The organism is Variovorax sp. KK3, from assembly GCF_001984055.1.
GTDB lineage: Bacteria > Pseudomonadota > Gammaproteobacteria > Burkholderiales > Burkholderiaceae_C > Variovorax.
The window spans coordinates 55,497-107,234 of record NZ_LYVO01000013.1 but is presented as its reverse complement, the minus strand read 5'-3'; the positions used below and the strand labels follow the sequence as shown (position 1 = coordinate 107,234).

The 51,738-nt window shown below is 63.7% G+C and carries 57 protein-coding genes and 2 tRNA genes (1 of these 59 cut by a window edge); 35 read left to right on the top strand and 24 right to left on the bottom strand.

Annotated elements, in window-relative coordinates:
- On the top strand, window positions 1-299 hold a 299-nt coding region (locus B0W80_RS35390), incomplete at its 5' end, for a hypothetical protein (RefSeq protein WP_179106863.1).
- A gap of 258 nt (window positions 300-557) precedes the next feature.
- Here B0W80_RS35390 and dnaG read toward each other — a convergent pair.
- Window positions 558-2,444: a DNA primase gene (dnaG, locus tag B0W80_RS09075; RefSeq protein WP_076998798.1), complete on the bottom strand. Its 1,887-nt coding sequence runs from the start codon at window positions 2,442-2,444 to the stop codon at window positions 558-560.
- A gap of 81 nt (window positions 2,445-2,525) precedes the next feature.
- Between dnaG and B0W80_RS09070 the strand changes: the two genes are divergently transcribed.
- Window positions 2,526-3,431 (top strand): YihY/virulence factor BrkB family protein, encoded by a 906-nt coding sequence (locus tag B0W80_RS09070; protein ID WP_076998797.1) that lies wholly within the window; start codon window positions 2,526-2,528, stop codon window positions 3,429-3,431.
- A 38-nt stretch (window positions 3,432-3,469) separates the two neighbouring features.
- Here the strand turns inward: B0W80_RS09070 and B0W80_RS09065 are convergent, their stop codons facing one another.
- On the bottom strand, window positions 3,470-4,228 hold the full coding sequence (locus B0W80_RS09065) for a 3-hydroxyacyl-CoA dehydrogenase (RefSeq protein WP_076998796.1): 759 nt from the start codon (window positions 4,226-4,228) through the stop codon (window positions 3,470-3,472).
- Between the two features lie 146 nt (window positions 4,229-4,374).
- Window positions 4,375-4,935 (bottom strand): phasin family protein, encoded by a 561-nt coding sequence (locus B0W80_RS09060; protein ID WP_076998795.1) that lies wholly within the window; start codon window positions 4,933-4,935, stop codon window positions 4,375-4,377.
- A 178-nt stretch (window positions 4,936-5,113) separates the two neighbouring features.
- On the opposite strand from B0W80_RS09060, the gene B0W80_RS09055 reads away from it, so the two are divergent.
- Both B0W80_RS09055 and B0W80_RS09050 read left to right on the top strand, forming a co-directional pair.
- Window positions 5,114-6,055, top strand: a complete 942-nt coding sequence (locus B0W80_RS09055) for a histone deacetylase (protein WP_179106862.1) — start codon at window positions 5,114-5,116, stop codon at window positions 6,053-6,055.
- Window positions 6,052-6,501, top strand: coding sequence for a thioesterase family protein (locus B0W80_RS09050; protein WP_076998793.1), 450 nt, complete (start codon window positions 6,052-6,054; stop codon window positions 6,499-6,501). The genes B0W80_RS09055 and B0W80_RS09050 overlap by 4 nt, the downstream gene beginning before the upstream one ends.
- 58 nt (window positions 6,502-6,559) lie before the next feature.
- On the opposite strand, the gene B0W80_RS09045 is transcribed toward B0W80_RS09050, so the two are convergent.
- Entirely contained in the window at window positions 6,560-6,967 is a 408-nt protein-coding gene (locus B0W80_RS09045; RefSeq protein WP_076998792.1) for a hypothetical protein, read from the bottom strand.
- Between the two features lie 33 nt (window positions 6,968-7,000).
- Window positions 7,001-7,234 carry a CsbD family protein gene (locus tag B0W80_RS09040; protein ID WP_076998791.1) on the bottom strand — a complete coding sequence of 78 codons (234 nt, stop codon included), beginning with the start codon at window positions 7,232-7,234 and terminating at the stop codon, window positions 7,001-7,003.
- Between the two features lie 195 nt (window positions 7,235-7,429).
- On the opposite strand from B0W80_RS09040, the gene pncB reads away from it, so the two are divergent.
- Genes pncB through B0W80_RS09015 form a run of 5 tightly spaced genes read left to right on the top strand, consistent with a single transcriptional unit; the run spans window position 7,430 to window position 13,598 of the window.
- Entirely contained in the window at window positions 7,430-8,641 is a 1,212-nt protein-coding gene (gene pncB, locus B0W80_RS09035; protein WP_076998790.1) for a nicotinate phosphoribosyltransferase, read from the top strand.
- Window positions 8,641-10,068 (top strand): sodium:proton antiporter, encoded by a 1,428-nt coding sequence (locus tag B0W80_RS09030; RefSeq protein ID WP_076998789.1) that lies wholly within the window; start codon window positions 8,641-8,643, stop codon window positions 10,066-10,068. Before pncB ends, B0W80_RS09030 begins: the two co-directional genes overlap by 1 nt.
- Before the next feature lie 3 nt (window positions 10,069-10,071).
- Entirely contained in the window at window positions 10,072-11,058 is a 987-nt protein-coding gene (locus tag B0W80_RS09025) for a D-glycerate dehydrogenase (RefSeq protein ID WP_076998788.1), read from the top strand.
- 6 nt (window positions 11,059-11,064) lie between these two features.
- Window positions 11,065-12,414: a DNA recombination protein RmuC gene (locus B0W80_RS09020; protein WP_076998787.1), complete on the top strand. Its 1,350-nt coding sequence runs from the start codon at window positions 11,065-11,067 to the stop codon at window positions 12,412-12,414.
- 50 nt (window positions 12,415-12,464) lie between these two features.
- Window positions 12,465-13,598, top strand: coding sequence for an MFS transporter (locus tag B0W80_RS09015; protein ID WP_373038454.1), 1,134 nt, complete (start codon window positions 12,465-12,467; stop codon window positions 13,596-13,598).
- Here the strand turns inward: B0W80_RS09015 and B0W80_RS09010 are convergent.
- The 3 genes from B0W80_RS09010 to earP form a co-directional block, all read right to left on the bottom strand.
- Complete coding sequence (locus B0W80_RS09010) at window positions 13,586-14,452, bottom strand: TIGR00730 family Rossman fold protein (protein ID WP_076998785.1); 867 nt, start codon at window positions 14,450-14,452, stop codon at window positions 13,586-13,588. The genes B0W80_RS09015 and B0W80_RS09010 overlap by 13 nt on opposite strands.
- A gap of 147 nt (window positions 14,453-14,599) precedes the next feature.
- Window positions 14,600-15,154, bottom strand: a complete 555-nt coding sequence (efp, locus tag B0W80_RS09005; RefSeq protein WP_076998784.1) for an elongation factor P — start codon at window positions 15,152-15,154, stop codon at window positions 14,600-14,602.
- A 138-nt stretch (window positions 15,155-15,292) separates the two neighbouring features.
- Complete coding sequence (gene earP / locus B0W80_RS09000; RefSeq protein WP_076998783.1) at window positions 15,293-16,363, bottom strand: elongation factor P maturation arginine rhamnosyltransferase EarP; 1,071 nt, start codon at window positions 16,361-16,363, stop codon at window positions 15,293-15,295.
- A 64-nt stretch (window positions 16,364-16,427) separates the two neighbouring features.
- Here earP and uvrC point away from each other — a divergent pair, with 64 nt between their 5' ends.
- Genes uvrC through B0W80_RS08985 form a run of 3 tightly spaced genes read left to right on the top strand, consistent with a single transcriptional unit; the run spans window position 16,428 to window position 19,878 of the window.
- Window positions 16,428-18,386 (top strand): excinuclease ABC subunit UvrC, encoded by a 1,959-nt coding sequence (uvrC, locus tag B0W80_RS08995; protein ID WP_076998782.1) that lies wholly within the window; start codon window positions 16,428-16,430, stop codon window positions 18,384-18,386.
- Between the two features lie 44 nt (window positions 18,387-18,430).
- On the top strand, window positions 18,431-18,997 hold the full coding sequence (pgsA, locus tag B0W80_RS08990; RefSeq protein ID WP_076998781.1) for a CDP-diacylglycerol--glycerol-3-phosphate 3-phosphatidyltransferase: 567 nt from the start codon (window positions 18,431-18,433) through the stop codon (window positions 18,995-18,997).
- Window positions 18,994-19,878: a DMT family transporter gene (locus tag B0W80_RS08985; RefSeq protein WP_076998780.1), complete on the top strand. Its 885-nt coding sequence runs from the start codon at window positions 18,994-18,996 to the stop codon at window positions 19,876-19,878. The genes pgsA and B0W80_RS08985 overlap by 4 nt, the downstream gene beginning before the upstream one ends.
- A 19-nt stretch (window positions 19,879-19,897) precedes the next feature.
- Here B0W80_RS08985 and B0W80_RS08980 read toward each other — a convergent pair whose 3' ends face one another.
- On the bottom strand, window positions 19,898-20,863 hold the full coding sequence (locus tag B0W80_RS08980; protein WP_076998779.1) for a LysR substrate-binding domain-containing protein: 966 nt from the start codon (window positions 20,861-20,863) through the stop codon (window positions 19,898-19,900).
- A 74-nt stretch (window positions 20,864-20,937) separates the two neighbouring features.
- Here B0W80_RS08980 and B0W80_RS08975 point away from each other — a divergent pair, with 74 nt between their 5' ends.
- The 7 genes from B0W80_RS08975 to B0W80_RS08945 all read left to right on the top strand — a co-directional run bounded on the left by B0W80_RS08975 (window position 20,938) and on the right by B0W80_RS08945 (window position 26,119).
- A complete protein-coding gene (locus B0W80_RS08975; RefSeq protein WP_076998778.1) occupies window positions 20,938-21,813 on the top strand; it encodes an alpha/beta fold hydrolase in 876 nt (291 codons plus the stop codon).
- Between the two features lie 31 nt (window positions 21,814-21,844).
- A complete protein-coding gene (locus B0W80_RS08970; protein ID WP_076998777.1) occupies window positions 21,845-22,933 on the top strand; it encodes a tartrate dehydrogenase in 1,089 nt (362 codons plus the stop codon).
- Window positions 22,934-23,172: 239 nt separating this feature from the next.
- A complete protein-coding gene (locus B0W80_RS08965; protein ID WP_007830705.1) occupies window positions 23,173-23,445 on the top strand; it encodes an HU family DNA-binding protein in 273 nt (90 codons plus the stop codon).
- A gap of 17 nt (window positions 23,446-23,462) precedes the next feature.
- Window positions 23,463-23,538 (top strand) — tRNA-Val (locus tag B0W80_RS08960).
- Between the two features lie 62 nt (window positions 23,539-23,600).
- Window positions 23,601-25,529, top strand: a complete 1,929-nt coding sequence (locus B0W80_RS08955; protein ID WP_076998776.1) for a peptidylprolyl isomerase — start codon at window positions 23,601-23,603, stop codon at window positions 25,527-25,529.
- A gap of 31 nt (window positions 25,530-25,560) precedes the next feature.
- A tRNA-His gene (locus B0W80_RS08950) sits at window positions 25,561-25,636 on the top strand.
- A 42-nt stretch (window positions 25,637-25,678) separates the two neighbouring features.
- Window positions 25,679-26,119, top strand: a complete 441-nt coding sequence (locus tag B0W80_RS08945) for an H-NS histone family protein (protein ID WP_256856521.1) — start codon at window positions 25,679-25,681, stop codon at window positions 26,117-26,119.
- A 74-nt stretch (window positions 26,120-26,193) separates the two neighbouring features.
- Here the strand turns inward: B0W80_RS08945 and B0W80_RS08940 are convergent, their stop codons facing one another.
- A complete protein-coding gene (locus B0W80_RS08940; protein ID WP_076998774.1) occupies window positions 26,194-27,180 on the bottom strand; it encodes an NADPH:quinone oxidoreductase family protein in 987 nt (328 codons plus the stop codon).
- A gap of 127 nt (window positions 27,181-27,307) precedes the next feature.
- On the opposite strand from B0W80_RS08940, the gene surE reads away from it, so the two are divergent.
- From surE to rlmD, 5 genes are read left to right on the top strand one after another with little or no spacing between them, the layout of a single operon-like run.
- Window positions 27,308-28,072 carry a 5'/3'-nucleotidase SurE gene (gene surE / locus B0W80_RS08935; RefSeq protein ID WP_076998773.1) on the top strand — a complete coding sequence of 255 codons (765 nt, stop codon included), beginning with the start codon at window positions 27,308-27,310 and terminating at the stop codon, window positions 28,070-28,072.
- Between the two features lie 2 nt (window positions 28,073-28,074).
- Window positions 28,075-28,851, top strand: a complete 777-nt coding sequence (locus B0W80_RS08930; RefSeq protein ID WP_076998772.1) for a protein-L-isoaspartate(D-aspartate) O-methyltransferase — start codon at window positions 28,075-28,077, stop codon at window positions 28,849-28,851.
- An 11-nt stretch (window positions 28,852-28,862) separates the two neighbouring features.
- Complete coding sequence (locus tag B0W80_RS08925; protein WP_076998771.1) at window positions 28,863-29,786, top strand: peptidoglycan DD-metalloendopeptidase family protein; 924 nt, start codon at window positions 28,863-28,865, stop codon at window positions 29,784-29,786.
- Between the two features lie 8 nt (window positions 29,787-29,794).
- A complete protein-coding gene (locus tag B0W80_RS08920; protein ID WP_076998770.1) occupies window positions 29,795-30,826 on the top strand; it encodes a sigma-70 family RNA polymerase sigma factor in 1,032 nt (343 codons plus the stop codon).
- A gap of 43 nt (window positions 30,827-30,869) precedes the next feature.
- On the top strand, window positions 30,870-32,312 hold the full coding sequence (gene rlmD / locus B0W80_RS08915; protein ID WP_076998769.1) for a 23S rRNA (uracil(1939)-C(5))-methyltransferase RlmD: 1,443 nt from the start codon (window positions 30,870-30,872) through the stop codon (window positions 32,310-32,312).
- A gap of 46 nt (window positions 32,313-32,358) precedes the next feature.
- On the opposite strand, the gene B0W80_RS08910 is transcribed toward rlmD, so the two are convergent.
- Window positions 32,359-33,060, bottom strand: a complete 702-nt coding sequence (locus tag B0W80_RS08910) for a Bax inhibitor-1/YccA family protein (protein WP_076998768.1) — start codon at window positions 33,058-33,060, stop codon at window positions 32,359-32,361.
- A gap of 174 nt (window positions 33,061-33,234) precedes the next feature.
- On the opposite strand from B0W80_RS08910, the gene B0W80_RS08905 reads away from it, so the two are divergent.
- Entirely contained in the window at window positions 33,235-33,642 is a 408-nt protein-coding gene (locus B0W80_RS08905; protein ID WP_076998767.1) for a heme-binding protein, read from the top strand.
- Between the two features lie 181 nt (window positions 33,643-33,823).
- Here the strand turns inward: B0W80_RS08905 and hemP are convergent, their stop codons facing one another.
- The 6 genes from hemP to bfr all read right to left on the bottom strand — a co-directional run bounded on the left by hemP (window position 33,824) and on the right by bfr (window position 36,998).
- Window positions 33,824-34,036: a hemin uptake protein HemP gene (hemP, locus tag B0W80_RS08900; RefSeq protein WP_076998766.1), complete on the bottom strand. Its 213-nt coding sequence runs from the start codon at window positions 34,034-34,036 to the stop codon at window positions 33,824-33,826.
- 96 nt (window positions 34,037-34,132) lie between these two features.
- Complete coding sequence (locus B0W80_RS08895; protein WP_076998765.1) at window positions 34,133-34,546, bottom strand: biopolymer transporter ExbD; 414 nt, start codon at window positions 34,544-34,546, stop codon at window positions 34,133-34,135.
- Between the two features lie 5 nt (window positions 34,547-34,551).
- Window positions 34,552-35,265 (bottom strand): MotA/TolQ/ExbB proton channel family protein, encoded by a 714-nt coding sequence (locus tag B0W80_RS08890; protein ID WP_076998764.1) that lies wholly within the window; start codon window positions 35,263-35,265, stop codon window positions 34,552-34,554.
- Window positions 35,266-35,284: 19 nt separating this feature from the next.
- A complete protein-coding gene (locus B0W80_RS08885) occupies window positions 35,285-35,968 on the bottom strand; it encodes an energy transducer TonB (RefSeq protein ID WP_076998803.1) in 684 nt (227 codons plus the stop codon).
- 96 nt (window positions 35,969-36,064) lie between these two features.
- Window positions 36,065-36,337 carry a bacterioferritin-associated ferredoxin gene (locus B0W80_RS08880; protein WP_076998763.1) on the bottom strand — a complete coding sequence of 91 codons (273 nt, stop codon included), beginning with the start codon at window positions 36,335-36,337 and terminating at the stop codon, window positions 36,065-36,067.
- Window positions 36,338-36,521: 184 nt separating this feature from the next.
- Window positions 36,522-36,998: a bacterioferritin gene (gene bfr / locus B0W80_RS08875; RefSeq protein ID WP_076998762.1), complete on the bottom strand. Its 477-nt coding sequence runs from the start codon at window positions 36,996-36,998 to the stop codon at window positions 36,522-36,524.
- A 245-nt stretch (window positions 36,999-37,243) separates the two neighbouring features.
- Here bfr and ahpC point away from each other — a divergent pair, with 245 nt between their 5' ends.
- Together ahpC and ahpF are read left to right on the top strand one after the other, a co-directional pair.
- A complete protein-coding gene (ahpC, locus tag B0W80_RS08870; RefSeq protein ID WP_076998761.1) occupies window positions 37,244-37,816 on the top strand; it encodes an alkyl hydroperoxide reductase subunit C in 573 nt (190 codons plus the stop codon).
- An 81-nt stretch (window positions 37,817-37,897) separates the two neighbouring features.
- A complete protein-coding gene (gene ahpF / locus B0W80_RS08865; protein ID WP_076998760.1) occupies window positions 37,898-39,475 on the top strand; it encodes an alkyl hydroperoxide reductase subunit F in 1,578 nt (525 codons plus the stop codon).
- 67 nt (window positions 39,476-39,542) lie between these two features.
- On the opposite strand, the gene B0W80_RS08860 is transcribed toward ahpF, so the two are convergent.
- Window positions 39,543-40,364, bottom strand: coding sequence for a pyruvate, water dikinase regulatory protein (locus B0W80_RS08860; RefSeq protein ID WP_076998759.1), 822 nt, complete (start codon window positions 40,362-40,364; stop codon window positions 39,543-39,545).
- A gap of 194 nt (window positions 40,365-40,558) precedes the next feature.
- On the opposite strand from B0W80_RS08860, the gene ppsA reads away from it, so the two are divergent.
- From ppsA to dnaB, 7 genes are all read left to right on the top strand, one after another.
- Window positions 40,559-42,952 carry a phosphoenolpyruvate synthase gene (gene ppsA, locus B0W80_RS08855; RefSeq protein ID WP_076998758.1) on the top strand — a complete coding sequence of 798 codons (2,394 nt, stop codon included), beginning with the start codon at window positions 40,559-40,561 and terminating at the stop codon, window positions 42,950-42,952.
- Window positions 42,953-43,157: 205 nt separating this feature from the next.
- Complete coding sequence (locus B0W80_RS08850) at window positions 43,158-43,661, top strand: hypothetical protein (RefSeq protein ID WP_076998757.1); 504 nt, start codon at window positions 43,158-43,160, stop codon at window positions 43,659-43,661.
- A 125-nt stretch (window positions 43,662-43,786) separates the two neighbouring features.
- The gene (rpsF, locus tag B0W80_RS08845; RefSeq protein ID WP_076998756.1) at window positions 43,787-44,161 is read left to right on the top strand and encodes a 30S ribosomal protein S6; all 375 of its coding nucleotides are present in this window, start codon (window positions 43,787-43,789) and stop codon (window positions 44,159-44,161) included.
- Between the two features lie 4 nt (window positions 44,162-44,165).
- Window positions 44,166-44,468, top strand: coding sequence for a primosomal replication protein N (gene priB / locus B0W80_RS08840; protein WP_076998755.1), 303 nt, complete (start codon window positions 44,166-44,168; stop codon window positions 44,466-44,468).
- An 18-nt stretch (window positions 44,469-44,486) separates the two neighbouring features.
- Entirely contained in the window at window positions 44,487-44,768 is a 282-nt protein-coding gene (gene rpsR / locus B0W80_RS08835; protein ID WP_019655919.1) for a 30S ribosomal protein S18, read from the top strand.
- A gap of 13 nt (window positions 44,769-44,781) precedes the next feature.
- Window positions 44,782-45,234 carry a 50S ribosomal protein L9 gene (gene rplI, locus B0W80_RS08830; protein WP_076998754.1) on the top strand — a complete coding sequence of 151 codons (453 nt, stop codon included), beginning with the start codon at window positions 44,782-44,784 and terminating at the stop codon, window positions 45,232-45,234.
- Window positions 45,235-45,421: 187 nt separating this feature from the next.
- Entirely contained in the window at window positions 45,422-46,825 is a 1,404-nt protein-coding gene (gene dnaB, locus B0W80_RS08825) for a replicative DNA helicase (RefSeq protein WP_076998753.1), read from the top strand.
- Between the two features lie 18 nt (window positions 46,826-46,843).
- Here the strand turns inward: dnaB and B0W80_RS08820 are convergent, their stop codons facing one another.
- The 6 genes from B0W80_RS08820 to B0W80_RS08795 form a co-directional block, all read right to left on the bottom strand.
- Window positions 46,844-47,554, bottom strand: coding sequence for a YafY family protein (locus B0W80_RS08820; RefSeq protein ID WP_076998752.1), 711 nt, complete (start codon window positions 47,552-47,554; stop codon window positions 46,844-46,846).
- A gap of 18 nt (window positions 47,555-47,572) precedes the next feature.
- Window positions 47,573-48,046: an MGMT family protein gene (locus B0W80_RS08815; RefSeq protein ID WP_076998751.1), complete on the bottom strand. Its 474-nt coding sequence runs from the start codon at window positions 48,044-48,046 to the stop codon at window positions 47,573-47,575.
- 1 nt (window position 48,047) lies between these two features.
- Complete coding sequence (locus B0W80_RS08810; RefSeq protein WP_076998750.1) at window positions 48,048-48,503, bottom strand: GyrI-like domain-containing protein; 456 nt, start codon at window positions 48,501-48,503, stop codon at window positions 48,048-48,050.
- Window positions 48,504-48,644: 141 nt separating this feature from the next.
- Entirely contained in the window at window positions 48,645-50,378 is a 1,734-nt protein-coding gene (locus B0W80_RS08805) for a PhoH family protein (protein ID WP_076998749.1), read from the bottom strand.
- Window positions 50,379-50,569: 191 nt separating this feature from the next.
- Entirely contained in the window at window positions 50,570-51,046 is a 477-nt protein-coding gene (locus B0W80_RS08800; protein WP_076998748.1) for a peroxiredoxin, read from the bottom strand.
- 166 nt (window positions 51,047-51,212) lie between these two features.
- Window positions 51,213-51,599, bottom strand: a complete 387-nt coding sequence (locus tag B0W80_RS08795; RefSeq protein WP_076998747.1) for an Mth938-like domain-containing protein — start codon at window positions 51,597-51,599, stop codon at window positions 51,213-51,215.
- Between the two features lie 66 nt (window positions 51,600-51,665).
- On the opposite strand from B0W80_RS08795, the gene B0W80_RS08790 reads away from it, so the two are divergent.
- Window positions 51,666-51,738 carry the 5' portion of a pyridoxal phosphate-dependent aminotransferase gene (locus B0W80_RS08790; RefSeq protein WP_076998746.1) on the top strand. 1,151 nt of this gene lie beyond the right edge of the window, so 73 of the gene's 1,224 nt are visible here — the first part of the coding sequence; its start codon is at window positions 51,666-51,668; its stop codon lies off the right edge, out of view.

The window sequence follows — 51,738 nt, the reverse complement described above, 5'->3', positions numbered from 1 at the left end:
CGACCTTGCGGGTGGTGGTGGCGGGCGCGTCGGCGATCGCGGCTGCAGCGGTCTTCTTGGTTTCGGCGGTGGGGGGCGTTTTGGTGGGCACGGTTTTCACTTTCGTTGCGGCTGTCGCCTTGGACGCGGCGGCACTCGTCTTAGTTGCCGGCAAGGCCGCAGCTTTCAACGGTTTGTCTGCTGCCGGCTTCTTGGTGGTGGATACGGCAGGCTTCTTTGAACTGGGCATAAGACCTCTGCAACAAATGAACCAACGGAATCACAGCGCCAATACTCCGGCGCAAGCGGGGGGCACATAACAAGCAGGCGACGAGGGGCCAGGGAGCCAGTCCTCGAACGCTTCAAGAGGCAAGATGTCGGGCGAACATTTGGTGTGCAGTCCTTGCGGATATTGACCCGTATTCCGACATGGACTCGTCGGAAACTGCATTGCGCATCGGGTCGGCCCGGAGGTGCTGCTGTCGCACTTGCCTCAGCTTCGCCAAAAAGACGAAGCCCATAATTATAGCGCGTTGCTTGTTTTTCAAGCAAGTTTCTTGGGTAATTTCATCTCGAATTCATTGCGGGCGAAGGCGCGCGCGCAATTCGAGGCGACGAATTTCCAGTGCCTTGTAGCGCTCCAGCGCGTGCGGATCGCTCCCCACGGCAGCAATCGCCTCGCTTTGCTGCGCCTTGAGCTGCTCGTCCAGCATGAAATCGAGCACGCTGCGAAGTTCGCGGGCGGTCTCGGCCACGGCTTCGCCTTCCGGGTCGGCGATGGGGCCGCCGTCCGGGCCGGTCATCGCGCGTAGCGCCAGTGCCTCGAAGTCCTGGCCCCGCAGACCCTCGCGCAGGGCCGCCCACGGGAGCACGCCGTGCTCGTGGAACTGGCTGTCGAGCCATACGAAGAGCTGGCCGTGTTCGCCTGGCAGCTCGCACAGAAGCGCGTGCAGCTCGTGCGACAGCGCCTCCCATTCGGCCATGTTCGACAGCAGCAGGCGCGCGGCCACGTCGGCCCTGCCAGGCGGAAGGCTGCGGCCGCGTGCCGCCGGTGGGCGCCGGGCACCGCCGCGTGCGGGGAAGGCGCGGCCTTCCTGTGCGCGGGCGCCTCCATCCCGACGCTCGCGCGGCCCAGGGCCGGACGGCCGGGCGCCGGCGGACGGCTGCCAGAGTTCGGCCAGCTCGGGGCCGCTCAACTGGACCATCTCGGCGAATTCGCTGAGCAGTTGCTTCTTGAGCGCGCCCTCCGGCATCGCCGTCCACAGCGGCCGGGCGTTGCTGGCCATGTGGGCGCGGCCTTCGGCCGAGCCCAGGTCGCAGCCCTCGCGCGCGGCCTCGATCATGAATCGGCTCAGCGGCGTGGCCTCGCCGACGAAACGCGCGAAGGCTTCGGCGCCGAACTCGCGGATGAAGCTGTCGGGATCGTGTTCCGCCGGTAGGAACAGGAACTTGACGCTGCGCACGTCCGTGGCATAGGGCAGGGCGCCATCCAGCGCCTTGCGCGCGGCGCGCCGTCCGGCGGCGTCGCCGTCGAAGCTGAACACCACCGATTCGGTGAACCGGAAAAGCTTCTGCACGTGCTCCGTGGTGCAGGCCGTGCCGAGGGTGGCGACGGCGTTGGGGAAACCCAACTGCGCCAGTGCGACCACGTCCATGTAACCCTCGGTGACCAGCGCGTAGCCGCGTTCGCGAAAGGCAGCGCGGGCCTCGTACAGGCCGTACAGCTCGCGGCCCTTGCTGAAGACCGGGGTCTCGGGCGAGTTCAGGTACTTGGGCTTCTCGTCGCCGAGCACCCGCCCGCCGAAGCCGATGCATTCGCCCTTGACGTTGCGGATCGGGAACATGACCCGGTCGCGGAAGCGGTCGTAGCGTTTGCCTTCGCCGTTCTCCTCGGTTTCGCCGGCAATCACAAGGCCGCTCTCGGCCAGCAACGGATCGTCATATTCGGGGAACACGCTGGCCAGCGTGCGCCAGCCCGGAGGCGCATAGCCGATGCCGAAGCGGCGGGCGATCTCGCCCGACAGTCCGCGGCCCTTGAGGTAGTCGACCGCCGTCTTGGACTGCCGCAACTGCTTGCGATAGGCCTCGCCCGCCTTCTCGAGCACCTCCGACAGCGTGGCCTGCTTCTGCCGCTGCCCGGCGGCGCGGGCCCGCTCTTCCGGCGAGGCGTCGTCCTCGGGCACCTGCAGGCCGTACTGGCCGGCCAGGTCGTGCACTGCTTCGACGAAGCCCATGCCGGCATGCTCCATCAGAAAGCCGATGGCGTTGCCGTGCGCCCCGCAGCCGAAGCAGTGATAAAACTGTTTGGTCGGGCTGACCGAGAAAGAAGGCGACTTCTCGCCATGGAAAGGGCACAAGCCCATGAAGTTGGCGCCGCCCTTCTTCAATTGGACGTAGCGCCCGACGATCTCGACCACGTCGGCGCGGGCGATCAATTCCTGGATGAAAGAAGCGGGGATGGTCATGGGGCGGGGAGCGCCAAATCATACGCAAGCAAGCCCGCCGAGCGCCGCACTTGGGCATACTCACCGGAACCACTCCGCCGCATGCTCCGCCAAGCCTTTTCCGACGCCGTTCCGCTGTTGCGCCATCCCATGCGCTTCTTCTGGGAGACGCTCAAGAGCTTCAAGGCCAACCAGGGGCTGTTGCTGGCCGGTGCCGTGGCCTACTACGCGCTGCTGTCCATCGTGCCGCTCACGATCGTGAGCGTGATCGCGCTGTCGCACGTGATCGATCAGGACTCGCTGCTGCGCGCCATCGGCCGCTACCTGGCCTGGCTGTTGCCTGGGCAGTCGGGCGCCGTCGTGACGGAGCTGTCGAACTTCCTCGACCACCGGGATGTACTGGGGCCCGTGCTGCTGGTGACGATGATCTTCTTCAGCTCGCTGGCCTTCACCGTGCTCGAGGGCGCCATGGCCGTGATCTTTCATCACCGCCGGGCCGATCATTCACGGCACTTCCTCGTCTCGGCCGTGATGCCCTATCTGTACATCCTGTGCCTGTGCGTCGGGCTGCTGCTCGTCACCGTGGTGTCGGGCGCGCTGCAGGTGATCGGGCAGGAGAGCGTGGAGGTGTTCGGCTACAGCTGGTCGCTCTCGGGCGTTTCGGGTGTACTGCTGTACCTGCTGGGCCTGGGCGGCGAGATCTTCATGCTGACCTCGCTCTACCTGGTCATGCCGGTCGGCCGCCTGCGCCTGCGCCATGCGCTGCTGGGCGGGGTAACGGCCGCGCTGCTTTGGGAGGTGACGCGCCGCGTGTTGGTCTGGTACTTCACCACCCTGTCACAGGTCAACGTGGTCTACGGCTCGCTCACCACCGCGATCGTCGTTCTGCTGAGCCTGGAGATCGCTGCGACCCTGGTGCTGTTCGGCGCCCAGGTGATCGCGCAGTTCGAGCGCCTGGAGCGCACCGGCTCCATGGCGGCGGTCGAGGACGCAGAAATCCACCGATGAGCTTGCGGCCTCGGGCCTGCGGCCCGTGAGCGATGTGACTAGCGCGGCGCGAGGCGAATCGCGCCGTCGAGCCGGATCACCTCGCCGTTCAACATGTCGTTCTCGATGATGTGTTTTGCCAGCTTTGCGTAGTCATCAGGGGTGCCGAGACGGGACGGGAAGGGCACGCTGGCGGCCAGGGCGTCCTGCACTTCCTGAGGCATGCCGAACAGCATCGGCGTGCCGAAGATGCCGGGCGCGATCGTCATGTTGCGGATGCCGCTGCGGGCCAGGTCGCGCGCGATCGGGAGCGTCATGCCGACCACGCCGCCCTTGGAAGCGCTGTAGGCGGCCTGGCCGATCTGGCCATCGTAGGCCGCGACGGAGGCGGTAGAGATCAGCACGCCGCGTTCACCGGTAGCCTCGGGGTCGTTTTTCGCCATGGCGTCGGCCGCCAGGCGAATCATGTTGAAGCTGCCGACCAGGTTGACGGTGACGGTCTTGCTGAAGACGGCGAGCGCGTGCGGCCCATTCTTGCCCACCGTCTTCTCGGCCGGCGCGACGCCGGCGCAGTTGACCAGGCCGACCAGCTTGCCCAGTTTCAAAGCCGCAGCGACGGCGGCTTGGCCGTCGGCCTCCTGGCTCACGTCGCATTTGACGAAGACGCCGCCGATGTCTTTGGCGACCGCCTCGCCCTTGTCCGCCTGCATATCGGCGATCACCACCTTGCCGCCGTTGGCGGCCAGCATGCGCGCCGTGCCTTCGCCCAGGCCCGAAGCGCCCCCGGTGACGATGAAAACATTGCCGTCTATCTGCATGTGCTTTGCTCCTCGATGAATCGAATCCATTGGTCCGGCGATCATAGAGCGCAAAAAAAAAGCCCCGTCCGAAGACAGGGCCCTGAATTGGATCCCGAAGGACCCAAGGAGACAATCGTTGCCCGCGCGAGGCGGGCTTGTGATGATTAAGCGCGCTTGCGGGCAGCGGTTTGAGCGGTGCTCTTGGCAGCGTTCACGGCCGTGGTCGAAACGGCTTGGAAGTTGGCTTCGGCAACGTCGCTAGCTTGCTTGACGGCCTTCTGGACCGATTCGAAAGCGTTGTTGGCGGCAGCCACGGCGCTCTTCATCACGGCGACAGCGGTTTCCGAGCCGGCGGGTGCGTTCTTGGCAGCGCTGTCGACCAGGCCGACGAAGGCTTGCTGGGCTTCAGCGGCCTTGACTTCGAAAGCCTTGGTGAACTCGGTGCCCGTGCCTTGGGCGATTTCGTAGAGGTGACGGCTGTAGGCAGCGGTCTTCTCGGCCAGGGGTTGGAACAGGCCGGCTTGCAGAGCCAGCAGTTCTTGCGCGTCCTTGACGCTCAGCAGGGCTTGGGCGGTGCCGGCGGCTTCGGTCAGGGCAGCCTTGGAGGCCGTCACGTTCAGCTCGACCAGCTTCTCGACGCCTTCGAAGGCCTTGGTGGTGAGGCCGAATAGCGTTTCGACGTTAGCCTTGTGGGAAGCGATGATTTGGTCAGCGGTCAGTGCCATGTGGAAGCTCCAGTTTGAAATGAGGGGGATTGATTCACGTTGAGCTGCTCCTCTTCACTTTTGTTGCGGCGCAGCATGGGTCGAAGTATAGGGAGGCTCATGGCACTCTCCAAGTCATTTTTGTTGCTCTGCAGCAATTTAGAAACGCAGGCCTAAAACGGCCCCGAGAATGTTGCTTATGCGTGCGTTTTATTCGGGCCATTTCGTTCTGCCCCTGCCGCCAGGTCACCGTTTTCCGATGGAGCGCTACGCCATGCTGCGCGAGCGACTGGAGCAGCGACTGCCCGACATCCGGGTGTACGAAGCACCCCGCGCCAGCGATGGCGAACTCGCCCTGGCGCATTCACCCGCATGGATCGCGGCCGTGAGCGACGGCAGCATCGATGCGCGCGCGATGCGGGAGATCGGCTTTCCCTGGAGCGAAGCCATGGTCGAGCGCTCGCGCCGCTCGACGGGTGCGACCATCGCCGCCTGTCGCGCTGCCATGTCGGAGGGCGTGTCTGCCAACATGGCCGGCGGCACCCACCATGCCAGCGCCGACAAGGGCGGGGGCTTTTGCGTGTTCAACGATGCTGCCGTGGCGGCGCGGCTGATGCAGGCGGAGCATGGCCGGCTCGGTCGCATCCCGCTGCAGGTGGCGGTGATCGACCTCGACGTGCACCAGGGCAACGGTACCGCCAGCATCTTTCAGCGAGATGTCAGTGTGTTCACGCTGTCGATCCACGGGCAGAAGAACTTTCCGTTCCGCAAGGAGACCAGCGATCTCGACGTCGAACTGCCCGACGGCTGCGGCGATGCCGATTACCTGGCCGCGCTCGAACATGCTCTGGACGAACTCGACAGGCGCTTCTCGCCGGGCCTGGTGATCTATCTTGCAGGCGCAGACCCATTCGAGCGCGACAGGTTGGGGCGCCTCAAGCTGAGCTTCGATGGCTTGGAAGCCCGCGACCGCCGCGTCTTCGACTTCGCCTGGCAGCGCCGTCTTCCGCTCGCGTTCGCGATGGCGGGTGGTTATGCCAGCGACATCTCCGAAACTGTGCAGGTGCAACTGGGTACTTTTCGCGTGGCATTCGAGTATTGGAAGCGGTGGCAGAATGCCGCCGCCCGGACGATCACATGAGCACCAAACCCACCCCGCACCTCCGCAGCGCCTTTCGCGTCTTCCGCAGCATCCCGACCCGTTGGGCCGACAACGACTTGTACGGCCACGTCAACAACGTCGTCTATTACAGCTGGTTCGACACCGCGGTCAACGCGCTGCTCATCGAGCGCGGCGCGCTCGACATCCACGGCGGCGACACCATCGGCTTCGTGGTCGAAACGCAGTGCAACTACTTCGCGCCTCTGGCCTTTCCTCAAACGGTGGAGGCGGGCATCCGGGTGGCGCACGCCGGCAGCTCCAGCGTGCGCTACGAGATCGGGTTGTTCGCCGAGGGGGCCGAATCCGCCGCAGCGCAGGGGCACTTCGTCCACGTCTATGTCGACCGGACAAACCAGCGGCCGGTCAAGCTGCCGGCGGCGCTGCAGGGCGTCGTAGCCGACCTGCGCCACGTGTCTCACACGTGAAAAAGGCGCCCGCGGGCGCCTTTGTCAATTCACGTCGAGGGGCGAACCCCAAGCCGCATTACTTCTTCGCGTACATGGCCTTCACATCGGCCATGCCCTTGCTCTCGTCCGCCTTGGCTTGCTTCTCGCAAGCACTCTTGGCATCACCCTTCTGGTCGTCGCAGCGTTCCTTGGCGACGTCATAAGTGGCCTTTACCTTTTGCTCTTCGACCTTGCGAGCATTGCTGTCGCTAGGCTTGTACGTCTGTTCGAGTTGGGCCTTGGCGACGTTTTCCTTGCCCTTGGCTTCCTTCTCGCAGATGTCCTTGGCGTTGTCCTTCATCGGATCGCATTTCGCCTTGTCCATCTTGTAGTCGGCCTCGATCTTGTCCTTCGCGGCCTTGTGCTCGGCGCTGGTCATAGCGCTCGCGTGAGTGGCAACGAAGCAGGTCGACGCCAGGGCGAGCATGAGCAGATGTTTTTTCATGATGAGTGTCCTTTGGTTTTGAGTTGTAGTGATTCAGTACTTTTCCATCCACAGCGCTGCCGGCGTGCGGCCATCGCGTGATTCCCAATCCGTGACCTGCTTTTCGGCTTCGTCGCGGCTGATGCCATGGCGCTCCTGGATGCGGCCGAGCAGTTGATCGCGCTTGCCGGCGATGACGTCGAAGTCGTCGTCGGTCAGCTTGCCCCATTGCTCCTTGACCTTGCCCTTGAGCTGCTTCCAGTTGCCTTCGATGGTGTCCTTGTTCATGGGACCGATCTCCTTGTCAGATGATGGATTTGTCGCCGCTTCGTCCTTATGAAACGACGTGAGGACACTCTGGCTTTGCTACATCGGAAGACCGGTAGGACGCCCAGGGAATGGACCGTAGGCACACGCCGACGCACCCCGTGATAATCGAGCGCACGCAGAACCCGGACAATCTCGCTCGCGCGCCGCTCCATCATGATCATTCACAGCCTGCTCGACACCGACCTCTACAAGTTCACGATGATGCAGGTGGTGCTGCATCACTTTCCGGGGGCGCGCGTGGAGTACCGGTTCAAGTGCCGTAACGGCGGCATCGACCTCGCGCAGTTCGCCGCGCAGATCCGCGAGGAGGTGCGCCACCTCTGCTCGCTGCAGTTCAAGGACGCCGAGCTGAGCTATCTGCGCTCGATGCGTTTCATCAAGAGCGACTTCGTCGACTTCCTCGGGCTGTTCCGGCTCAACGAGAAGTACATCGACATCACGCCGCTGCCCAATGGCGAGCTCGACATCCGCATCGAAGGCCCCTGGCTGCACACCATCCTGTTCGAGATCCCGGTGCTGGCCATCGTCAACGAGGTCTACTTCCGCAATACCCAGAAGCGGCCCGACCTCGCCGAAGGACGCAAGCGCCTCGAGGCCAAGGTGGGCCAGTTGCAGGCCGATGGTTTGCGAGAGCTGAAGATCGCCGACTACGGCACCCGCCGCCGCTTCTCCAAGGACTGGCACGAGGAAGTGCTGCGCACGCTCGCCACACGCCTGGGGCCGGTGACGTCGCCGCCGCAGCGCGCGGTCGACAAGCCGCCGCAGCTGGCCGGCACCAGCAACGTGCTCTATGCGATGAAGCTCGGCCTGATCCCGTTGGGCACCATGGCGCATGAATACCTGCAGGCCTGCCAGGCGCTGGGCCCGCGACTTCGCGACAGCCAGATCTTCGGCTTCGAATCGTGGGCGCGCGAGTACCGCGGCGACCTGGGCATCGCGCTGTCCGACGTCTATGGCATGAGCGCCTTCCTGCGCGATTTCGATCTCTATTTCTGCAAGCTCTTCGACGGCGCCCGCCACGACAGCGGCGACCCGTTTCAATGGGGCGAGCGCATGCTGGCCCATTACGCCGCCAACCGCGTCGACCCCCAGACCAAGACGCTGATCTTCAGCGACAGCCTGACGGTGCCACGAACGATCGAGCTCTACCTCCAGTTCCGCGGACGCTGCCAGCTGGCCTTCGGCATCGGCACCAACCTCACCAACGACCTGGGCTACGAGCCGCTGCAGATCGTGATCAAGATGGTGCGGTGCAACGACCAACCGGTCGCCAAGCTGTCCGACACGCCGGCCAAGAACATGTGCGACGACGAGCGCTACCTCGCCTACCTGCGCCAGGTCTTCGAAATCGCGCAGCCCGCGTGATGCGCCTGCCGACCCACCTCGCGCGTCCCTTGCGCTTGCTGGCTGCCGCCTTGTCGGCGATGGCTCCCGCCGCGGCCGTCGCCGCCGACATCGATGGCGGCGCGTTGTCGCCCTTCTGGGGCTTGCCCTTCGCCGGCATCCTGCTGTCCATTGCGCTGCTGCCCCTGCTCGCGCCGTCGTTTTGGCATCACCACTACGGCAAGGTGTCGGCAGGTTGGGCGCTCGCGTTCCTTCTTCCGTTCGCGGCGTTTTACGGCATCGGGTCGGCCGGCGTGCATCTCGTGCACGCGCTGCTGGCCGAGTACATCCCCTTCATCGTGCTGCTGACGGCGCTCTTCGTGGTGGCCGGGGGCATTCACATCCGCGGCAACCTGCGCGGCACGCCGGGGCTCAACACGGCGATCCTCGCGATCGGCGCGGTCCTGGCCAGCCTGATGGGAACGACCGGCGCGTCGATGCTGCTGATCCGACCGCTGATCCGTGCCAACGACAACCGGCGGCATCGGGTGCACGTGGTCGTCTTCTTCATTTTCATCGTGTCGAATGTGGGCGGGTCGCTCACGCCGCTGGGCGACCCGCCCTTGTTCCTGGGCTTCCTGAAGGGCGTGGAGTTCTTCTGGACGGCTCGCCACATCTTCCCAGAGACGCTGTTCATCACCGGCGCGCTCCTGGCGCTGTTCCACGGGCTCGACCGGTGGTACTACCGCAAGGAGGGTGGGCTGCCGGTCGATCCAACGCCCGACACGCGCGGCATTCGATTCGAGGGCGCCGTCAACTTCTGGCTGCTGGGCGGCGTCGTCGGCCTGGTGCTGATGAGCGGGGTGTGGAAATCCCCCGTGCGCTTCGACGCCTTCGGCACCGAGCTTGGCTTGCCGGGCATCGTGCGAGACATCGGCCTGATCGCCATCACTCTGCTGTCGTTGAAGATCACAGCGCCACAGGTGCATGCCGACAACCAGTTCGGCTGGGCGCCGATGGCGGAGGTGGCCAAGCTCTTCGCCGGCATCTTTCTCACCATCATTCCGGTGATCGCGATGCTCAAGGCCGGCGCCCAGGGTCCGTTCGGCGCGATCGTCTCTGCCGTGACCCGGCCGGACGGCCAGCCCGACCCCGCGATGTACTTCTGGGCCACCGGCGTGCTGAGTTCCTTCCTGGACAATGCACCCACCTACCTGGTCTTCTTCAACACCGCGGGCGGAAACGCGCAGGCGCTCATGGGGCCGCACGCCGCCACGCTGGCCGCCATCTCGGCGGGCGCGGTGTTCATGGGGGCTAACACCTACATCGGCAATGCGCCCAACCTGATGGTCAAGGCCATCGCTGAAAGCCGGGGCGTGCGCATGCCGAGCTTCTTCGGCTACATGATGTGGTCGGGTGCCATCCTGTTGCCGCTGTTCGTCCTTTGCACCTTCATCTTCTTCCGCTGAACCATGAGCAAACCCAGAATCCTCGTCGCCCGTTCGGTCTTTCCTGAAACCATCGCGCGCCTGCAAGCCCACTTCGACGTCGAAACCAACCAGGACGACCGCGGCTGGAGCAAGGCAGAGCTGATCGACAAGCTCAAGGACAAGCAGGGCGCTTTCACGACCGGCAGCGAGCGCATCGACGCCGAGGTGCTCGCTGCCTGCCCCGAGCTCAAGATCTGCGCGAACATGGCCGTGGGCTACAACAACTTCGACGTCGACGCGATGACCGCCAAGGGCGTGCTGGCCACCAACGCGCCCGACGTGCTGACCGAAACCACCGCCGACTTCGGCTTCGCCCTGCTGATGGCGACCGCGCGCCGCATCACCGAGAGCGAGCATTTCCTGCGTGCCGGCAAATGGCAGAAGTGGAGCTACGACATGTTCGCCGGGGCCGAGGTGCACGGCAGCACGCTCGGCATCATCGGCATGGGCCGCATCGGGCAGGGCATCGCCAAGCGTGGCGCACATGGCTTCGGCATGAAAGTGGTCTATCACAATCGCTCGCGCCTCGACGCCGCGCTCGAGGCCGAATGCAAGGCAGCCTATGTCGGCAAGGAAGAGCTGCTGAAGACCGCCGATCACGTGGTGCTGGTGGTGCCTTACTCGGCGGCTTCGCACCACACCATCGGTGCACCGGAGCTGGCGATGATGAAACCCACGGCCACGCTGGTGAACATCGCGCGCGGCGGCATCGTCGATGACGTGGCATTGGCCGCGGCGCTTCGCGACAAGCGCATCGCAGCAGCCGGGCTCGACGTGTTCGAGGGCGAGCCCAAGGTGCATCCGGACCTGCTGACCGTGCCGAACGTCGTGCTCACGCCGCACATCGCGAGCGCCACCATCCCGACCCGGCGCGCCATGGCCGACCTGGCGGCGGACAACCTGATCGGCTTCCTCGTGCACGGCAAGCCGCTCACGCCCCTCAACCCTGCGGTGCTGGGAGGCAAGTAGTCGGTCATGCCCTTGCCGGAAACCTGGATCCTGGGAGGCCTGGCGGTCCTCAACCTCTTGCTGCTGCTCTGGCTGCTGCTGCGCAAGCCGGCCGCCCCCGACCAGACGGCGCTGGTCGCCACGCTGGGCGCGGCCAACGAGCGCATCGAGCGCGAACTGCGGCGAGAGATCGGCGAATCCGCCCGCGGCGCCCGGCAGGAAACCGCGCAGGCCTTCGCCACCTTCCAACAGGCACTCGTGCAGCAGGGCGCGGAGGCCACGCGCACGCAGAACGCCCAGATCGACGCCTTCGCACAGCAGCTGACCCTGCTGCAGAAGACGTTGGCCGACACACTCAACACGCAGCTGCAGGGCCTGTCGGAATCGAATGCGCGCCGGTTGGCCGAGGTGCGTTCGACCATGGAGGCGCAGCTTGCGCAACTGCAGCAGAGCAACACGGCCAAGCTCGACGAGATGCGCCAGACGGTCGACGAAAAACTGCAGAGCACGCTCGAAGCCCGGCTGGGTGAGAGCTTCAAGCAGGTGGCCGACCGGCTGGAGCAGGTGCACAAGGGCCTGGGCGAGATGCAGACGCTGGCGGTCGGCGTCGGCAACCTTCAGCGCGTGCTGACCAACGTGAAGACGCGCGGCGTCTTCGGCGAAGTGCAGCTCGAAGCCCTGCTCGAGCAGGTGCTGACGGCAGAACAGTACGCCCGCCAGGTCGAGACCAAGCCGCGCAGCGGGCAGAGGGTGGACTTCGCGATCCGCTTTCCGGGGCGCGGCAGCGAGGGCGCGCCGGTCTGGCTGCCGATCGACGCCAAGTTTCCGCGCGACGACTACGAGCGCCTGCTCGACGCGCATGAGCGTGCCGATGCCGGTGCCGCCGAGTTGGCCGCGCGCGCGCTCGAAGCGCGCATCCGCACCGAGGCCAAGTCGATCGCCGAGAACTACCTTGCCGCGCCGCACACCACCGATTTCGCGATCCTGTTCTTGCCAGTCGAAAGCCTGTACGCCGAGGTCCTGCGCCGCCCGGGCCTGATGGACGCGATCCAGCGCCAGCACCGGGTGACACTGGCAGGGCCGACCACGCTGCTGGCCATGCTCAACAGCCTGCACATGGGCTTTCGCACGCTGGCCCTGGAGCAGCAGGCGTCCGAGGTGTGGAAGGTGCTGGGCGCGGTCAAGACGGAATTCGAGCGCTACGGCGAGTGGGTGGCGCGTATCAAGGAGCAGGTGGCCAAGGCCTCCGACACGCTCGACAAGGCCGACACCCGCGCCAAGCAGATGCGCCTGGCGTTGCGCAAGGTCGAAGCGCTGCCGGAGGCGCAGTCGCAGGCCTTGCTGCCCACCTCCGACGAGGGCGACCTCGTTCCGTGACAGCTGAACTGCTTCGCCTCATCGCGGCCCAGATCTGCCTGCATGCGGCCATGGCGGGCATGCGTCTCGGCGCGCCGTTGCTGGCGCTGCAGCAGGGGCATAGCGCGGCGTCGGTCGGCATCCTGATCGCATTGTTCGCGTTGACCCAGGTCTTCCTGGCGCTGCCGGCCGGGCGGTTCGCCGACCGGCATGGGCTGAAGCGGCCGCTCGTGCTGGCCGTGGTGGCAGCGTCGGCAGGCGCGGGCGTGGCGGCCGTGCTGCCGACCTTTCCGGTGCTGTGCCTGTCGGCTCTGCTGACTGGCGGTGCCACCGGTGCGGCCGTCATCGCGCTGCAGCGGCACGTCGGGCGGGCGGCGACCAACCCGGTACAGCTGAAGCAGGTCTTCAGCTGGCTCGCCATCGCGCCCGCCGGCGCGAACTTTCTCGGTCCATTCGTGGCCGGCTTGCTCATCGACCATGCGGGGCGCTCGCCGGCCGACATGGCAGGTTTCCGCATCGCCTTCGTCACGCTGGCGCTGCTGCCGCTGGGCGGGTGGCTCTTCGCGCGTCCCACGCGCGAGCTTCCACGCGTGCCCCCGCCGGCGGATGGCATTCGGCCGCGCGCCTGGGATCTGCTGCGCGAACCCATGTTCCGCCGCCTGCTGTTCGTCAACTGGCTGCAGTCCTCCAGCTGGGACGTGCATGCTTTCGTGCTGCCGATCCTGGGCCACGAGCGTGGCATCGGCGCGTCGGTGATCGGCGCGATCCTCGGCGCCTTCGCGATCGCCGCTGCGGCGATCCGCGTCATGCTGCCGCTGGTGGCGGCGCGCGCGTCCGAGCGCAGCGTGATCGCCACGTCGGCCGTGGTCACGGCGCTGGTGTTCGCGGTTTACCCGCTGCTCACCTCGGCGTCGACGATGGCGGTCTGTTCGGTGGTGCTGGGCTTCGCGCTCGGCGCGGTACAGCCCATGGTGATGAGCATGCTCCACCAGATCACCCCCCATGCGCGGCATGGCGAGGCGCTGGGGCTGCGCCTGATGACCATCAATGCCTCGAGCGTCGTGATGCCGATGCTGTTCGGCTCGATCGGCGCGCTGATTGGAATCGCGGGCGTCTTCTGGCTCTTCGGCGGTGTGGTGGCGGTGGGCTCGCGGGCCATCTGGGGGCTGCGGGTGCCGCCGCCCCCGGCGGATCACAGCTTGTAGAAGCGCTTGATCGCGTCCCATGCGTCCTGGGGCGCGTCGACGTACTCGACCAGCCTGACATCTTCGGGCGAGATCACGCCTTCTTCTGCCAGAAAGTCGAAATTGATCAGCTGACGCCAATAGTCGGAGCCGAACAGCACGATCGGCACCGGCTTCGCCTTGCGGGTCTGCACCAGCGTGATGACCTCGAACAACTCGTCCAGCGTGCCCATGCCGCCGGGGAAGGCGACCAGCGCTTTCGCCCGCATCATGAAATGCATCTTGCGGATGGCGAAGTAGTGGAATTTGAAGCTCAACGCCGGTGTGACGTACGGGTTGGCTTCTTCCTCCATCGGCAGCGCGATCGCCAGCCCGACCGAAATGCCGCCGCCTTCGTAGGCGCCACGGTTCGCGGCCTGCATGATGCCGGGGCCGCCGCCGGTGCAGACGAAGAGCTTGTCCTGCGGCTCCTTGTCGTCGCTGTATTGAGCGACCAGCTTGCCGAAGGCGCGGGCTTTCTCGTAGTAGTGCGAGTTGCGGGCCAGCCGGCGCCAGCGCGCGGCAGCGACCGTGTCGCCGGCGGCATCGGCCTGGGCGATCAGGGCGCCGGATTCTTCCTCGCTGCGAAATCGTGCGCTGCCGAACACGACCACCGTGTTCTCGATGCCATGCGCGCGCATTTCCAGGTCGGGCTTCATCAGCTCCAGCTGCATGCGCAGGCCGCGCGTTTCGCGCCGCAGCAGGAACTCGGGGTCGGCGAAGGCCAGGCGCGAGGGGTCTGCATGCAGCGGCAGGCCCTTGTCGGCGTGTGCTTGCAGGGTGGCCCAGGCGTCGGCCAGGCGCTTGTTGTGGAGGTCGTGTGTCTGGTTGGGCATGGTCGAACTGGGAAAACGGGTATCGGATTGTGCGCGCTGCAGGATTCGCGCCCGCTGACTGAACGCATCGATGCGTCAGGCCGCAGCGTACGCAAAAAAGGCTCCCGAAGGAGCCTCTTGGCAGATGCTGCGGAGCGGGTTCGCCGCTCAGACGCGCTTGCGGTATTCACCCGTGCGGGTGTCGATTTCGATGCGGTCGCCCTGCGACACGAAGAGTGGCACGGGAACTTCGAAGCCCGTGGCGATCTTGGCGGGCTTCAGAACCTTGCCCGAGGTGTCGCCCTTGACGGCCGGCTCGGTCCAGGTGATTTCGCGCTCGACGCTGGTGGGCAGCTCTACCGAGATCGCCTTGCCGTCGTAGAACACCACTTCGACGGGCATGTTGTCTTCGAGGTAGTTGAGCGCGTCGCCCATGTTCTCGGCCTCGACCTCGTACTGGTTGTACTCGCCGTCCATGCAGACGTACATGGGGTCGGCGAAGTAGGAGTAGGTGCACTCCTTCTTCTCGAGCACGATCTGCTCCATCTTGTCGTCGGCCTTGAAGACCACTTCGGTGTTGAAGTTGGCGATCAGGCTCTTGAGCTTCATGCGTACGGTGGCGGAGTTGCGGCCGCCGCGGCTGTATTCGGTCTTGAGGACCACCATCGGGTCTTTGCCATGCATGATCACGTTGCCGGCGCGGATTTCTTGAGCGATTTTCATAGTCAGGGTCTCTGGATGTGGGCCGCTCGGCGCATCTGCAAGGCGAAAGGCCCTCGATACGTTCACCGCGGCGGGTTCAGCGGATGGCGTGGCGCGCGTTCCAAAAAGACCCGGCCCGAATCCGCAAAGCCCGCAATTCTAGCTTTTTTGGGCCACGAACTGCCGCAAGCGAGTCACAAGGCTGTCTTCGGCGAGCAGGCGTTCGCGCGCCGCGGTCACCGCGCTTCCGCACGGCGCGAGCGCCTGGGCGTCGAGCGGGGGTAGATCACCATCGGCCATGCCGTTCCACAAGTGATGCATGCGACGCAGTTCGGATGGCGCGTCCAGCCAGTCGAGGAAAGCCTCGAGCTTCTCGTGGTGGGCATCGTCGTCCTGGGGGTAGATCTGCCACACGAAAGGCGCGCCGGCCCAGATCGCGCGCACCAGCGAATCCTCGCCCCGGACGAAATTCAGGTCGCAGGCCCACAGCAGGTGATCGAACTCGTCCTGGGGCAGATAAGGCAGCCAGGTGATGGACAGCGATCCGCGCTGTGCCGGACCCTGCGGCAGCGCGCGCGTGGCGCGGCCCGCCGTCACCAGCAGCCGCGTGGGCGTGCCTGCCTGCTCGAAGCGGGCCAGCAGGGCATCGAGTGCGGCGGGTTCGTAGCAGAAGAGGCAGACCAGGCGTTCTCCGCGCCATGGAATGCCTTGCCGGGCCAGCCAGGCGGCGCGTTCGAAGCCGGCGCGGCGCGCCATCAGGTCGGGCTCGCGCAACAGTCCCCCCGTCGCATCGGTGAAGCCGGGATAAAAGAAATACTTGGTCAGTCCGGCGCCCGGTCCCTGCAAGACGGGAGAGGGCAGTCCATGCAGGCGCTCCACATAGGGTTCGGCCGACAGGTATTCCAGGTTGAGCCAGACGCGACGGGGCGCACCGGCCGGCGCCGGCTGCACGAAGCGCTCGATCAGCTCGGGCGCGGGATGGCAGCCGAAGGCTTCGATCAGCACGTCCGGCGGTGCACCGTCGGACGCTTCCCTCCGTGCCAAAGCCGGCGTCCAGTCGACGACGCGAACGCTCGGGTGGCCGGCGGGCGCCATCCAGTCCAGCATCGAAGGGTCGTCGATCCACAGCCGCACTGCGTCGCCCGCCGTCGCCAGACCGCGCGCCAGACGCCAGCACACGCCGGCGTCGCCGTGGTTGTCGATGACCTTGCAGAAAATGTCCCAGCGCATCGCGGGGTACTCTACAGCCCGACGCGGCGGGCCACTCGCGCCGCCTCGGCACAATAGCGCCCCGATGTCAGACATGCATTCCGATCAACTGCTCAGCGAAGTGGCGGCGCTGCCGCAGCTGCCGGGCGTCTACCGCTATTTCGACGCCGCGGGCGCTGTGCTCTACGTGGGCAAAGCGCGCAACCTGAAAAGGCGGGTCGCCAACTACTTCCAGAAGAACCACGCCGGCACCCGCATCGGCCACATGATCTCGAAGATCGCGCGCATGGAGACGACGGTGGTGCGCTCCGAGGCGGAAGCGCTGCTGCTCGAGAACAACCTGATCAAGTCGCTCAAGCCGCGCTACAACATCCTGTTCCGCGACGACAAGAGCTATCCCTACCTCAAGATCGCATCGCACACCTTTCCCCGCCTCGCCTATTACCGTGGCTCAGTGGACCGCAAGCATCGGTACTTCGGCCCCTATCCGAGCGCCTGGGCGGTCAAGGAGTCGATCCAGCTGCTGCAGAAGGTTTTCAAGCTGCGCACCTGCGAGGACACCGTGTACGCCAACCGCACGCGGCCCTGCCTGCTGTTCCAGATCAAGCGATGCTCCGGGCCGTGCGTCGGCTACGTCACGCCCGAGGCCTATTCGCAGGACGTCGCCAATGCCGAGGCCTTTCTGCTCGGCGACACGCAGGCCGTGCTGTCGCAGCTCGAGGCGCGGATGATGGCGCACTCGGAAAAGCTCGAGTTCGAGCAGGCGGCCGAGTTGCGCAACCAGATGTCGGCGCTGTCTCGCGTGCTGCACCAGCAGTCGATCGAGATCGCCTCCGACAAGGACGTCGACATCCTGGCCGTCAAGGTGCAGGGCGGCAAGGCCTGCGTCAACCTGGCGATGGTGCGCGGCGGCCGGCACCTGGGCGACCGCGCCTACTTTCCGGTGCATGTGGAAGACGCGGCACAGATGCTGGCCGGCGCGGATGCCGAGGGCGAGGAAAGCCCCGAGGCCTTCGGATCGGTCGAGACGCAAGTGCTGGAGGCCTTCGTCGCGCAGCATTACATCGACGTGCCCGTGCCGCCCACACTGGTGCTGAGCGAGCAGGTCGGCCGCGAGTTGATCGAGGCCGTGGCGCAGCAGGCCGGCACGCGGGTGACGGCCGTGTTCCAGCCGCGCGAGCAGCGCCGGCATTGGCTGGAGATGGCGCAGACCAACGCAGGTCTTCAGCTGGCGCGGCTGCTGGCCGAGGAAGGCTCGCAGCAGGCCCGCACGCGTGCACTCGTCGACGCGCTGGAGCTGGCGCCCGACGACCTGGACAACTTCCGTGTCGAGTGCTTCGACATCTCGCACACGGCCGGTGAAGCGACGCAGGCCTCTTGCGTCGTGTTCGAACACCACACGATGCAGAACCGTGAGTACCGGCGCTACAACATCGATGGCATCACGCCGGGCGACGACTATGCAGCGATGCGCCAGGTACTGCAGCGGCGCTACGGCAAGCTCGCCGAGGCGATGGCCGCCGAGACCGACGCGCCGCCTGCCGGCGATGCGGCAGGTGCGGGAGCCGACGCAGCGACCGGGACGCGCGGCGCGCGCATGCCCGATCTGGTCCTGGTCGACGGTGGCAAGGGACAGGTCTCGATGGCGCGCGAAGTGTTCGGTGAATTGGGACTGCCGCTGTCGCTGATCGTCGGAGTGGAAAAGGGCGAGGGGCGCAAGGTCGGCCTGGAAGAGCTGGTGTTCGCCGACGGCCGCGAGAAGGTGTACCTCGGCCGCGATTCGGCCGCGCTGATGCTGGTGGCCCAGATTCGCGACGAAGCGCACCGCTTCGCCATCACCGGCATGCGCGCCAAGCGCGCCAAGGTGCGGGTCGGCGGCAGCCAGCTCGAGGACATCCCCGGCATCGGACCCAAGCGCCGCGCGCGCCTGTTGCAGCGCTTCGGCGGCATCCGCGGCGTGGCGGCGGCGAGCGTGGAGGACATCGCATCGGTCGACGGCATCGCCATGGATCTGGCCGAAGAGATCTATCGCGCTCTTCATTGACCTCGCGTGCCGGCGCGATCCGGCCGCATGACACAATCCGCCGCATGTTCTGGACGCTCCCCACCATCATGACCTGGACGCGCATCGTCGCGATTCCGCTGATCGTGGGTGTGTTCTACCTGCCGGTGAACGAGCCGACGCGCAACCTGGTCGCCACGGTGATGTTCATCGTGTTCGCGGCCACCGACTGGCTCGACGGCTATCTCGCACGCCGCCTCAACCAGACATCGGCCTTCGGCGCCTTCCTCGATCCGGTGGCCGACAAGTTTCTGGTGTGCGCTTCCTTGCTGGTGCTGGTGCACCTGAACCGCGCCGACGTGTTCGTGGCCCTGATCATCATCGGTCGCGAGATCGCCATCTCGGCGCTGCGCGAATGGATGGCGCAGATCGGCGCCGGCAAGAGCGTCGCGGTGCACATGATCGGCAAGGTCAAGACCGTGGTGCAGATGGTGGCGATTCCATTCCTGCTCTTCCATGGCACGCTGTTCGGCGTGATCGACACCGGGCTCTGGGGCCAGTGGCTGATCTGGATCTCGGCCGTGCTCACCGTCTGGTCGATGGTGTACTACCTGCAGAAGGCGATCCCAGAGATCCGGGCCCGGGCCAAATGACGGCTGCAGCCGCTCCCGCCTCGGGATGGGTGCGGGCCATGCCGGCCGTGTTCGTGCTGATCTGGAGCACCGGATTCATCGTGGCGCGTTACGCGATGCCGTATGCGCCGCCGCTCAAGTTCCTGGCCGTTCGCTATGCGCTGTCGGTTCTGTGCTTCCTGGTGTGGGTGCGGCTCGCGCGCGTGAGCTGGCCGCGCGAGCGTGCGCAGTGGGGGCACCTGGCGGTCACCGGCATCCTGATGCAGGCGGGCTACTTGGGCGGTGTCTGGGCCGCGGTGCGTGCAGGCATGGGGTCGGGCCTGGTCGCGCTGCTGGTCGGCATCCAGCCGGTTCTTACCGCGGTCTGGCTGTCGATGCGCGGCGGTGCGATCAATGGTCGACAGTGGGCGGGCCTGGCGCTGGGCTTCGCCGGGCTGGTGCTGGTGGTGCTGCGCAAACTGGAGCAGGGCGGCGAAGTCAGTGCGCTGAACATGAGCCTGGCGGTGATGGCGCTGTTGTCCATCACGGCCGGCACCCTGTATCAAAAGCGCTTCGTCGCGCCCTGCGATGTGCGCGCCGCGGGCGCCATCCAACTCGCGGCCGCTTTCGTGGCCAGCGTGCCCTTCGCCTTGCTCGAAGCGGACTCTGTCCAGTGGAACGCCTACTCGATCGGCGCGATGGCGTGGTCTGTACTGGCGCTCTCGCTGGGCGGGAGCTCGCTGCTCTACATGTTGATCCAGCGTGGCACCGCCACGGCCGTGACCAGCCTGCTCTACCTCGTGCCGCCCTGCACGGCCTTGATGGCCTGGCTGCTGTTCGCGGAGCCTGTCACCGTGCCGACGCTGATCGGCATCGGCATGACGGCGGTCGGCGTGAGTCTGGTCGTGCGCGGCGAGCGTTGAGTCGAGCGATTCCTGGCTCTCAGGCCTTCACAGACCCTCGGCGCCGTCTGGCTTCAGGCATGGGCTGCCACGGCTCGTGCCTGAACTGCTCGGCGAGGAAGTCGACCAGCAGACGAACACGCCGTGGCGTCTTGGGTTGCCAGGGTGCAAGCCACTGGATGTCGGCGTCCGGCATGGACAGCCGTGGCAGCACCTGGATGAGCTCACCCGATGCCAACTGCGGCGCGATGTCCCAAAGACTGCGCAGCACGATCCCTTGGCCGGCCAGGCACCAGTCACGCACCAGTTCTCCCGAGTTGCTGCACAAGGGGCCGCTGACTTGCACGCGCACGGGTTGCCGCGTCTGCGCGTCGTTCAAGGTCCAGACGTCGAAGCGCCGGGCCGCGGCGCTTTCGTTCTCCTGCACGACCAGGCAGTCATGGTTCGCCAGCGCCGCTGCATCGGCGGGGGCGCCACGCTGCTGCAGGTAGGCCGGGGAAGCCGCCAGCACACGCTGGTTGCGGGCCAGCCGCCGCGCGACCCAGTCGCCTGCATGCCGCTGCGGCGCAGACCACAGCCACACTGCGCCGTCGTAGCCTTCCGCGCCGAGATCGGGCAGGCGCTCGGTGAGCCGCAACTCGACCTGAAGTGCAGGGTAGCGTTCGCGAAACCGGGCGAGGGCGGGGCCCACCCAACGCCGACCGAAGCCGAAGGTGGCCGCGATGCGCAGCGCGCCGCGCGGCTCGTTCTGCCGTTCGCTCAGCTCAGCTTCGAGTGCTGCGAAGCCTGCCAGCAGGCGCTCGGCGTGCATGCACACGGCTTCGCCTTCGGCCGTGAGGTTCAGCCTGCGGGTGGTGCGTTCGAACAGGCGATGGCCGAGCCGCTGCTCCAGCGCGGCCAAGCGCTTGGTGATGGCCGAAGGCACCACGTCCAACGCCTGGGCCGCGCCGGCGAGGCTGCCGGTGTTGCGGACTGACAAGACCAGCTCCAGGTCGCCACGTTCCATTCGTTCCTCCTTGGAAAGAGTCGATTCTCCAATTGTTTCTTGATGGCCTCCGGCGTGCAACGCACAATCGCCAGATGCAAACCGGCTTTACTCCCTTCGATGTCACGCGAGACGGTGTTCGCCTGCACGGCCGCATCGGGGGAAGCGGCCCTCCCGTGCTGATGCTGCATGGCCATCCGCAGACGCTGACGATCTGGCACCGTGTGGCTCCGAAGCTGGCGGAGCGCTTCACGCTCGTGATGGTCGATCTGCGCGGTTATGGCGATTCAGGCCGGCCGCAAGCGGATGCCGAGCATCTGGTCTACAGCAAGCGCGAGATAGCCTTGGACGCGATGGCCGTGATGTCGCACCACGGTTTCGACCGCTTCCAGGTGCTGGCACACGATCGCGGCGCGCGCGTCGCGCATCGACTTGCTGTGGATCATCCGGACGCCGTCGAGCGGCTGATGCTGCTGGACATCGCACCCACGCTGGCGATGTACGAGCGCACCTCCGAAGCCTTTGCACGTGCCTATTGGCATTGGTTTTTTCTGATCCAGCCATCGCCGCTGCCCGAGGCCTTGATCGAGTCCGACCCGGTGCGCTACGTGCGCAGCGTCATGGGGAGCCGTCATGCGGGCCTGGCGCCTTTTGCGCCCGAAGCCATGGCCGAGTACGAGCGTTGCGCAGCGATTGCCGGCACCGCGCGCGGCATGTGCGAGGACTACCGCGCCTCGGCGACCATCGATCTCGAACACGACCGCGCCGACGTCGCTTCGGGCCGGCGCGTTACGCAGCCGCTGCGCGTGCTGTGGGGCGAGCACGGCGTCGTGGGACGCTGCTTCGACGTGCTTGCGCTATGGCGCGAAAGGGCGCGGCATGTGTCGGGTGCTGCGCTCCCGTGCGGTCACTACATTCCCGAGGAAGCGCCCGAGGCACTGGCCGAGGAAGCGCTCCGATTTTTTCAATGACCCCCATCCGCCATCAGACAAGGAAGACACCATGAGCAGCAAGAAGCGCATCGCCGTGATCGCCGGCGACGGCATCGGCAAGGAAACCATGCCCGAGGGGCTGCGCGTGCTCGACGCAGCAGGCCGTAAATTCGGCATCGACCTGCAGTTCGACACCTTCGATTTCTCGAGCTGGGACTACTACGAGAAGCACGGCAAGATGCTGCCGGACAACTGGAAAGACCAGATCGGCGGGCACGATGCGATCTACTTCGGCGCGGTGGGCTGGCCCGAGAAGATCGCCGATCACGTGTCGCTGTGGGGTTCGCTGTTGCTGTTCCGCCGCGAGTTCGACCAGTACATCAACTTGCGGCCGGCGCGCCTGATGCCCGGCATCATCGCGCCGGTGGTGCGGCGCGACGGCACGCCGCGGCAGCCTGGCGAAATCGACATGTACATCGTGCGCGAGAACACCGAGGGCGAGTACTCGAGCATCGGCGGGCGCATGTACGAAGGCACAGCGCGCGAGATCGTCATTCAGGAAACGGTGATGTCGCGCACGGGCGTGGACCGCGTGCTGAAGTTCGCCTTCGAACTCGCGCAGTCGCGGCCGAAGAAGCACTTGACCAGTGCCACCAAGTCGAACGGCATCTCGATCACCATGCCGTACTGGGACGAACGCGTGGCCGCGATGGGCGCGAACTATCCAGGCGTCAAGCTCGACAAGTTCCACATCGACATCCTCACGGCGCACTTCGTGCAGCGTCCCGATTTCTTCGACGTGGTGGTGGCGAGCAACCTGTTCGGCGACATCCTGTCCGACCTGGGCCCGGCCTGCACCGGCACGATCGGCATCGCGCCGAGCGCCAATCTCAACCCGGAGCGCACCACGCCTTCGCTGTTCGAGCCGGTCCACGGCTCGGCCCCGGACATCGCGGGCAAAGGCATCGCCAATCCGATCGGGCAGATCTGGTGCGGCGCGATGATGCTGGAGTTCCTCGGCCATCGCGACGCGCACGATGCGATCCTCGCGGCCATCGAGAAGGTGCTGGCGCCCGCGAGCGGCGCACCACGCACGCCGGACATCGGCGGCACCGCGAGCACGTCGGACCTCGGCCGCGCGATCGCAGAAGCGCTCTGAAAGCCGGCCCTCGGGAAGGGGCTCGCGAAACGCAACTAGAATCGCGGTCCTCGCTGCGCCACACGGGTCAGTGTCGTATTGACACCCTGTGGACCAGTGGTTGTAATCCTTGTCGGCAGTGCGCTGCCGGCGCGTCAGATCTGCCATCCATCACCTCCATGAACCCCGCGGCACCGTCGCGGGGTCGGCATTTTGTCTGACGCTACCCGATCAACTATCTTTTCCTACAAGGGGTCCTTGTGAACAAAACCGAACTGATTGAGCACATCGCAAAGAACGCCGACATCTCCAAGGCCGCTGCAACCCGCGCCCTCGAGTCGACCATCGGCGCCATCCGCACCACGCTCAAGAAAGGTGGCTCGGTCTCGCTCGTCGGTTTCGGTACTTTCGCTGTCGGTAAACGTGCTGCGCGCACGGGTCGCAATCCGCGCACCGGCGACGCGATTAAAATCAAGGCCGCCAAGATTCCCAAGTTTCGCCCCGGCAAGGCGCTGAAAGATGCGCTGAACTGACAGACGGTTTTACGGTTGGGTGCTTAGCTCAGTTGGTAGAGCGGCGCCCTTACAAGGCGTAGGTCGGGGGTTCGAGCCCCTCAGCACCCACCAACCGATGCAAAGGCGAACAATCAGTTCGCCTTTTTTGTTTTTCGCTAGAGAGATTTCCATCCATGTTCGATTCGTTCCGGAAGCACAACAAGATCCTGATGGCCATCTTGTTCCTGTTGATCGTGCCTTCATTCGTGGTCGTCGGCGTGCTGGACCGCTACACCGGCGGCAACGACAAGGGTGAGAAAGTTGCCAGCGTCGCAGGCGACGGCATTCGGCGCCCGGACTGGGACACGCAGCATCGCAACGATGTCGATCGCATCCGTCAGCAGCGGCCGGACGTGAATCCGTCGATGTTCGACACCGAGTCCGAACGCTACGCCACGCTCGAGCGCATGGTTCGCGATCGCGTGCTGGCAGCGGCAGCGGCGCAAGACCACTTCGTCGTGACGGAGCAGCGGCAGCTGGAATTGTTCCAGAACGACCCGGCCCTGGCGACCTTCGTGACAACGAAGAACGGCAAGCCGGAATTCGATCGCGAGCTGTTCTTTCGCGCCACGGGCATGACGCCTCAGCAGCACCAGGATGCGCTGATCGCGCAGATGACGCGCCAGCAGGTGCTCAAGGGCATCTCCGACACGGGTTTCGCGACGCCGGCGCAGGCTGCGCCCACGCTCAATGCGTTCTATGACCGGCGCGAAATTCAGGTTGCGCGTTTCGCACCGGGCGACTTCACGAGCAAGGTGACCGTGAGCGACGCCGACCTCGAGGCCTATTACAAGCAGCACGTCGCGCAGTTCCAGTTGCCGGAGCAAGCCAGCATCGAATACCTGGTGCTGGACCTCGACACTGCCAAGAAGAACATCGCGGTGAACGAGGCGGACCTTCGCACTTACTACGAGCAGAACACCGCACGCTTCGGCACGAAAGAAGAGCGGCGAGCCAGCCACATCCTGATCGGGGCGGCGTCGAGCGCGCCTGCGGCCGACCGCGAAAAGGCACGCGCGAAGGCGCAGGAATTGCTCGCCGAGGTGCGCAAGACGCCCGGCAGCTTTGCCGAGCTCGCACGCAAGAACTCGCAGGATCCGGGATCGGCTGAGAAGGGCGGCGATCTTGATTTCGTGACCCGCGGCGCGATGGTGAAGCCATTCGAGGATGCGATGTTCGCGCTCAAAAAAGGCGAGATCAGCGATGTGGTGGAGTCCGAGTTCGGCTATCACATCATTCAGCTCAACGACATCAAGCCAGCGGTCGCGCCGCCCTTCGAGCAGGTGCGCGCGAAGATCGAGGACGAGGTGCGCAGCCAGCAGGCGACGCAGGAATTCGCCAAGGCGGCCGAGAGCTTCACAGATGCCGTCTACCAGCAGCCCGAGAGCCTCAAGGCTGCGGCGGAGAAGCTCAAGCTCACGATTCGCACGGCCGACAAGGTGGCGCGCACGCCGGCGCCTGGAGCGACAGGTGCATTGGCCAGTGCCAATTTCTTGAACGCGCTGTTCGCGCCCGATTCGCTTGAACGCAAGCACAACACGGAGGCGATCGAGATCGGGCCGAACCAGCTCGCGTCGGGGCGTGTCATTCAATACACGGCGGCGCGCGCGCAGCCTTTCGAGGAGGTCAAGGACAAGGTGAAAGCGCAGTTGGTCGCCGAGCGTGCTTCCGCACTGGCGAAGACCGAAGGCGAGTACAAGCTCGTTGCTTGGCAATCCAATGCGGCAGGCGCCAATTTCGGCGCTGCCGTGACGGTGTCACGTCTCGATGCCCAATCGCAGCCGACTCCTGTGATCGAAGGCGCATTGCGCGCAGATCCTACGAAGCTGCCCACGCTGGTCGGGGTGGATTTGGGAGTGCAGGGCTACGCGGTCGTGCGTGTGGTCAAGGAAGTGCCGCGCACGGCGCCGGCGCCTGAGGTGGCGCAACAGGAAGCCCAGCAGTACGCCATGGCAGCCGCCGCTGCGGAGACTGCCGCTTACTACGACCTGCTCAAGAAGCGGCTCAAAGCCGAAGTTTTGGTGCCCCGGCCTGCAGATTCGGGCATCACTGTCGGAAGGTAGCTTTTTTCAAGCTACAATTGCCGGCTCTACGGTGGCTGTAGCTCAGTTGGTAGAGTCCCAGATTGTGATTCTGGTCGTCGTGGGTTCGAGTCCCATCAGCCACCCCAAGATTTCTCACAAAGCGCCGGTCATTCGACCGGCGTTTTTTTTTGCTGCGCGACGGCTTCTTTCAGCGCCGTATTCGACGGGTCTTGCGGCAATATGAAGTTGAATTAGAATTCGGGCTTTCCAATTTGGAGGAACTTGCACCGATGGCCTCTACACTTGCCGACATCAATTCTCAGATCAAGAAGCACGATGAGCAGATCGCCCAATTGCGCAAGCAAGCGGAGGATCTTCGCAATCAGGAGCGTGCGGGCGTGATCGAAGAGCTTCGTAAAAAGATCGCGGAATACGGCCTGTCCGCTGCAGATCTTAAACTCGCATCTCGGGGCGGCAGAAAGTCTGTCGCGGCTGTTGCGGTCAAGTCCGCTGCGAAGTACCGCAGCCCCAATGGCGAAACCTGGTCAGGTGGCCGAGGCCGCAAACCTCGTTGGATCACGGAAGCACTGGCAGCCGGCAAGCCTTTGTCGGATTTCGAGATCCGTTAGGCGCAGGCGCTTTGTGATTCCATAGAAATGCCCGCTTAGCGGGCTTTTCTTATTGATCGGCTCGCCCCTTCTCTTCAGTTGACCAGCACGAGCTTGCCCTTGACCGCCCGCGAGCCCATGTGGGCGTAGGCGGCCTTCAGATCCGACATCGGGACGGTGCTGTCGATCACAGGCTTGATCTTGCCCTGCCCGTACCACTTGGCCAATTCCGCCATCATCGAGGCGTTGGCTTTTGGCTCGCGCTTCGCGAAATCGCCCCAGAACACGCCAACCAGAGACGCGCCTTTGAGAAGCATCAAATTCAGCGGCAACGACGGAATGGGTCCCGAGGCGAATCCGACCACCAGATAGCGGCCGCGCCAACCGATGGAACGGAATGCCGGTTCCGCGAAATCGCCACCCACCGGGTCGTAAATCACGTCGGGGCCTTTGCCGCCGGTCGCTGCCTTGATGGCGTCGCGAAAGCCCCCAGAAAGCGTGTGCGTCGTGTAGTTGATCGTGTCGTCGGCGCCAATGGATTTGCACAGGTCGCATTTTTCGTCGGTGGAGGCCGCCGCGATCACTTTGGCGCCTGCGGCCTTGGCAATTTGAATCGCTGCAGTGCCGACGCCACCTGCCGCCCCAAGAATCAACACGGTTTCTCCGGCCTTCAGCTGTGCCCGGTCCATCAATGCATGCCACGACGTGGCGTAAATCATGATGAAGGCGGCAGCATCGACGTAACCAAAGCCCTCGGGCAAAGGCATGCAAAGCGCTGCCGGTGCAAGCGTATGGGTGCCGAACCCACCGGTTCCCGACAGGCATGCTACGTTCTGACCCGGTCGAAGGTGGGTGACGCCTTCTCCCACGGCCGCGACCACGCCTGCGTATTCGGAACCGGGCACGAAAGGCAGCTGTGGCTTGATCTGATACTTGTTCTGGACGATGAGCAGATCGGGAAAGTTCAGGCTTGCTGCCTTGATTTCGATCAGCACCTGGCCCGCCCCCGGCGTCGGCGTCGGCAGTTCTTTCCAGGTCAGCGCATCGACGCCGGTCGGGTTTTCGCAGAGCCATGCGTGCATGCTCGGGTCTCCTTGGGTTGGAAATGACGGGGGTCTTGGGTGGCGGCCATGATAGGCGGGACCCCAATCGGGCATTGTCCCTGCCGTGACGTACCCGCCGCCTACAATCGCGCGCACTACCAACGCCATGAAGATACTGATTTCGAACGACGATGGCTTTCAGGCCCCGGGCATCGTGGCGCTCCACGATGCGCTCAAGGACATGGCGGACGTCGAAGTCGTGGCACCGGAGCACAACAACAGCGCCAAGTCGAATGCGCTCACGCTTGCTGCGCCGCTCTATGTGCACAAGGCGCACAACGGCTTTCGATACGTGACCGGCACGCCGGCCGATTGTGTGCACATCGCTCTCAAGGGACTGCTCGACTATCGTCCCGACCTCGTGGTCTCCGGCATCAACAATGGCGCGAACATGGGCGACGACACCATCTATTCGGGCACGGTCGGCGCAGCCATGGAAGCCTATCTTTTCGGCATTCCGGCGATCGCTTTCTCGCAGATCGAGAAGGGGTGGGCGCATGTAGATGCGGCAGCTCGCGTCGCGCGTCAACTGGTCGAACAGGTCGAGCGAGAGCGCATGCTCGAGGGCCCGACTTTCCTGCTCAACGTCAACGTGCCGAACCTGCCCTTCGAGCAACTCAAGCCGGTCAAGGTCTGTCGCCTCGGGCGGCGGCACGCTGCAGAGAAGGTGATCACGCAGGACAGCCCGCGAGGCGAGACCATGTATTGGATCGCCGCCGCCGGCGGCGCCAAGGACAGCGGCGAAGGCACCGATTTTCACGCCGCGGCCGCCGGCCACATCGCGCTGACACCACTGCAGATCGACCTGACGGATCATGCTCACCTGGACCAGTGGCGCGCCACGGTTGCTCGGCTGGCGGAGCGCCCCTGACCATGGCGAGTCAACGGCCGGGGTTTCCCGTGCGGCTCACGCCTACCGCTTCGGCTGCGACACGCGGACGAACGTCGGCTGTTCCTGCCAAGCCGATCGTCGTGCAGGCGGCTCCGTCCATGGCGTCCGAAGCAATTCGGGCGCGAATGGTGCAGCGCTTGGCCGCGCAGGGCATCAGCGACCCGCGCGTGAGGCGTGCGATGAGCGCCGTCGAGCGGCATCGTTTCGTGGACAGCGCCTTGGTCAATCAGGCGTATGAGGACACCAGCCTTCCCATCGGACTTGGACAGACCATCTCGAAGCCGAGCGTCGTGGCGCGGATGATCGAGTTGCTGCTGGGCGCTCCAGCGTTGGTGAACAAGCCGGCAGACAAACTTGGACGTGTGCTCGAGATCGGCACCGGTTGCGGTTATCAGGCTGCGGTGCTGAGTCACGTCGCGTCCGAGGTGTACAGCATCGAGCGCCTGCGTGGGCTGCACGAACGTGCACGCGCCAACCTCCGACCGTTTCGTCTGGCCACGGTCCATCTGTTGCTGGGCGACGGTATGGTGGGCTTTGCCAAGGGTGCTCCCTATGCGGGCATCATCGCCGCGGCAGGCGGTGAGGCGGTACCGGATACCTGGCTCGCGCAGTTGGCCGTGGGAGGGCGCATCGTCGCGCCGACCCAATCCGCCACCGGTGGGCAGGCGCTTGTCGTCATCGACAAGACGGCACGCGGAGTCGACCGGCGCGTTCTTGAGGCGGTCCACTTTGTCCCCCTAAAATCGGGGATTGCTTGAAGGAAGAACACATGCAGGGTTTTGGCAATCGGGGCTGGCTTGCCGGCGGGATGCTGGTGGTCGCACTCTTGATTGCGGGATGTGCCGCGAAGCGCGGTCCCGTCCCAGTGGAAGACCGCGGAACGATGGTCAGCACGCCGGCAACGACGACGCCCGGCACGGCCCCAGGCGTTCCGCCCATCACGACCGACGCATCGGGCAAGCCGCTGCCGGGCATCGAGAACTACGGCAAGCCGGGCTACTACGCCGTGCGTCCCGGCGACACCATTCGGCGAATCGGCACGGAGACCGGTCAGAACTGGCGTGATATCGCGCGCTGGAACAACCTCGACAATCCCGATCTCATCGAAGTGGGCCAGGTGCTTCGTGTGATTCCGCCTGTCGGCGGAGCGACGCCGGCCGTTGTGGCGGATGCGGGCAAGACTACCGCACCTGCAACGGCCGCGACCCCCACGCCGGGTGCCAGCGCGCCTGCGCCGGCACCAGCTGCGAGTGCAGCCGCGAGGCCGACTCCCTCCATCGTCACGGCATCGCCTGCGACGCCGGCGGCAACTGCATCGGGCGACGAAGACGTGGGTTGGATCTGGCCCGCGCAGGGCTCGCTGATCGCGGGCTTCGACGAGGCCAAGAACAAGGGCTTGGACATCGGCGGCAAGGCCGGTGATTCGGTGATCGCTGCTGCCGATGGACGGGTCGTCTATGCTGGGGCGGGCCTGCGCGGCTACGGCAACCTCATCATCCTGAAGCACAACAACACTTATCTCACCGCCTATGCCCACAACCGCACGCTGCTGGTGAAGGAAGACCAGTCCGTGCAGAAGGGCCAGAAGATCGCCGAGATGGGCAGCAGCGACGCGGACCGCGTGAAGCTGCATTTCGAGATTCGTCGGCAGGGCAAGCCCGTCGATCCGGCGCGCTATCTGCCCGCCCGCTAGGACCATGCATGGCCGCTTCTCGCCTGCGCCGCACTCAAGTCGTGCGGCGCGCGGCGGGCGGCAACGGTAGTGTGTCGGCCTTCGATGCTCACGGGCAGGGCGGCGACTCGGACAACACCTCGGAGCGCGCCGAACCGGACGACGTTCGCGAGTTCGGGCGAAGTGGTGCCCCGCTCGAAGCCGGCGAGGGCGGTGACTCGCTGACGCTCTACCTGCGCGAGATCCGGCGCACCGAGCTGTTCACTCCCGACGAAGAATTCAGGACCGCTTGCGCAGCACGCAGCGGTGACTTTGCTGCGCGGCAGTCGATGATCGAGCACAACCTCCGGCTGGTGGTCAACATCGCCAAGGGCTATCTGGGGCGAGGCGTGCCGTTGGCGGACTTGATCGAGGAAGGCAACCTCGGCCTGATGCATGCGATCAACAAGTTCGAACCCGAAAGAGGGTTTCGCTTCTCGACCTATGCGACCTGGTGGATCCGGCAATCCATCGAGCGCGCTGCGATGATGCAGGCGCGTGCCATCCGCTTGCCGGTGCACGTTGTGCGCGAACTGCAGCAAGTGTTGCGAGCGCGGCGCACGCTGGAGGGGGACGCCGAATTTGTCGCTCGTCGCCCCGATGGTGTGCGGGTCGAAGATGTCGCCGCGTTGCTGGGGCGTGAGGTTCAGGCCGTGGCGGATCTGATGGCGCTGGCAGAAGCGCCACGTTCACTCGACGCGGGCAGCGAGCGCAGCGAGGACAGCTTCAGCCTGGCCGATACGGTGGCGTCCGAAGATGAACACAGCGACCCCACCGGCATCACGCAGACGCACGAGGTCGAGAAACTGCTCGATCAATGGATTCTTGCATTGAGCGAGCGCGAGCGGGAGGTTCTCCAAGGCCGCTACGGTCTGCATGACCGTGATCCTGAAACGCTAGAGGTGCTGAGTGTCCGACTGGGCCTCACGCGCGAACGCGTACGTCAGATCCAGAACGAGGCCTTGGCGAAGATGAGAAGGCAACTAGCCCGGGCCGGCGTGCATCGAGACGCTTTGCTTTGAGTGCTGGCGGAGGCAGGAGGCGCCGCACTGAGACAATCGTCGAATGACGGATTCGATACAAACTAAAAAGGCCGGGCTGCACCTCCACGACGACGAATGGTTGCAGGTCGAGTCGCTGGACCTCGACGCCCAGGGTGTGGCGCACAAGGCCAATGGCATGGTGGTGTTCATCGAGGGCGCTCTGCCTTTCGAGGAAGTGCAACTCAACGTGCATCGCCGCAAGAACAACTGGGAGCAGGGCACTGTGACGGCCATCCGCAAGGAGTCATCGCAGCGCGTGCGCCCTGGGTGCCCGCATTTCGGGTTGCACGCGGGCGCTTGTGGTGGCTGCAAGATGCAGCACCTGGATGCGGTGGCGCAGGTGGCAGTGAAGCAACGGGCGCTCGAGGACAACCTGTGGCATCTCGGCAAGGTGCGGCCCGAGAGTATGCTGCGCCCCCTTGAAGGGCCGACCTGGCATTACCGTTATCGAGCCCGGCTGTCGGTGCGTCATGTGGTCAAGAAGGGCACGGTGCTGATCGGCTTTCATGAGCGCAAGAGCCGATATCTCGCCGACATGCAGGTGTGCCCGGTCCTGCCGGCACGTGTCAGCGGCATGTTGATGCCCCTGCGCGCGCTTATCGGGTCGATGGACGCCCGAGATACTTGTCCGCAGATCGAGCTTGCGTGTGGCGAAGGGCCAGATGGCGCTGAACTTGGTGTCATTGCACTGGTCCTCAGGCATCTGGAGCCCTTGTCCGATCATGACTTGGCTCGACTGAAACGCTTCGCGGCCGCGCATGAGGGTGTGCAATGGTGGCTGCAGCCGAAGGGGCCGGAGACGGTGCACCTGCTCGAACCGAACGACGCCGCCATGCTGGCCTATCGGCTGCCCGAATTCGGCGTCACGATGCCCTTCAAGCCGACCGATTTCACTCAGGTCAACGCGCATATCAACCGCGTGCTCGTCAGTCGAGCGCTGCGGCTGCTAGATGTGCAGCCGAACGAGCGCGTCATCGACTGGTTTTGTGGGCTGGGCAACTTCACGCTTCCGCTGGCGACCCGCGCGCGCGAGGTGCTTGGGATCGAGGGCAGCGAGGCGTTGGTGTCTCGGGCCACGGAAAATTTCGAGCGCAACAAGGCCGCTGTCCCAAGCCGAGGCGCGCTGGCTCCCACGACTTTTGTCGCACGCAATTTGTTCGAGATCACGCCCGAGATGCTGGTGGCGGACGGCGTCGCGGACCGGTGGCTGGTCGACCCACCACGCGAAGGCGCGTTTGCGTTGGCCAAAGCGCTGGCCGATCTGCATCAACAGAACGATCCGTCGAAGGACGGCTGGTCGCCACCGCAGCGCATCGTCTATGTGAGCTGCAACCCGTCGACGCTGGCACGCGATGCTGGCCTGCTGGTCCATCAGGCGGCGTACCGTTGCACATTCGCCGGTGTTGTGAACATGTTTCCTCACACGGCGCACGTGGAGTCGATCGCGGTATTCGACCGGGCATGAGAAAGGGGCCCGTAGGCCCCCTTTGCGAACGTTTGGCGACTGGCGCTCAGTCGCGCTCGCCACCGAAGATGCCAAGCAGCGCCAACAAGCTCTGAAACACGTTGAACATGTCCAGGTACAACGAAAGCGTGGCGCTGATGTAGTTGGTTTCGCCGCCGTCCATGATCTGCTTGAGGTCGTAGAGCATGTAGGCAGAGAAGATGCCGATTGCCGCGACCGAGATGGCCAGCATGCCGGCGCTGGAGCCCACGAAGACGTTGATGACCGCGCCGACCATCAGCACCAGGGCGCCGACGAACAACCACTTGCCCATGCCCGAAAGATCGCGCTTGATCACCGTGGCCAGCGAGGCCATGACGAAGAACACGCCCGCCGTACCGCCGAAGGCGGTCATGATGAGCTCGGAGCCGTTCTTGAAACCGAGCACCATGGCGATCAATCGCGACAGCATCAGCCCCATGAAGAAGGTGAAGGCCAGAAGAACAGGAACGCCTGCAGCCGAGTTCTTGGTCCTTTCGATGGCGAAGATGAAGCCGAAAGCGCCACCCAGAAAGACGATGAGGCCCAGGCCACCGCTCAGCGAGCGCGTGATGCCGGTTGCGACGCCGAGCCATGCACCGAGCACGGTTGGCAGCAGGCTCAGGGCGAGCAGCCAGTAGGTGTTGCGCAGCACGCGCTGACGATCTGCTTGCTGCAGCGTCTGGCCGTAGCCGACGGAAGTGTCGAGGGTGTTGACGCGGTCGTTCATTGCTGAAGCTCCTGGTGGTAACTGCGACGGGCAGTTGAGGGCATTCTAGGGGGGTGCAAGACGAGGTTCGGACAAAGACCCGCCTGATCATGGCGCTAAATGGAAGGCGGCTTCGTAAGGCGCCTGGCAGGTCCCGAGGCTATGCTCGGCGTTTGCTAATTTATTCGGAAGACCATGAAAACCAAGTCTTTTCTAGAACTCGCTGACGCCAAGGCGGTCGCCTCTGCAGCCGAAGCCGAGGCACTCAAGAACAACTGGCCTGTGACGATCGCCATCGCGGACGATGCCGGCAATCTGCTGTGGTTGCAGCGCCTGGACGGTGCAGCAGCCATCTCGTCGCACATCGCTCCTGCCAAGGCCCACACGGCTGCCATGGGACGGCGCGAAAGCAAAGTGTACGAAGACATGGTGAACGGCGGCCGCACCTCTTTTCTAAGTGCACCCGGCATTGAAGGCTTGCTCGAAGGTGGTGTGCCGATCGTCAAGGATGGCCAAGTCATCGGCGCGGTCGGCGTCAGCGGTGTGAAGTCGAACGAAGACGCTCAGATCGCCCGCGCTGGCATCGCGGCATTGGGGCTCTGAACGCCAGGCTCCAAAACAAAAAACGCCGACCTTGGGTCGGCGTTTTTATTGGGGTGTTCAAGGTGGAAAAAAAGCTTGGCTAGTCGGTGCGAAACCGTTGGCTAGCAAAAAACGACCCTTCGGAGATGCAATCTCCTCGAGTCGCCCCACGATGAAACTTGCGCGAGGGGCGAGCTGACGACTACTTGGTGAGGATCAGCTTGCCGAGTTTGGTGGCCTGCAGACGATAAAGCGAACCGTTATGCATGATGCCGACACTCTTGCCACCCTTCAGCAGTTCTGCGCTTTCGAGCAGGGTGACTGGACGGGGCATGTCGCCGATGGCACGTCCGCCGCCCGAATGGTCGAGCGAGGGGTGGCTCAGGACACTGAAGGCATTAGGCGTGGCTTGCATGGAAGGTTCCCTTCATCGAATCGATAAGAGAATGATAATGATTCTCAATAAAAAGTCAATCGGCGTGATCGATTTTTTTGCGTCGATCTGCCGCAACTACTTGGATTCGGGTTCGGTGATGAAGCCGATCTTGCGCACACCGGCCTCTCGTGCTGCCGACATGGCTTGCGCGACGCGCTCGTAGCGCACGGCCTTGTCGCCGCGAATATGCAGTTCGGGCTGCGGGTCTTTGGCCGCCTCGGCAGCGAGCCTGCTGCGAACCTCGCCGTCGTCGATCTTTTGTTCGTTCCAGTAGTAGCTGCCATCGGCCGCCACGGTGAACAGGATATTTTGTGGCTTGGTCTGTTCCGGCTCGCTGGTTGCGCGAGGGAGGTCGATGTTGACGGCGTGCTTCATGACCGGCACGGTGATGATGAAGATGATCAAGAGCACCAACATGACGTCGACCAGCGGCGTCATGTTGATCTCGTTCATCACCTCATCGGGTTCGTCTTGAGTTCCGAAGGCCATGCTGTTCAGCCTTTCTTGAGCGGGACCACCGTTGCTTCGCCGCCGCTTTGAACCCGAGCGCCGGTCACGAAATAGGCATGAAGGTCATGAGCGAAGCTGTTCAGCTTGGTCAGCACGAACTTGTTTCCGCGCACCAGAGCGTTGTAGCCGAGCACGGCGGGGATGGCGACAGCCAGACCGAGTGCGGTCATGATCAACGCCTCGCCGATCGGGCCTGCCACCTTGTCGATGGTGGCCTGGCCGGCCGAGCCGATGCTCATCAACGCGTGGTAGATGCCCCATACCGTGCCGAACAGCCCGATGAACGGGGCCGTCGAGCCGACCGAAGCAAGGATGGCAAGGCCGGTTTGCAGACGCGCGGTGAACTCATCGATGCCGTTGCGCAGCGAGCGGGTGATCCAGTCGCTCACGTCGAGCGAGTCGTGAAGATGCGCCTTGGTGTTGCGATGGTGCGCTGCAGCCTCGCGGCCTTCGAGCGCAAGCGCGCGGAAGGGGTTGCTGTCGTCCTTGCCGAGCTTGTTGAGCGCAGTGGCAAAGTCTTCGCTGTGCCAGAAGTCCTGCGAATGCCTCGCAAGACGCTTGTACCGAATGACGTCGAGCGCCTTGACCAGGATCACGATCCATGAGGCCAGCGACATACCGATCAAAAGCACGGCCACGGCGCGGGTGACGAAATCGCCCTGGTTCCAGACGTTCATCAGGCCAAAGTGGGAATCCATACGAAGCTACTCCAAAAAACTAATTGAGAACCCAATTGATCGGGACATTGAAATCCATTTCCTCGACAGCGCCATTGCGCTTACCCGGGACGTAGCGCCAGCGCATGACGGCAGCGATCGCTGCTTCGTCGAGCCGTTCGTAGCCGCTGGATGAGCGAATCGTGGCGCGCTTTGGCTGGCCATCGACGCCGATGGTCACTCGCACAATCGTCTTGCCTTGTTCGCCGAGGCGTCGGCTCATTGCTGGGTAAGACGGCTTCGGGTTTTGCAGATAGTCTGCGTCGCTCGACGGCAATTGGATCGAAGGCGGTGCAGGCGGCGCGGGGGGAGGCGCTGGCGGTGCAGGTGGAGCCGGCGGTGCAATTGGCGCCGGGGGCGGAGGCAGCTCGACCGTACCGACCGGCGCGTTGGGCGCGGGCACTGGCTTGGGCTCGCGAATGGCCTGCGGCCGCGGCGGAGGAGGCGCCTTCGTGATCTGCGGCTTAGGCGGCGGGGGAGGCGGAGGCTCCTTGGGCTTGGGCGGTTCGATGAACTCGCTCAGGATCTCGACGGGAATGATGACTTCGGCGGCTCGCCGCAGCAGGCCACTTTGCAGTGCCCAAAGGGCCGCGACGTGGAAGAGCACGACGCCGCCCGCGATGAGTGCGTTGCGCGAAAGACCGAGGACAGTTGGGGGAGGCGAATAGAAGCGGTCAGACACAATCAAACATTCAGGTGCCGACACCGCGACGGCGCCGGATACAAATAACCGCTAGCTGTTATTTACGAAAGATCCACCAGGCCGAGCCGGTGACGACGATCAGGCTGATGCCGAGTGCCGCGAAGAGTTCCATGCCCTGCTTTCCGTGATGGCGCTGGCGAGCTGGATCGAACTCGACTCCGTCTCGCGGCTGAGCGCTGCGATCGGATGGGAGGCGCTGCACTGCGCGACAACGTCACGCGCACAACTCTCGCACTGGCCGCACTGGGTGGCGACCCCGAGTTCAAACTGCACTTCGTCGAAAGTCATCCCGGCTCGCACATGGCGTGCGATCTCGCGATCGGACACTCGACGACAAACGCAAACGATCATGGCGGTGGAACGGCAGGTTGGCTGGCTGTTTGCTGGAGGCATGATTATAAATAAGAATCCATCGCATTTGCAATAACTATCGTCAGCGCCGCACGTTCGGGTGGCTGCTCAGTCGTCGAAGCGTTGCTGAGCCCAAAAAAAAGGGACCCCAAGGGCCCCGTGCGCCGAACGACCGAAACCGCCGTTACTCGATTTCCCCCATTTGCGACTGAAGATAGTTCTGCAGGCCGACCCTGTCCACCAAGTCGATCTGCGTCTCGAGGAAGTCGATGTGCTCCTCGGTATCGTCCAGGATGCCCTGAAGAAGGTCGCGCGAAACGTAGTCGCGCACAGCTTCGCAATGGGCGATGCCGTCTTTGATTGTCAATTGCGCGCCCATCTCGGACGCCAGGTCGCATTGCAGAATCTCCGGGACGTCCTCACCAACGCGGAGCTTGGCCAGGTCCTGCAGGTTCGGCAAGCCATCGAGCATGAAGATGCGGTCCATGAGCTTGTCCGCATGTTTCATCTCGCCGATGGATTCTTCGTATTCCTTCTTAGCCAGCTTGTCCAAGCCCCAGTGCTTGAGCATGCGGTAGTGAAGGAAATACTGATTGATGGCGGTGAGCTCGTTCTTGAGCTGAGCCTGCAGATGGTCGATGACTTGAGGGTCGCCCTTCATGACTATTCCTTGTTCTTGAAACCATCGATTGTGAGAGGCGACCCTTGGCGCAGCAAGGAAACCCACGCTCGCGCGGTCTGCATGCGTGTGATGGTGATAGGCGTTCGTATTCGCCAGGTCAGCGGTGCGAACTCGTCGCGCTCATAGCGCGCTGCGATGTTTTTTATAGCGTATAGCTATCATGGGTGATAATTTGGTAGTTATACTTGGAACTCGTTTTTCACATCAACCCCAAGGAACCATACATGTCCCTGATCAATACTGAAGTCATCCCGTTCAAGGCCACCGCATATCACAACGGTAAGTTCGTGCCGGTCAGCAACGAGAGCTTCAAGGGCAAGTGGTCGGTCGTCGTGTTCTATCCTGCCGACTTCACCTTCGTTTGCCCGACCGAACTCGGCGATCTGGCAGACCACTACGCAGAGTTCCAGAAGCTCGGCATCGAGATCTACGGCGTTTCGACCGACACGCATTTCACCCACAAGGCTTGGCACGACACCTCCGACACCATCGCGAAGGTCAAGTACCCCCTGGTTGGCGATCCGAGCCAACAACTCGCGCGCGCCTTTCAGGTGCTGATCGAAGAAGGTGAGGACGCGGGTCTCGCATACCGCGGTACCTTCGTGATCGATCCCGAAGGCAAGATCAAGACCATCGAAGTGCATGACAACGGCATCGGCCGTGACGCCAATGAACTGCTCCGCCGCGTGAAGGCTGCTCAGTACGTGGCTGCCCACCCTGGCGAAGTCTGTCCCGCCAAGTGGACGGAAGGCGCCGATACGCTGAAGCCGTCTCTCGACCTCGTCGGCAAGATCTAAGCCGTCCCGCTGCGCAAGGCCCGGGCGCGCTCGCTCCCGGGCCTTTCTGCTTCTTCGCATTTCCAAGGAATCAGGTTCACCATGCTCGACGCCGGCACCAAAGCACAACTCAAAAGCTACCTCGACCGAATCAGTCAGCCGGTAGAAATCGTCGCTTCGCTCGACGACGGCAAGGCATCGATCGAACTTCAATCGTTGCTGAAAGATGTAGCGGAGTCGTCTTCGCTGGTGAAGGTCAGCGAGAGTCGCGACGACAACCACCGCAAGCCCTCGTTCTCGATCAATCGGCCCAGTCAGAGCAACGGCCCCCGCTTTGCCGGCCTGCCGATGGGCCACGAGTTCACATCCCTGGTGCTGGCGCTGCTGCAGGTTGGTGGCTATCCGCCCAAGGTGGACGATGCCCTGCTCGAGCAGATTCGCGCGCTCGACGGCGACTTCGAGTTCGAGATCTACATCTCGCTGACTTGCCACAACTGCCCAGATGTTGTTCAGGCTCTCAACCTGATGGCGATCCAGAATCCGCGCATCAAGGCGACGATGATCGATGGATCGCTGTTCCAGGCTGAGGTGAACGACCGGCAGATCATGGCCGTGCCCACTGTTTTCCTCAACGGCACCGAGTTTGGCCAGGGCCGCATGAGTCTGGAAGAGATCCTCGCCAAGATCGACACCGGTGGCGTGGAACGCGAGGCGAAGAAGATTGCGGAGAAGAAGCCCTTCGACGTCCTCATCGTCGGCGGCGGGCCAGCCGGCGCGGCGGCGGCGGTTTACGCGGCGCGCAAGGGCATTCGTACCGGTGTGGCGTCGGAGCGCTTCGGGGGGCAAGTCCTCGACACGATGGGCATCGAGAACTTCATCTCTGTCAAGGAAACGGAAGGACCCCGATTCGCACTTGCGCTCGAGGAGCACGTTCGCCACTACGACGTCGACATCATGAATCTGCAGCGTGCGGCGGCGCTGGTACCCGGCGATGACTTCATCGAGGTCAAGCTGGAGAGCGGGGCGTCGCTCAAGAGCCGCTCAGTCGTCATCTCGACCGGCGCACGGTGGCGCAACATCAACGTTCCTGGCGAACAGGAATACAAGAATAAGGGCGTGGCGTATTGCCCGCATTGCGACGGACCCCTGTTCAAGGGCAAGCGCGTAGCTGTGATCGGCGGTGGCAACTCCGGCGTCGAGGCCGCGATCGACCTGGCCGGCATCGTGGGACATGTGACGCTGATCGAGTACGACACGCAACTGCGTGCCGACGAAGTGCTGCAGCGCAAGCTGCGCAGCCTGGCCAACGTCGACGTGGTCACGCATGCGCAAACTACCGCGATCACCGGCGACAAGCAGAAGGTGGATGGCCTCACCTACAAGGACCGTGCCACCGGTGAAAGCCGCCAAGTGCCGCTGGAGGGCGTGTTCATCCAGATCGGCCTTGTGCCTAACACCGACTGGTTGAAAGGCACTGTCGATCTGTCGAAGCACGGCGAAATCGTCGTCGACGCCAAGGGGCAGACCTCAGTGCCTGGGGTGTTCGCGGCGGGCGACGCAACGACGGTGCCGTTCAAGCAGATCATCATTGCGGCCGGCGATGGCGCGAAGGCGGCACTCAGCGCCTTCGATCACCTGATTCGTAGCTCTGCACCTGCGGAAAGCGTCGGGACGGCTTGATGCGAACCTGAGATCGCCGATGTTCGGCCCACATTTCGCGGGTCACGGAAGCGATCTCTCTTCAGCCTCAATAGGTCAAGCGTTCCGGCCGCAATTCCTGCAGGATCGTGGTCGCGATTTCCTCGATCGATTTGGTTGTCGTCGATAGCCAGCGGATGCCGGCGCGGCGCATCATCGCTTCGGCCTCGCTCACCTCGTGCCGGCAATTCTCGATGCTGGCGTAGCGCGAATTGGGGCGGCGCTCGTTGCGGATTTCGCTGAGGCGCTCAGGCTGGATCGTCAGGCCGAAGATCTTCTTGCGATGTGGCATCAGTGCAGGCGGAAGCTGCCTGCGCTCGAAGTCTTCCGGAATCAGCGGGTAGTTGGCAGCCTTCAAGCCGTGCTGCATGGCGAGATAGAGCGACGTCGGTGTCTTGCCGCTGCGACTGACACCCACCAGGATCACATCGGCACTTTCAAGGTCGCGGTTGCTTTGCCCGTCGTCATGCGCCAGGCTGAAGTCGATGGCTTGGATGCGGGCGTTGTATTCCTTGCTCTTGCTAACGTCGCTGAACCGTCCGATCCGGTGGTTCGACTTCATCGCCAACTCGATCTCGAGAGGGCGCACGAAGGTGCCGAACATGTCGAGCAGCATGCCTCTGCAACCAGTTTCGATCACCTCGAGCACGTCCATGTTGGCCAACGTGGTGAAGACGATGGGCCTGATCCCCTCCACCTCGGCCGTGTGATTGATGCGCCGGACAGCCTGGTGCGCCTTGTCCACCGTGTCGGTGAATGGCAGGCGCACATGGCGAGGCTTGATCTCGAACTGGGCCAAAACGGCGTTACCGAAGGTTTCGGCCGTGATGCCGGTGCCGTCTGAAACGAAGAAAACAGTGCGTGTGTGCATTCTTGGCGGCCTTGTCCTGCGGCGTACCGACCTGCTCGGCGCCTACAATCCGGACGATTATCGGGAATGCCAGAGCGTTCCCGCCACCCCCACGCCTTTTACATGCACCCCGCGCCTGCGCCCAGAGCAACAAGAATGATCGCGCCCCGCTGCCGCCTGCATGCCGCCCCGGTTTCAACTTCTGGAGCTTTCCCATGTCTCAACTCTTCGAAGCGACCGCCCTGGTCGTACCGTTTGAAAACCTGAGGATGACCGACGTCGAGGCGGTCGGCGGCAAGAACGCCAGCCTTGGCGAGATGATCTCGCAATTGCCACAAGGCGTCCGCGTGCCGACCGGCTTCGCGACCACTGCCCATGCTTTTCGTGAGTTCCTGGCCCATGACGGTCTGGCCGACCGAATCAGCGCGAAGCTCAAGAGCTTGGATACGGAAGACGTCCGCGCCCTGGCAGCGGCCGGCGCCGAGATCCGCAGCATGGTTGAGGCGCAGCCTTTTCCTGCGGATTTGCAAAAGGCGATTCATGTGGCATTTGCCGAACTCAGCGCCGGCAACCCGGACGCGTCGTTCGCAGTGCGCTCGTCGGCGACCGCCGAAGACCTGCCGGATGCTTCATTCGCGGGCCAGCAGGAAACTTTCCTGAACGTGGTCGGCGTCGAAGACGTTCTCCACAAGATGAAGGAGGTCTTCGCCTCCCTCTACAACGATCGCGCCATCAGCTATCGGGTGCACAAGGGCTTCGCCCACGACGTTGTGGCGCTGTCTGCCGGCGTCCAGCGCATGGTGCGTAGCGACCTGGGTGCCGCCGGCGTCATGTTCACCATCGACACCGAGTCCGGCTTTCAGGACGTGGTCTTCATCACATCGAGCTACGGTTTAGGCGAGACGGTTGTGCAGGGCGCGGTCAACCCGGACGAGTTCTATGTGCACAAGCCCATGCTCAAGTCCGGAAACCGTGCGGTGATCCGGCGCAATCTGGGCTCCAAGTTGATCCAGATGGAGTTCGCCACCGCCGCCGAGAAGGCGGCCAGCGGCAAGCTGGTGAAGACTACCGATGTGCCGGCCGAGCAACGCAACCGTTACTCGCTGACCGACGCCGAGGTGGAACAACTGGCCCAGTACGCCTTGGTCATCGAGCAGCACTACGGTCGTCCCATGGACATCGAGTGGGGCAAGGACGGCACCGACGGCCATCTCTACATCCTCCAGGCCCGGCCGGAGACAGTGAAGAGCCAGCAGCAAGGCAAAGCCGAGCAGCGCTACAAGCTGCTGGGCCGCGGAGCCGTGCTCGCCGAAGGACGTGCGATTGGTCAGAAGATCGGCACGGGCCCTGTGCGGCTGGTCCACAGCATCAGCGAGATGGACAAGGTGCAGCCCGGCGACGTGCTGGTGACCGACATGACCGACCCGAATTGGGAGCCGGTGATGAAGCGCGCTGCTGCCATCGTCACCAACCGCGGCGGGCGCACCTGCCACGCAGCGATCATCGCGCGCGAGCTTGGAATTCCTGCGGTCGTCGGATGCGGCGACGCGACCGATCTGCTGAAGGACGGCACCTTGGTCACGGTGAGCTGCGCGGAGGGCGACACCGGCTTCATCTACGACGGCCTTCTTGAAACCGAGGTCACCGAGGTCCAGCGCGGCGAGATGCCCGAGATCGACATCAAGTTGATGATGAACGTCGGAAATCCTCAGCTGGCTTTCGACTTTGCTCAGTTGCCGAACCACGGGGTGGGCTTGGCGCGGCTCGAGTTCATCATCAACAACAACATCGGCGTGCATCCGAAGGCGATCCTCGACTACCCGAACGTCGATGTCGACCTCAAGAAGGCGGTCGAGTCGGTGGCGCGAGGTCATGCTTCACCGCGTGCGTTCTACGTGGACAAGGTGGCGGAAGGCATTGCCACCATTGGCGCCGCCTTCTGGCCCAAGCCCGTGATCGTGCGCTTGTCGGACTTCAAGTCCAACGAGTACCGCAAGCTCATAGGCGGCAGCCGCTATGAGCCGGAAGAAGAAAACCCCATGCTGGGCTTCCGCGGTGCGGCTCGTTACCTGAGCGAAGACTTCGGAGAAGCGTTCGCCATGGAGTGCGAGGCCTTGAAGCGCGTCCGTGGCGAAATGGGCCTGACCAATGTGCAGATCATGGTGCCTTTCGTTCGCACCTTGGGCCAGGCCAAGCGTGTCACCGAGCTGCTCGGCGACCATGGTCTCAAGCGCGGCGAAAAGGACCTCAAGCTGATCATGATGTGCGAGGTGCCCAGCAATGCAGTACTGCCCGAGGAGTTTCTGGAGTACTTCGACGGTTTCTCGATCGGGTCGAACGATCTGACGCAGCTGACGCTGGGGCTCGATCGTGATTCCGGCCTGGAACTGCTGGCGGCCGACTTCGATGAGAGGGATCCCGCCGTCAAGGCCTTGCTCTCCCGCGTCATCAAGGCCTGCAAGACACAGGGGAAGTACGTCGGCATCTGCGGGCAAGGTCCAAGCGATCATCCCGATTTCGCGGCTTGGCTGGCAGAACAGGGCATCGAATCGATCTCGCTCAATCCCGACAGCGTGATCGACACCTGGCGGCAATTGGCCCGCGATTAAGGGTCTGCTCCGGCGTGGCCTCGGCTCCGCCGGAGTGCTACTTTCCTCACGACATCAAGCTGTAATTTCTGCGTCAGCTTGATGCTTTTGCGGCCAAGCCAATCTTTGGTGTCAAACTTCTCGGCCTCCAGGGAGCCGTCCCGAATGGCTTGCACAAGGCGACAAGAAGCGAGCGTGTTCCGGGATCTCGGGTAGAGGACCGCCAATGATTCTTGTCAAGACTGAAGCCGGTCAGCAGGCCTTCAAAGACCGCTCGATAAGGTTGACGCCGCGCCAACGCTCGGCGTTCATCCTGTTCGATGGCAAGCGTTCGGTGCATGAGGTGCTTGCGGCCGGCATGGGCATTGCTGCCGAGGACATCGACCTGATGGTCGAGCTTGGGTTGCTGGGTCAAGTCGGCACAAGAGCTGATGCCGCCAACGCAGCATCCGTCGACGTTCCTGCTGTGCCGGTGTGGGAGCCGCGGCCAGAGCCTGCCTCGGGCGGTGCTCCCTCGCCTTCGTCCGCGAAGTCGAATCAAGAGCGCTACAAGGACGCCTACCCCATCGCGACCCAACTGACCGGCGGGCTCGGGTTGCGCGGATTCAGGCTCAATCTCGCCGTCGAAGGCACGACAGGTTACGAGCAATTGCTGGCGCTGGCGCCCAAGATTCGGGCTGCCGTGGGCCCGGAGAAGGCCGCTGCTTTGGATCGGGCACTGGGCATCTGAGCCCACCGCCTCAAAAGCACTCGCGGTTGGCATTGCCTGCTACAATAGCCGGCTTTGCCTTGCCACACTGCGTCTGACGCCGCGGGTGGCTTTATCCCTTCTACGGAAGACCCACAAGGAGTGCCATGCGTCACTATGAAATCATTCTGCTGATCCATCCGGATCAAAGCGAACAAGTCCCGGCCATGCTGGAGCGCTACAAGGGCATGATCACCGCGGGCGGTGGCAAGGTCCACCGCGTCGAGGACTGGGGCCGTCGTCAACTGGCTTACCAGATCAACAAGCTCAACAAGGCGCACTACCTGTGCGTGAACATCGAGGCCGAGCAGGTCGTGATGGCGGAGCTGGAGCATGCTTTCAAGTTCAATGACGCGGTTCTGCGTCACCTGACCGTCGTCAAGAAGAAGGCCGATACCGGTCCTTCGTCGATGATGAAGACGGTGGAGCGCGAAGAGGCCCGCAAGGCTCAGCAAGCCGAATACGCTGCCAACAGCAACTGATGGTGTGAGCGCCGTCGCGGTCAATCAGCTGGTGCTGACTGCCTGCGTCGCCGAGCTCGGTGCTTTGCGATTCACGCCTGCCGGCCTACCCGCCATCGATCTTCTTCTCGAACACGAGTCGACGATAACGGAGGCGAGTCAACCCCGGCAGGTGAAGGCGGCCCTCAAGGCTGTCGCGTTCGGCGCAGTGGCCGAGCGGCTCGCGAGGCAGGGTATGGGAAGTCTCTGGCGTTTCCAGGGTTTCCTTGCCACACCGCGCAACGGCAAGCATCCGGTGCTGCACATCCAGGATTTTCAGCAAGATTAATTTTCGAGAGGTCCCACCATGGCCACGTTCAAGAAGTTCAACAAGGACAAGCGTCCGAAGCGCAACACCCAGTCGCTGCTCTTCAAGCGCAAGCGCTTCTGCCGTTTCACCGTCGCCGGCGTCGAAGAAATCGACTACAAGGACGTCGACACCCTGCGCGATTTCATCAGCGAAAACGGCAAGATCATTCCCGCCCGCCTGACCGGTACGCGCGCGATCTACCAACGCCAGCTCAACACCGCAATCAAGCGCGCCCGCTTCCTCGCGCTGGTGCCGTACAGCGACCAACATCGCGTCTAAGGAGAAGAACACCATGCAAGTCATTCTTCTGGACAAGGTCGTCAACCTCGGCGTGCTCGGCGAGATCGTCAAGGTCAAAGACGGTTATGCCCGCAATTTCCTCATCCCCACGGGCCGCGCGCGTCGTGCCACCGAAGCCAACAAGGCTGAATTCGAAGCCAAGCGCGTCGAACTCGAGAAGGCCGCCGCCGGCAAGCTGGCCGAAGCGCAAGCCCAGGGCGAGAAGCTCGGCGGTACCGCCGTCAAGCTCACGCAAAAGGCGGGTGTCGACGGACGTCTGTTCGGCTCTGTCACCAACCAAGATATTGCGGACGAGCTCAACAAGCAAGGCTACAAGGTCGCGAAGTCGCAAGTGCGCATGCCCAGCGGCCCGATCAAGACTGTTGGGGACAGCACGGTGAGCGTTGCGCTCCACACCGACGTCGTGGTCGACATCACCGTCACGGTGTACGGCGAAAGCGCCTGACGCATTCGGCATCAAGAACAGGCGGCAGCTGCTGCCTAGTTTCTCGCAGGGCCGCCTTCGGGCGGCCCTCGTCTTTTGCAGCTGCAGTTGTCCTGCGTGCTGCACCGAAAAGTCACTGCTTATCCACAGCGTTATCAAGTGACGCTGAGCGCCATGCGGCTTAGCATGTGTGGCTCCAAGGAAGTTCATGTCAGCCGTTTATTCCTATGCCGACAACGACCCATCGGCCGATCGCCAAGTCGCACAGCTGCGAATTCCTCCCCACTCCATCGAGGCCGAATCGAGCGTGCTGGGCGGTCTGCTGCTGGATAACGGCGCGTGGGACCGCATGGGTGACCTTCTCGTGGACGCCGATTTCTATCGCCACGAGCACAAGCTGATCTATGCCGCCATCGGCGCGCTGATCAACGCCAGCAAGCCCGCCGATGTCATCACGGTCTTCGAGCAGCTGCAGGGGCTTGGCAAGGCGGAGGAGGTCGGCGGTCTGAATTACTTGAACGCACTGGCGCAGTACGTGCCCAGCGCAAGCAACATTCGCCGCTATGCCGAAATCGTTCGCGAGCGCTCGATCTTGCGCAAGCTGGTCAGCGCAAGCGACGAGATCGCCACGAACGCATTCAATACGCAGGGAAAGTCGGTAGACAAGATCCTCGACGAGGCCGAGCAGAAGATCTTCAACATCGGCGAAGAAGGTTCGCGCATGAAGCAGGGCTTCCAGAGCATGGATACCCTGGTGGTCGAACTGCTCGACCGCGTGAGCGAGATGGCGGACAACCCCAATGACATCACGGGCGTGCGCACCGGCTTCTACGAGTTCGACAAGATGACCTCGGGCCTGCAGCCGGGCGACATGATCGTGCTGGCGGCCCGACCATCCATGGGGAAAACGTCGCTCGCCATCAACATCGCCGAACACGTGGCACTCAACGAGGGCCTGCCGGTGGCGGTCTTCTCGATGGAAATGGGCGCCGCTCAGCTGGCGGTTCGGATCGTGGGTTCGATTGGGCGCATCGACCAAGGCCATCTTCGCACTGGCAAGCTCAGCGACGAGGAGTGGCCGCGTTTGACGGAAGCGATCGAAAAGCTGCGCAACGTATCGCTGCACATTGACGAAACGCCAGGCCTGACGACGAGTGAGCTGCGCGCGAATTCGCGTCGCCTTGCGCGCCAGTACGGGCGGCTCGGCTTGATCGTCGTCGACTACCTTCAATTAATGAGTGTCTCTGGCAGCATGAACGACGAGAACCGTGCGACTGCGGTCGGCGAGATCTCGCGTGGTCTGAAAATGCTGGCCAAGGAACTCAAGTGTCCGGTGATTGCGCTGTCCCAGCTCAGCCGCGGCGTGGAAAGCCGCACCGACAAGCGCCCCATGATGAGTGACCTGCGCGAGTCCGGCGCCATCGAGCAGGACGCCGACCTGATCATGTTCATCTACCGCGATGACTACTACAACAAGGACAGCAAGGAGCCGGGCGTGGCGGAGGTGATCATCAGCAAACACCGGAACGGGCCGACGGGCGCAGTGAAGCTCGCCTTCCTCAAGCCGCTCACCAAGTTCGAGAACCTGGCCAGCAGCGGTGATCACTTCTAAAGCGTCGAGGTTCGAACGCTATTGAAGCCTGGACGGCTCGGGGTTGGCCGGATCTTCCTCCAGCCGCCTCAGAAACTCTGCCAGTGTCTTGCCGGGCTCGTCGCGAAAACGCTCGGAAAGAATCTCGATGTGCTGGATCCGATCGATGCGGAAACCACGGAAGTCTTCGCGAAGCTCGCACCAGGCTGAAAAAGTCCAGACCCGACCCCAATAGAAGCATCCCAGCGGGCGCACGATGCGCTGGCTTGGAGCGCCGCTGACATCGTGATAGTCCATCCGCAGCTTGTGGCGTGACTGCACCGCCTCACGCAGCGTCTGCAGCCTGGCGCGCGTTCCGTCGTCGAGTGCGAGCGCCGGCGCGAAGAAGGGAAGGCTTTCAGCCGACACCCTTGCGGCAGGCGGCAGGACCGAGAGGATCTTGCCCAGCGCGGTCCGAACGTCCTGCGCCATGGCGGGGTCGACCCAACTTTGCGCGAGCCGCGCAGAGGCGACAAGTGCCGCGGCCTCGTCCTGCGTAAACATCAGCGGGGGAAGATCGAATCCAGAACCCAGCCGGTAGCCCATGCCGGCTTCACCTTCGATCGGCACGCCCTGGTGCTGGAGATCGGCGACGTCGCGGTAGATGGTGCGATCCGATACTTCCAGGCGTTGCGCGAGAAAAGCCGCGGTCGTGAGGCGCCGTCCGCGTATGAGCTGGACGATTTGGAACAAGCGGTCTGCGCGGCGCATGCGTGGGAAGCCTCGGCCTCAGACAAGCTTCTTTTCGAAGTCTTCAACGAAGTATCGGCGCCCGCGCTGGACGATCACATGGCCTTCGGACTCGAGGCGGCGCATCAGGTCCTCCAGCCCACCCGGGTAGTTGAGATTGAGCTCGCCATTCGCCTTGAGCGTTCGCCAGTATGGCGTGACCCCTGCCGTGCCGGCTTGGATATCCTCCTCTGCAGCCTTCGCCGCCATGCTGGCGAAAATGGCCGTGGTGACCGTGCAGCCGATGCTCGCGCCATGGACGCGCGCAAGCGACTCGCCGATGCCGAAAACTGTCGCCAACCGACCTTCGGGCACCCGCCTCATGGCTTCGTCGACTTCACGCGGCGAGGTGATCAAGATCGTGCCCGTGCCGTGGCGAGCCTGCATGCGGTCTGGGATGGGCTTGACCTCGGGCAGGCGGGGATAGCCGGCAAGGCGCGCGCGCCAGTCCTTGTGCGTGCGGGTAGCGCTCATATCAATCCATGATCACGCCGATGTGAATGGCAACCTGATCCGGCCCACTGTAAGCCTCGAAATCGCTGCGATAGCTTCGCCGGACATCGGGATGTTGCTCGAAATACTGCCAGATCGAATCCCACAGCGCGAGCACCATGTGCGGCATTTCGCCCTGACCCGAGAAGACCAGGTAGTCGCCGGCTTCGACCTTTACGGCCGCGGCGCCGCCCGATACCGCCACGCCAGTGGTCAAGTCGAAAGCGCCGCACGCGTCGGACTCATAAGCGGAGTAGACGCCGTAGAGCCGCATGTCGTCGACACGATGCGGCGTGGCGGCGTAGACGCGCTCGTCGAAGAAGCGGGTCCAGAGCTTGCTGATGCGCGCCGAGTGCGGATCGCTTTCCTCGTGATTGCTGGTGCGAATGGTCAGTCCAGCGATGGCGAGGCCTGCGTGACGTTGCAGTTGAGGTTGCATGGTTCTCTCTCCAATGAAAGTCTTGTCGATCAGACTCGAACTCATGCCCGCATGCTGCGACGAGGCTACTGACAACGTGCTGTCAGCAGCCTCCGCGCATTTTTTTGGAGAGATCGCCGACCCGCCAGCCGGCGGATCGGGCTACAGGACGTCGCTTGCGAAATCCGCCAGTCGCGAGCGTTCGCCGCGCGCCAGCGTGATGTGCCCGCTGTGTGGCCAACCCTTGAACTTGTCCACTGCGAACGTAAGGCCTGAGGAGCCTTCGGTCAGGTAGGGCGTGTCGATCTGCGCCAGATTGCCCATGCAGATGATCTTCGTGCCCGGGCCTGCCCGCGTGACCAGCGTCTTCATCTGCTTAGGCGTCAGGTTCTGTGCTTCGTCGATGATCACGTACTTGTTGAGGAAGGTCCGTCCGCGCATGAAGTTCATGCTCTTGATCTTGATGCGGCTTCGGATGAGTTCATTGGTGGCCGCGCGACCCCATTCGCCGGCGCCACCGCCGTCGCCCTTGGCCAAGAATTCCAGGTTGTCGTCGAGTGCGCCCATCCACGGACCCATCTTCTCTTCCTCGGTGCCAGGCAGGAAGCCGATGTCCTCGCCCACGCTCACGGTGGCGCGGGTCATGATGATCTCGGTGTAACGGCGGTCGTCGAGCACCTGGGTGAGGCCGGATGCCAGGGCCATCAATGTCTTGCCAGTGCCGGCCGTGCCGGTCAAGGTCACGAAGTCCACTTCCGGGTCCATCAGCAGATTCATCGCGAAGTTCTGCTCGCGGTTGCGCGTGTTGACACCCCACACGGCGTTCTTGATCGAGCCGTAGTCCTTGAGTGTCTTCAGCACGGCCGTCTTGTCGCGGATCTCCGTCACCCGCGCATACATGCTCGGCTCGCCGGGCGCCTCGAAGTAGACGAATTGGTTGATGTACAGATTGGGCACCAGCGGGCCGCTGACCCGATAGAAGGTACTGCTGCCGCTTTGCCAACTCTCTATGGGTTTGCTCTGGCGGGTCCAGAAGTCCGCCGGCAGAGCCATCGAGCCTGAGTACAGCAGGTCGCCGTCATCGAGCGTTTTGTCGTTCTGGTAGTCGTCTGCAGCGAGGCCGAGTGCACGCGCCTTGACGCGCATGTTGATGTCCTTCGACACCAGCACAACTTCTTGAGCGGGGCGCCCAGGCGCGTCCTTGGCGTAAAGATCACGCAGGGCCTGGACGACGCCGAGGATCTGGTTGTCCGCCTTGCCCTGCGGCAGGCTGGTGGGCAACGTGTAGTCGAGCGGGTTGGTCTGAAAAAACAGCTTGCCGCCGGACTCCCTGTGGCCGGTCGAATCGAGCTTCAGGCCTTTGCCCATGTCGGCGCCCTGGGCGGCGGCAAGCGCGTCCAGCGTGCGACTTGCCTGGCGGCCATTGCGAGCGACCTCGGTCGTGCCTTTCTTGTGACCATCCAGTTCTTCGAGAACGATCATCGGCAAGAAGATGTCGTGCTCTTCGAAACGGAACAGGCACATGGGATCGTGAAGCAGGACATTGGTGTCCAGCACGAAGAGCTTGGCGGGGCCGCTCGACTTGCCGCGCTTTGGCCGTGCAGTTGCAGGGACCGGTGTCGGGGATAGGGCAGGGCGGCTTTCCTCCGAACTTCGTGCCATGACGGGCGCAGGCGCCTTCTGCTTCGCCAGAGGCACCGACTCGATCGATGCCGCCCCTTCCGCGGCGTGGCGGTCGAATAGCTCCAGAGGTTGGGGCCCGCTGGATCGGGTTTCTTCAGCGCGCCGGTCAGAGGACCGCCGGCCGCCCTTCCCATGCTGGGAGCGGGCAGGCGCATCGTGCGCATCCGGCGAAAGCAGTGCGGCGCGTTTCGTGGGGGCGGGAGGAAGAGGCATGTGGCAGTTTGCTCGCAGAAAAGAGAGGGCCAGAAAGCGAAAAAGCCGCCTGAAGACCCAAGCGGCTTTGTTCGGTGGATGCGGTCGCGGAGCTCAACGGCATGAAACCATTATGCACATCAGGTGTGACAGGTCTCGTGTTCGTTGTGCACCGCCAACGCCTGCTGGCAAAAGCTCACGAATGTTGCCGTTCAGGCAGGCTTCTTGAGCGCCTTGACGGCCTTGAGCACGTCATCGACGTGGCCCGGTACCTTGAGGCCGCGCCATTCGGCCTGAAGCACGCCGTCGGGACCGATCAGGAAGGTGCTGCGCTCGATGCCCTTGACCTTCTTGCCGTACATGATCTTGTTCTTGACCACGCCGAACATGTGGCACATCTTTTCTTCGGTGTCGGCGATCAGTTCGAAGGGCAACTCGAGCTTGGCCTTGAACTCTTCGTGCGACTTCATGTTGTCGCGCGATACGCCGAACACGGTGGCTCCGGCCTTGACGAAGTCTTTGTAGCGGTCACGAAACTGCATGGCTTCGGTGGTGCAGCCGGGAGTGTTGTCCTTGGGGTAGAAGTACATCACCAGCACTTGACCGAGGTGCGAGGTGTTCGATACCTTGATGCCGCCGGTGGCATTGGCGTCGAATTCAGGGATGGGTTTGTTGACAACGATCGCCATGAAACTTGTTTTCTCCGTTTGATTCCATCGCTCGAACCAGCCTGGAGCAAGTGGCTCTTGGCTTCGCCCAGGGCGCTCGATACGATGGAGATTGGTCGTTGCTGGACGGGTGCTTTGCGAAACGGGCCGCCGGTTTGCAACCCGGTATTTTAGCTCGAAACTACCCTCATTGCCCAGCCTCGGGCCTCTCGACCAACAGCGCCGCGACCACGTGCCGGCCTTCACCGGCCAAGATGTTGTAGGTGCGACAAGCTGCTGCGGTATCCATCGTCTCCAGGCCCGTGCGGCGCGCCATCAGTGGTTGGAGCCAGGCAGGCTGAGGAAATCGGATGCGGGCGCCGCTGCCGAAGATCACCAACTCGGCACCGAGTTCGGCGAGCTGGGCGAACTGGGCGGGGCCCAGTTGTTCGAAGCGGTCGCAATCCCAGGCGAAGCGCTCGCCGTGCGAGCCCACCACCACGCTGGATTCGATCTTTTCGTTGTTGACTGCCACCCAGCCGGGGCCATGTGCAGTGAGGGTCTGGACGTCGGACTTGTCGGGCTGGAGCTTCATCAGAAAGGCCGGGGAACTGTGGTCAAATTATAGGTTTTCCCCCGTGCACCCGCCCCTGGAGGGACTTTGAAACCGCTCAAGAAATCGGCCAAGCTGGCCAACGTGCTCTACGACATCCGTGGTCCCATCATGGATGCCG

Coding starts and splice junctions, on each gene's coding strand:
- dnaG (WP_076998798.1), bottom strand. CDS start 2,444: ATGACCATCCCCGCTTCTTTCATCCAGGAATTGATCGCCCGCGCCGAC.
- B0W80_RS09070 (WP_076998797.1), top strand. CDS start 2,526: ATGCTCCGCCAAGCCTTTTCCGACGCCGTTCCGCTGTTGCGCCATCCC.
- B0W80_RS09065 (WP_076998796.1), bottom strand. CDS start 4,228: ATGCAGATAGACGGCAATGTTTTCATCGTCACCGGGGGCGCTTCGGGC.
- B0W80_RS09060 (WP_076998795.1), bottom strand. CDS start 4,935: ATGGCACTGACCGCTGACCAAATCATCGCTTCCCACAAGGCTAACGTC.
- B0W80_RS09055 (WP_179106862.1), top strand. CDS start 5,114: ATGCGTGCGTTTTATTCGGGCCATTTCGTTCTGCCCCTGCCGCCAGGT.
- B0W80_RS09050 (WP_076998793.1), top strand. CDS start 6,052: ATGAGCACCAAACCCACCCCGCACCTCCGCAGCGCCTTTCGCGTCTTC.
- B0W80_RS09045 (WP_076998792.1), bottom strand. CDS start 6,967: ATGAAAAAACATCTGCTCATGCTCGCCCTGGCGTCGACCTGCTTCGTT.
- B0W80_RS09040 (WP_076998791.1), bottom strand. CDS start 7,234: ATGAACAAGGACACCATCGAAGGCAACTGGAAGCAGCTCAAGGGCAAG.
- pncB (WP_076998790.1), top strand. CDS start 7,430: ATGATCATTCACAGCCTGCTCGACACCGACCTCTACAAGTTCACGATG.
- B0W80_RS09030 (WP_076998789.1), top strand. CDS start 8,641: ATGCGCCTGCCGACCCACCTCGCGCGTCCCTTGCGCTTGCTGGCTGCC.
- B0W80_RS09025 (WP_076998788.1), top strand. CDS start 10,072: ATGAGCAAACCCAGAATCCTCGTCGCCCGTTCGGTCTTTCCTGAAACC.
- B0W80_RS09020 (WP_076998787.1), top strand. CDS start 11,065: ATGCCCTTGCCGGAAACCTGGATCCTGGGAGGCCTGGCGGTCCTCAAC.
- B0W80_RS09015 (WP_373038454.1), top strand. CDS start 12,465: ATGGCGGGCATGCGTCTCGGCGCGCCGTTGCTGGCGCTGCAGCAGGGG.
- B0W80_RS09010 (WP_076998785.1), bottom strand. CDS start 14,452: ATGCCCAACCAGACACACGACCTCCACAACAAGCGCCTGGCCGACGCC.
- efp (WP_076998784.1), bottom strand. CDS start 15,154: ATGAAAATCGCTCAAGAAATCCGCGCCGGCAACGTGATCATGCATGGC.
- earP (WP_076998783.1), bottom strand. CDS start 16,363: ATGCGCTGGGACATTTTCTGCAAGGTCATCGACAACCACGGCGACGCC.
- uvrC (WP_076998782.1), top strand. CDS start 16,428: ATGTCAGACATGCATTCCGATCAACTGCTCAGCGAAGTGGCGGCGCTG.
- pgsA (WP_076998781.1), top strand. CDS start 18,431: ATGTTCTGGACGCTCCCCACCATCATGACCTGGACGCGCATCGTCGCG.
- B0W80_RS08985 (WP_076998780.1), top strand. CDS start 18,994: ATGACGGCTGCAGCCGCTCCCGCCTCGGGATGGGTGCGGGCCATGCCG.
- B0W80_RS08980 (WP_076998779.1), bottom strand. CDS start 20,863: ATGGAACGTGGCGACCTGGAGCTGGTCTTGTCAGTCCGCAACACCGGC.
- B0W80_RS08975 (WP_076998778.1), top strand. CDS start 20,938: ATGCAAACCGGCTTTACTCCCTTCGATGTCACGCGAGACGGTGTTCGC.
- B0W80_RS08970 (WP_076998777.1), top strand. CDS start 21,845: ATGAGCAGCAAGAAGCGCATCGCCGTGATCGCCGGCGACGGCATCGGC.
- B0W80_RS08955 (WP_076998776.1), top strand. CDS start 23,601: ATGTTCGATTCGTTCCGGAAGCACAACAAGATCCTGATGGCCATCTTG.
- B0W80_RS08940 (WP_076998774.1), bottom strand. CDS start 27,180: ATGCACGCATGGCTCTGCGAAAACCCGACCGGCGTCGATGCGCTGACC.
- surE (WP_076998773.1), top strand. CDS start 27,308: ATGAAGATACTGATTTCGAACGACGATGGCTTTCAGGCCCCGGGCATC.
- B0W80_RS08930 (WP_076998772.1), top strand. CDS start 28,075: ATGGCGAGTCAACGGCCGGGGTTTCCCGTGCGGCTCACGCCTACCGCT.
- B0W80_RS08925 (WP_076998771.1), top strand. CDS start 28,863: ATGCAGGGTTTTGGCAATCGGGGCTGGCTTGCCGGCGGGATGCTGGTG.
- B0W80_RS08920 (WP_076998770.1), top strand. CDS start 29,795: ATGGCCGCTTCTCGCCTGCGCCGCACTCAAGTCGTGCGGCGCGCGGCG.
- rlmD (WP_076998769.1), top strand. CDS start 30,870: ATGACGGATTCGATACAAACTAAAAAGGCCGGGCTGCACCTCCACGAC.
- B0W80_RS08910 (WP_076998768.1), bottom strand. CDS start 33,060: ATGAACGACCGCGTCAACACCCTCGACACTTCCGTCGGCTACGGCCAG.
- B0W80_RS08905 (WP_076998767.1), top strand. CDS start 33,235: ATGAAAACCAAGTCTTTTCTAGAACTCGCTGACGCCAAGGCGGTCGCC.
- hemP (WP_076998766.1), bottom strand. CDS start 34,036: ATGCAAGCCACGCCTAATGCCTTCAGTGTCCTGAGCCACCCCTCGCTC.
- B0W80_RS08895 (WP_076998765.1), bottom strand. CDS start 34,546: ATGGCCTTCGGAACTCAAGACGAACCCGATGAGGTGATGAACGAGATC.
- B0W80_RS08890 (WP_076998764.1), bottom strand. CDS start 35,265: ATGGATTCCCACTTTGGCCTGATGAACGTCTGGAACCAGGGCGATTTC.
- B0W80_RS08880 (WP_076998763.1), bottom strand. CDS start 36,337: ATGATCGTTTGCGTTTGTCGTCGAGTGTCCGATCGCGAGATCGCACGC.
- bfr (WP_076998762.1), bottom strand. CDS start 36,998: ATGAAGGGCGACCCTCAAGTCATCGACCATCTGCAGGCTCAGCTCAAG.
- ahpC (WP_076998761.1), top strand. CDS start 37,244: ATGTCCCTGATCAATACTGAAGTCATCCCGTTCAAGGCCACCGCATAT.
- ahpF (WP_076998760.1), top strand. CDS start 37,898: ATGCTCGACGCCGGCACCAAAGCACAACTCAAAAGCTACCTCGACCGA.
- B0W80_RS08860 (WP_076998759.1), bottom strand. CDS start 40,364: ATGCACACACGCACTGTTTTCTTCGTTTCAGACGGCACCGGCATCACG.
- ppsA (WP_076998758.1), top strand. CDS start 40,559: ATGTCTCAACTCTTCGAAGCGACCGCCCTGGTCGTACCGTTTGAAAAC.
- B0W80_RS08850 (WP_076998757.1), top strand. CDS start 43,158: ATGATTCTTGTCAAGACTGAAGCCGGTCAGCAGGCCTTCAAAGACCGC.
- rpsF (WP_076998756.1), top strand. CDS start 43,787: ATGCGTCACTATGAAATCATTCTGCTGATCCATCCGGATCAAAGCGAA.
- rpsR (WP_019655919.1), top strand. CDS start 44,487: ATGGCCACGTTCAAGAAGTTCAACAAGGACAAGCGTCCGAAGCGCAAC.
- rplI (WP_076998754.1), top strand. CDS start 44,782: ATGCAAGTCATTCTTCTGGACAAGGTCGTCAACCTCGGCGTGCTCGGC.
- dnaB (WP_076998753.1), top strand. CDS start 45,422: ATGTCAGCCGTTTATTCCTATGCCGACAACGACCCATCGGCCGATCGC.
- B0W80_RS08820 (WP_076998752.1), bottom strand. CDS start 47,554: ATGCGCCGCGCAGACCGCTTGTTCCAAATCGTCCAGCTCATACGCGGA.
- B0W80_RS08815 (WP_076998751.1), bottom strand. CDS start 48,046: ATGAGCGCTACCCGCACGCACAAGGACTGGCGCGCGCGCCTTGCCGGC.
- B0W80_RS08810 (WP_076998750.1), bottom strand. CDS start 48,503: ATGCAACCTCAACTGCAACGTCACGCAGGCCTCGCCATCGCTGGACTG.
- B0W80_RS08805 (WP_076998749.1), bottom strand. CDS start 50,378: ATGCCTCTTCCTCCCGCCCCCACGAAACGCGCCGCACTGCTTTCGCCG.
- B0W80_RS08800 (WP_076998748.1), bottom strand. CDS start 51,046: ATGGCGATCGTTGTCAACAAACCCATCCCTGAATTCGACGCCAATGCC.
- B0W80_RS08795 (WP_076998747.1), bottom strand. CDS start 51,599: ATGAAGCTCCAGCCCGACAAGTCCGACGTCCAGACCCTCACTGCACAT.